38 protein-coding genes and 2 tRNA genes are annotated in these 43408 nt (G+C 70.4%); 29 read left to right on the top strand and 11 right to left on the bottom strand.

Annotated features, from left to right (window positions below; all coding sequences use genetic code 11):
* The coding region (pepN, locus tag VFZ39_RS17025; protein WP_330866981.1) for an aminopeptidase N at positions 1-1715 on the bottom strand (1715 nt) is incomplete at its 3' end.
* A 134-nt stretch (positions 1716-1849) separates the two neighbouring features.
* Between pepN and VFZ39_RS17020 the strand changes: the two genes are divergently transcribed.
* A complete protein-coding gene (locus VFZ39_RS17020; protein ID WP_330866980.1) occupies positions 1850-3469 on the top strand; it encodes a CHAP domain-containing protein in 1620 nt (539 codons plus the stop codon).
* Positions 3470-3498: 29 nt separating this feature from the next.
* Positions 3499-4113 (top strand): DsbA family protein, encoded by a 615-nt coding sequence (locus VFZ39_RS17015; RefSeq protein WP_330866979.1) that lies wholly within the window; start codon positions 3499-3501, stop codon positions 4111-4113.
* A gap of 20 nt (positions 4114-4133) precedes the next feature.
* Here VFZ39_RS17015 and VFZ39_RS17010 read toward each other — a convergent pair whose 3' ends face one another.
* The gene (locus VFZ39_RS17010; RefSeq protein ID WP_330866978.1) at positions 4134-4817 is read right to left on the bottom strand and encodes a GOLPH3/VPS74 family protein; all 684 of its coding nucleotides are present in this window, start codon (positions 4815-4817) and stop codon (positions 4134-4136) included.
* A 61-nt stretch (positions 4818-4878) separates the two neighbouring features.
* Between VFZ39_RS17010 and VFZ39_RS17005 the strand changes: the two genes are divergently transcribed.
* The 3 genes from VFZ39_RS17005 to VFZ39_RS16995 all read left to right on the top strand — a co-directional run bounded on the left by VFZ39_RS17005 (position 4879) and on the right by VFZ39_RS16995 (position 8726).
* Positions 4879-6021: a peptidoglycan recognition protein family protein gene (locus VFZ39_RS17005; protein ID WP_330866977.1), complete on the top strand. Its 1143-nt coding sequence runs from the start codon at positions 4879-4881 to the stop codon at positions 6019-6021.
* Between the two features lie 66 nt (positions 6022-6087).
* Complete coding sequence (metG, locus tag VFZ39_RS17000; protein ID WP_330866976.1) at positions 6088-7902, top strand: methionine--tRNA ligase; 1815 nt, start codon at positions 6088-6090, stop codon at positions 7900-7902.
* Positions 7899-8726: an alpha/beta hydrolase gene (locus VFZ39_RS16995; protein WP_330866975.1), complete on the top strand. Its 828-nt coding sequence runs from the start codon at positions 7899-7901 to the stop codon at positions 8724-8726. Before metG ends, VFZ39_RS16995 begins: the two co-directional genes overlap by 4 nt.
* A gap of 8 nt (positions 8727-8734) precedes the next feature.
* Here the strand turns inward: VFZ39_RS16995 and VFZ39_RS16990 are convergent, their stop codons facing one another.
* Positions 8735-9073, bottom strand: a complete 339-nt coding sequence (locus VFZ39_RS16990) for a DUF2568 domain-containing protein (protein WP_330866974.1) — start codon at positions 9071-9073, stop codon at positions 8735-8737.
* Between the two features lie 2 nt (positions 9074-9075).
* Complete coding sequence (locus VFZ39_RS16985) at positions 9076-10350, bottom strand: GNAT family N-acetyltransferase (RefSeq protein ID WP_330866973.1); 1275 nt, start codon at positions 10348-10350, stop codon at positions 9076-9078.
* 114 nt (positions 10351-10464) lie between these two features.
* Here VFZ39_RS16985 and VFZ39_RS16980 point away from each other — a divergent pair, with 114 nt between their 5' ends.
* From VFZ39_RS16980 to VFZ39_RS16930, 11 genes are all read left to right on the top strand, one after another.
* Positions 10465-10998 carry a ribose-5-phosphate isomerase gene (locus VFZ39_RS16980; RefSeq protein ID WP_330866972.1) on the top strand — a complete coding sequence of 178 codons (534 nt, stop codon included), beginning with the start codon at positions 10465-10467 and terminating at the stop codon, positions 10996-10998.
* Positions 10991-11821, top strand: a complete 831-nt coding sequence (locus tag VFZ39_RS16975) for an Fpg/Nei family DNA glycosylase (protein WP_330866971.1) — start codon at positions 10991-10993, stop codon at positions 11819-11821. The genes VFZ39_RS16980 and VFZ39_RS16975 overlap by 8 nt, the downstream gene beginning before the upstream one ends.
* A gap of 6 nt (positions 11822-11827) precedes the next feature.
* Complete coding sequence (locus VFZ39_RS16970; protein WP_330866970.1) at positions 11828-12919, top strand: PP2C family protein-serine/threonine phosphatase; 1092 nt, start codon at positions 11828-11830, stop codon at positions 12917-12919.
* Positions 12920-13007: 88 nt separating this feature from the next.
* Positions 13008-13081, top strand: a tRNA-Gly gene (locus VFZ39_RS16965).
* A 44-nt stretch (positions 13082-13125) separates the two neighbouring features.
* Positions 13126-13198 (top strand) — tRNA-Pro (locus tag VFZ39_RS16960).
* 59 nt (positions 13199-13257) lie between these two features.
* Entirely contained in the window at positions 13258-14658 is a 1401-nt protein-coding gene (tig, locus tag VFZ39_RS16955; protein ID WP_330866969.1) for a trigger factor, read from the top strand.
* A gap of 319 nt (positions 14659-14977) precedes the next feature.
* A complete protein-coding gene (locus VFZ39_RS16950) occupies positions 14978-15634 on the top strand; it encodes an ATP-dependent Clp protease proteolytic subunit (RefSeq protein WP_414690312.1) in 657 nt (218 codons plus the stop codon).
* 50 nt (positions 15635-15684) lie between these two features.
* Entirely contained in the window at positions 15685-16290 is a 606-nt protein-coding gene (locus tag VFZ39_RS16945) for an ATP-dependent Clp protease proteolytic subunit (protein WP_330866982.1), read from the top strand.
* A 140-nt stretch (positions 16291-16430) separates the two neighbouring features.
* Entirely contained in the window at positions 16431-17714 is a 1284-nt protein-coding gene (gene clpX, locus VFZ39_RS16940; protein ID WP_330866968.1) for an ATP-dependent Clp protease ATP-binding subunit ClpX, read from the top strand.
* Between the two features lie 156 nt (positions 17715-17870).
* Positions 17871-18578, top strand: a complete 708-nt coding sequence (locus tag VFZ39_RS16935) for a hypothetical protein (protein ID WP_330866967.1) — start codon at positions 17871-17873, stop codon at positions 18576-18578.
* A gap of 108 nt (positions 18579-18686) precedes the next feature.
* Positions 18687-19892 carry a hypothetical protein gene (locus tag VFZ39_RS16930; RefSeq protein WP_330866966.1) on the top strand — a complete coding sequence of 402 codons (1206 nt, stop codon included), beginning with the start codon at positions 18687-18689 and terminating at the stop codon, positions 19890-19892.
* 32 nt (positions 19893-19924) lie between these two features.
* On the opposite strand, the gene valS is transcribed toward VFZ39_RS16930, so the two are convergent.
* On the bottom strand, positions 19925-22537 hold the full coding sequence (valS, locus tag VFZ39_RS16925; protein ID WP_330866965.1) for a valine--tRNA ligase: 2613 nt from the start codon (positions 22535-22537) through the stop codon (positions 19925-19927).
* A 122-nt stretch (positions 22538-22659) separates the two neighbouring features.
* On the opposite strand from valS, the gene VFZ39_RS16920 reads away from it, so the two are divergent.
* The 3 genes from VFZ39_RS16920 to VFZ39_RS16910 are packed head-to-tail and all read left to right on the top strand — an operon-like array spanning position 22660 to position 25332.
* Positions 22660-23550, top strand: coding sequence for a GNAT family N-acetyltransferase (locus tag VFZ39_RS16920; protein ID WP_330866964.1), 891 nt, complete (start codon positions 22660-22662; stop codon positions 23548-23550).
* Between the two features lie 22 nt (positions 23551-23572).
* Positions 23573-24931 carry a folylpolyglutamate synthase/dihydrofolate synthase family protein gene (locus tag VFZ39_RS16915; protein WP_330866963.1) on the top strand — a complete coding sequence of 453 codons (1359 nt, stop codon included), beginning with the start codon at positions 23573-23575 and terminating at the stop codon, positions 24929-24931.
* Positions 24928-25332 carry a DUF4233 domain-containing protein gene (locus VFZ39_RS16910; protein ID WP_330866962.1) on the top strand — a complete coding sequence of 135 codons (405 nt, stop codon included), beginning with the start codon at positions 24928-24930 and terminating at the stop codon, positions 25330-25332. Before VFZ39_RS16915 ends, VFZ39_RS16910 begins: the two co-directional genes overlap by 4 nt.
* Here the strand turns inward: VFZ39_RS16910 and VFZ39_RS16905 are convergent.
* Complete coding sequence (locus VFZ39_RS16905; protein WP_330866961.1) at positions 25290-26582, bottom strand: MFS transporter; 1293 nt, start codon at positions 26580-26582, stop codon at positions 25290-25292. The genes VFZ39_RS16910 and VFZ39_RS16905 overlap by 43 nt on opposite strands.
* Positions 26579-27154: an ArsR/SmtB family transcription factor gene (locus tag VFZ39_RS16900; protein ID WP_330866960.1), complete on the bottom strand. Its 576-nt coding sequence runs from the start codon at positions 27152-27154 to the stop codon at positions 26579-26581. Before VFZ39_RS16900 ends, VFZ39_RS16905 begins: the two co-directional genes overlap by 4 nt.
* Positions 27155-27262: 108 nt before the next feature.
* Between VFZ39_RS16900 and ndk the strand changes: the two genes are divergently transcribed.
* The 6 genes from ndk (at position 27263) to rodA (ending at position 33879) form a co-directional block, all read left to right on the top strand.
* Entirely contained in the window at positions 27263-27685 is a 423-nt protein-coding gene (gene ndk / locus VFZ39_RS16895) for a nucleoside-diphosphate kinase (protein ID WP_330866959.1), read from the top strand.
* A 402-nt stretch (positions 27686-28087) separates the two neighbouring features.
* The gene (locus VFZ39_RS16890) at positions 28088-29116 is read left to right on the top strand and encodes a rod shape-determining protein (RefSeq protein ID WP_330866958.1); all 1029 of its coding nucleotides are present in this window, start codon (positions 28088-28090) and stop codon (positions 29114-29116) included.
* Entirely contained in the window at positions 29116-30060 is a 945-nt protein-coding gene (gene mreC / locus VFZ39_RS16885) for a rod shape-determining protein MreC (protein WP_330866957.1), read from the top strand. The genes VFZ39_RS16890 and mreC overlap by 1 nt, the downstream gene beginning before the upstream one ends.
* Entirely contained in the window at positions 30057-30572 is a 516-nt protein-coding gene (gene mreD / locus VFZ39_RS16880; RefSeq protein WP_330866956.1) for a rod shape-determining protein MreD, read from the top strand. Before mreC ends, mreD begins: the two co-directional genes overlap by 4 nt.
* Positions 30572-32692, top strand: a complete 2121-nt coding sequence (gene mrdA / locus VFZ39_RS16875) for a penicillin-binding protein 2 (protein WP_330866955.1) — start codon at positions 30572-30574, stop codon at positions 32690-32692. The genes mreD and mrdA overlap by 1 nt, the downstream gene beginning before the upstream one ends.
* Positions 32689-33879, top strand: coding sequence for a rod shape-determining protein RodA (gene rodA / locus VFZ39_RS16870; RefSeq protein WP_330866954.1), 1191 nt, complete (start codon positions 32689-32691; stop codon positions 33877-33879). Before mrdA ends, rodA begins: the two co-directional genes overlap by 4 nt.
* Before the next feature lie 33 nt (positions 33880-33912).
* Here rodA and VFZ39_RS16865 read toward each other — a convergent pair whose 3' ends face one another.
* On the bottom strand, positions 33913-34737 hold the full coding sequence (locus VFZ39_RS16865) for an alpha/beta hydrolase (protein ID WP_330866953.1): 825 nt from the start codon (positions 34735-34737) through the stop codon (positions 33913-33915).
* Between the two features lie 96 nt (positions 34738-34833).
* Here VFZ39_RS16865 and VFZ39_RS16860 point away from each other — a divergent pair, with 96 nt between their 5' ends.
* From VFZ39_RS16860 to VFZ39_RS16850, 3 genes are all read left to right on the top strand, one after another.
* Complete coding sequence (locus tag VFZ39_RS16860; RefSeq protein ID WP_330866952.1) at positions 34834-35544, top strand: TetR/AcrR family transcriptional regulator; 711 nt, start codon at positions 34834-34836, stop codon at positions 35542-35544.
* 186 nt (positions 35545-35730) lie between these two features.
* Positions 35731-36237 (top strand): hypothetical protein, encoded by a 507-nt coding sequence (locus VFZ39_RS16855; protein ID WP_330866951.1) that lies wholly within the window; start codon positions 35731-35733, stop codon positions 36235-36237.
* A 9-nt stretch (positions 36238-36246) separates the two neighbouring features.
* Positions 36247-37203 carry a calcium/sodium antiporter gene (locus VFZ39_RS16850; protein ID WP_330866950.1) on the top strand — a complete coding sequence of 319 codons (957 nt, stop codon included), beginning with the start codon at positions 36247-36249 and terminating at the stop codon, positions 37201-37203.
* A 178-nt stretch (positions 37204-37381) separates the two neighbouring features.
* On the opposite strand, the gene VFZ39_RS16845 is transcribed toward VFZ39_RS16850, so the two are convergent.
* Both VFZ39_RS16845 and VFZ39_RS16840 read right to left on the bottom strand, forming a co-directional pair.
* Positions 37382-38152 (bottom strand): SDR family NAD(P)-dependent oxidoreductase, encoded by a 771-nt coding sequence (locus tag VFZ39_RS16845; protein ID WP_330866949.1) that lies wholly within the window; start codon positions 38150-38152, stop codon positions 37382-37384.
* Between the two features lie 67 nt (positions 38153-38219).
* Positions 38220-40193 carry a HAMP domain-containing sensor histidine kinase gene (locus VFZ39_RS16840; RefSeq protein WP_330866948.1) on the bottom strand — a complete coding sequence of 658 codons (1974 nt, stop codon included), beginning with the start codon at positions 40191-40193 and terminating at the stop codon, positions 38220-38222.
* A 192-nt stretch (positions 40194-40385) separates the two neighbouring features.
* Here VFZ39_RS16840 and VFZ39_RS16835 point away from each other — a divergent pair, with 192 nt between their 5' ends.
* Positions 40386-42356 (top strand): TIGR03960 family B12-binding radical SAM protein, encoded by a 1971-nt coding sequence (locus VFZ39_RS16835; RefSeq protein WP_330866947.1) that lies wholly within the window; start codon positions 40386-40388, stop codon positions 42354-42356.
* Positions 42357-42485: 129 nt separating this feature from the next.
* Here the strand turns inward: VFZ39_RS16835 and VFZ39_RS16830 are convergent.
* A partial coding sequence (locus tag VFZ39_RS16830; RefSeq protein ID WP_330866946.1) for an endonuclease/exonuclease/phosphatase family protein occupies positions 42486-43408 on the bottom strand: 923 nt, incomplete at its 5' end.

Raw genomic sequence — 43408 nt, 5'->3', positions numbered from 1 at the left:
CAGCACAGGGCGCGGGCGAGCGAGTCGTCGAGCCTCCCGAGGCTCTCGACCGCCGTGGAGAGGGAGCGCTCGTCGAGCCGGATCTTGGCGTAGGTGAGGTCGTCGTCGTTCAGGAGCAGCAGGTCGGGCTGCGCGACGCCCACGAGCTCGGGGACCTCGGTCAGCTCGCCGTGCACGTCGATCTCGAGCCGGTCGCGACGCACCAGCGCGGCCTCGCCCTTGTCGCCGACGACGGCATCGTAGAGGCCGATCCCGATCCGGTGTCGACGCAGCGTCGGCCACTCCGGATGGGCGGTCTGCTGCACGGCGAACGACGTGTAGCTCCCGTCATCGGCGAGCTCGAACGTCGGCGCCAGCGTGTTGACGCCGGCGGTCTGCAGCCACTCCTTGGCCCAGGAGTCCAGCTCCCGACCCGACGCCTTCTCCAGCGCGGACAGCAGGTCGACGAACTCCGTGTTGGAGAAGGCGAAGTCGTGGAAGTACTGGCGCAGACCGGCCAGGAACGGCTCGAGGCCGACCCAGGCGACCAGCTGCTTGAGCACCGATGCGCCCTTGGCGTAGGTGATCATGTCGAAGTTGACCTCGACCGCGTGCAGGTCGACGTTGTCGGCGGCGATCGGGTGCGTGCTCGGCAGCTGGTCCTGCCGGTAGCCGGTCTGCTTGCGAGCGTTGGTGAACCCGGTCCACGCGTCAGTGAACTCGGTCGCCTCGACCTCCGCGTGGTAGCAGGCCCACTCCGCGAACGACTCGTTGAGCCACAGGTCGTCCCACCACTTCATGGTCACGAGGTCCCCGAACCACATGTGAGCCATCTCGTGCAGGATCACCGAGCTTCGGAACTCGTAGAACGCGCGGTCCTGCCGGCTGCGGGGCAGGTACTCGTCACGCAGGGTCACGCATCCCGCGTTCTCCATCGCGCCCATGTTGTACTCCGGCACGTACAGCTGGTCGTACTTGTGGAACGGATAGGGGTAGCCGAACTCCCGCTCGAAGAACTCGAAGCCTTGGCGGGTCGTCGTCACGAGCTCCTCGACGTCGAGGTGCTCGACGAGTGACTGACGGCAGTAGTGGCCGAGCGGGATCGGGCCGTGTGCGCCCTCGTAGGTGTGGTGCACCGCGTGGTACTCGCCGGCCACGATCGCGGTGATGTACGTCGACATCCGCTCGGTCTGCGGGAACGCCCACACGGCACGACCGTCCCCGAGCAGCTTCGGCTCCGGCGTCGGCGCGTTCGAGACCACCTTCCAGTGGTCCGGTGCGGTCACCTGGAACGTGAAGCGGCTCTTGAGGTCGGGCTGCTCGAAGGTCGCGTAGACCCGGCGCGCGTCGGGGACCTCGAACTGGGTGTACGTGTAGACGCGGTCGTCGACCGGGTCCACGAAGCGGTGCAACCCCTCCCCGCTGTGGCTGTAGGTGCAGTCGGCCACCACGACCAGCTCGTTCTCCGCGGCGAGGTCCGTGAGCTGGATCCGGCTGTCGGCGTACACCGCCGCCGGGTCCAGCGAGGAGCCGTTGAGGGTGATCGAGCGGACTTCTGCGTCGACCAGGTCCACGAACGTGCCGCTGCCCGGCTCGCGGCAGGTGAAGCGGATCGTGGTCGTCGAGGCGAACGTGGTCTCACTGGTGGTGAGGTCGAGGTCAACGGCGTAGGAGGTGACGTCGAGCAGCGCCGATCGCTGGGCGGCCTCGTCCCTCGTGAGGTTGGTTCCCGGCATGACGCGCATCCTCTCACCGGCGGCCGGTCGCGCTGGAATCCGGGCTGGATCGGGGCACGAGGGACCGGTGGGACGTTTGAGAATTTTGGTGAACGTGTGGCGCGCCTGCTTGACATCGGGTTCACTTACCTCCCGTGACCCCCGCCACCCCCCGGTCTCTGCTGCGCGCCTTCGGGGTGGCGGCTGCCCTGTCGCTGCTGGCGGGTCTGCTCGTGGTCGCGAGCCCGGCGGTGGCCACGTCGCGCTACCTGTGCACCGGCTATGTCGCCTGCAAGCAGGCGGGCTACCCGCACTTCCGCTACAAGGCGGCCGGTAGCCAGATGTGGTGGCGGATGTACAGCGGTCACAACTGCACGAACTACGTCGCGTACCGGCTCGTGAAGGGCGGCATGTCCCCCGAGCGGCCGTGGAGCAGCACCGGCATGGCCTACAACTGGGGACGCGCCAACCGGTCGATCACCGACACCACGCCGATGGTGGGCGCCGTCGCCTGGTGGGACTCCGGTGACGGGGTCGGCAGCAGCGGCCACGTGGCGTACGTGCAGCAGGTGCTGTCGAACCGGAAGATCGTCATCTCCGAGGACAGCTGGAGCGGTGACTTCCACTGGCGGGTGATCCGCAAGCGTGGTGGCGGTTGGCCGACCGGCTTCATCCACTTCAACGACCGAGCGGTCCGTGCCGTCGTGCAACCGACGGTGACCGGGAGCCCGGCCGTGGGTCAGGCGCTGACGCTCGATCCGGGCCGTTGGAAGCCGAGCCCGACGCTGGAGGTGCAGTGGCGCAGCGGGAACCGGCCCATCCCCGGGGCAACCGGACTGACCTTCACGCCGACTCCCGAGCAGCTGTGGACCCGGCTCTCCGTGCGGGTCGCGGCGGCTGCGCGCGGCTACCGGCCGGCCAAGGCGATCACCGAGCAGACCGTACGCGTGGCGCGCGGCACTATGACGGCGACGTCGATGCCCTCCCTGTCCGGCACCGCCCGCGTTGGTGAGCAGCTCACTGTCTCCGGTGGCTCCGCCTCCCCCACAGCGGATTCCAGCCTGGTCCGCTGGTATGCCGACGGCCAGCGGCTCGCGGGTGCGACGGGCGAGCGGCTGGCGCTCACACCGGCCCTCAGGGGCCGCGAGATCTCGGCCGTCGTGGTGCTCCGCCGCGATGCCTACAGGAACCTGCGGCTGGGCACGGAGAAAACGGCCGCGGTCGCCCCGGGCCGGATGGAGATCACCGAGCCGTTCACGCTGACCGGTCGGACCAGGTACGGGCGGCTGCTCACCGTCGCGCCCGGTGCGGTCACGCCGGCCGACGCGACCGTGCGCTACACCTGGCTGCGTGACGGCTCCCCGATCACGGGGGCCGACGGCACGTCGTACCGGCTGGGTGCCGCGGACGTGGGTCACGAGGTCTCGGTGCGGTTGGTGCTGCGCCGCGACGGCTACCGCGGCGCGTCCGTGGTGCTCCCGGCCACAGGCACCGTCACGACCCGGCCGAAGCTGAACGTGGAGGCGCTCGGCGGGGTCCGGCGGGCGATCGTGAAGCTCCGGGTCACAGCGCCCGGCGTCGAGCATCCGGCGGGTCGCGTGACGGTGACGGTGGCCGGCCAGGAGATCACGGGCACGGTGAACGACGGCCGACTGCGGCTGGTCGTGCGTGGGATCGAGCCAGGCCGGTACCGGGTCCGCGTCTCCTACCTCGGCACCAAGAACATCGAGCCGGCGAGCCTGGTCACGGACCGCGTGCGGGTCCGCCGCCGCTGAGGTTGGGGCAATCATGTTGAATGGTCAACATGTCTACGCCCCCCAAGACTGCTGACTTCTGGTTCGACCCTGCCTGCCCCTTCGCCTGGATCACCTCACGCTGGATCCTCGAGGTCGAGCAGGTGCGCGACATCTCGGTGACCTGGCACATCATGAGCCTGGCGTACCTCAACGAGGACAAGGACGACATCTCCGAGGAGTACCGCGAGCGGCTGAGCACCGCATGGCAGCCGGTGCGGGTCTGCATGGCCGTCGAGCAGCACCATGGCAAGGAGGCCTTGTTCCGGCTGTACACGGCGCTCGGCACCCGCCGGTTCCCGGGCGGTGAGGACTACACCCGCGAGACCATCGAGGCGGCACTGACCGACGCCGGCCTGTCGCCCGAGCTCGCGGACGCGATGGACGACGACGCGTACGACGACGCCATCAAGAAGTCACACCACCAGGGCATGGACCAGGTCGGGTACGACGTCGGCACGCCCACGATCTCCTTCGAGGGCGCTGCCTTCTTCGGTCCGGTGCTGAGCGCTATCCCGCGCGGCGAGCAGGCCGGCCAGCTGTGGGACGGCTGCATCGCGCTGGCGACGGTGCCCTACTTCTCCGAGCTGAAGCGCTCGCGGAACCGGGACCTCGACTTCAGCTAGGGAGCCGGGCCGCGATCGGGTCACGATCCGCTGCTGACCACGGCACCGGCGGTGCTCGCGGTGACGGCGGCCATGACCGCCGCCTGGGACGCCTGCACGCTGGCCCGGGCGGCCTCGCTGGCCCACTGGCCCTCGCCCAGCTCCTTGGCCCGCTTCTTGATCGTGCGAGCCGGGACGGCGCCGCGGTCGACCACCGTGTGCGCCCGGTCGACCGCGGCGAGCAGCGCCGCCAGCGTGGCGGTGCGCGGGTCGGCTTCGCGCCCCTCGACCAGCGCCGCCTGGAGCCGCTGCCGGACCTCCGCCTCGTGGCGGGCGTCGGCCGCGGGCCACGTGGTCCGCGGGAACAGGCCCAGCACCTTCGTCGTACGCCGCTCGACGAGGCCGCGGTCGACTAGCTGGTCGAGCAACGGCTGCCGGGCGCTCTTGCCGAGCCTGTCGACCAGCTGTTGGGCAGACCGGGGCTTCTCAGCCACGACCGCCAGGGCATCGGCGAGCAACGGGTCACCGGGCGTTCCGCCCTGGCCGGTGACGCGTGCCCTCGCGGTCTTCAGGATCCGGGTGTGCTCGACCTCCACCTGGCCTCCGAGGGAGAGCTCGACCAGGAGGGCGCCGCCCAGGAGGGGTCGCTCGTAGGACGACGACAACGTGCCCTTCTCGTCGTCGAGCAGGAGCAGCAGCAGATCCTCGGCGATCAGGGTCTCCATGCCTCCACGGTACGGTCGCGGGGTCGACACTGTGGTTGATGTGACGCATGATGCTGGAGTCATGCCCCCCTCCCCGGTTGGACGACGCCGCGCCACTGCCGCCGCCGCAGTGGCGCTGACGCTCCCTCTCCTGACAGCCGCGACGGGCACCACGACGGCGACCGGTGCGGCCTCGGCGGCTCCCGAACGCGTCGTGCGGCTCGCCGGTGACCCGGGCACGTCGGTCCGGGCCGCGGAGGCGCCGCTCGCTCGAGGCGTCACGCAGCTGAGCACCTCGCAGTACTCCCAGGTCGCCGCCACCTGGCGGGGATCGGCTCCCCGGATCAGCATCCGCTCCGCGCCGGACCGGCCATGGCAGCCGTTGCGACCACTCACCGACGGGCCCGACCGCGGCTCGGCCGAGGGTGCACCCGGAGTCGCCGGTACCGACCTGCTCTGGACCGGACCACGCACGGGGATCGAGGTGAGGGTCCGTGGCACCGGCTTCCGTGACGTGGAGCTGGTCCTGATCGACCCGGGAGTCCTGCCTGGGGACGCCAGTGTGGACCCGGCGCCCACACCTCGGACGACCGCTGCCGAGCCCGACTCCGCGCCGGAGCCAGTTCTTCTCACCCGCAAGGACTGGGGCGCGAACAACAAGTGGCGAAACGGCGAGCCGGTCTACCTGAAGGGCCTCAAGCAGGTGCACGTCCACCACACGGCGACCAGCAACCGCTACTCACGTGCGGACGTGCCCGGCATCATCCGCGGCATGTACCGCTACCACACCAAGACCCTGGGGTGGTTCGACATCGGCTACAACTTCCTGGTCGACCGGTTCGGTCGGGCCTGGGTCGGTCGCTCGGGAGGGCCCCGACGCCTGGTCCGCGGTGCACACACCCTCGGGTTCAACCACGTCTCGGTCGGCATCGCGATGATCGGCAACCTCGACAACCGCAAGCCCTGGGGGGAGGCGGTCAAGAAGCTGCGCCGGCTCGCCGCCTGGAAGCTCGACGCCTACGACCGCAAGGCAACCGGCAAGGTCTGGGTCCGCTCGACCGGCAGCGACAAGTACCGCGACGGCGAGCTGGTCCGGCTGCCCGCGATCGACGGCCACCGCGACACCAACGACACAGCGTGCCCCGGGCAGCGGCTGTACGACCGGCTGCCGGGGATCCGCCGCCACACGCAGGCCAGGATCGAGGCGTTCTCGCCCCCCGAGTGACCACCTCGGGTCCGCGCGGGGCAATCCGGTGTCGGCGGTGCGTGTGCCGCTCCTAGGATTCACCGCATGACCCATGTCCTGTCAGCCGTCGCCTGGCCGTACGCCAACGGCCCGCGCCACATCGGCCACGTGGCCGGTTTCGGCGTACCCTCCGACGTCTTCAGCAGGTACATGCGGATGGCAGGTCACGACGTCCTCATGGTCAGCGGCACCGACGAGCACGGGACCCCGATCCTGGTCACGGCCGACAACCAGGGCGTGACTGCCAGGGAGCTCGCCGACCGCAGCAACGCCGTCATCGTCTCTGACCTGGTCGGCCTCGGGCTGTCCTACGACATGTTCACCCGCACCACCACCGGCAACCACTACTCGGTGGTCCAGCGCATGTTCGAGGCGTGCCAGCGCAACGGCTACATGGTCGAGCAGACCACCCAGGCCGCCATCAGCCCGTCGACCGGCCGCACCCTGCCGGACCGCTACATCGAGGGCACCTGCCCGATCTGCGGCTACCCCGAGGCACGCGGCGACCAGTGCGACAACTGCGGCAACCAGCTCGACCCGACCGACCTGATCGAGCCGCGCTCCAAGATCAACGGCGAGACGCCCCAGTTCGTCGACACCCAGCACTTCTTCCTCGACCTGCCGGCCCTGGCCGAGGCGCTGGGGGAGTGGCTCGACGGCCGCGAGGCGTCGGGCACCTGGCGTCCAAACGTCATCAAGTTCTCCCAGAACATCCTCAAGGAGATCCGGCCGCGTGCGATGACCCGCGACATCGACTGGGGCATCCCGGTCCCCGGCTGGGAGGACCAGCCGACCAAGCGGCTCTACGTCTGGTTCGACGCGGTGATCGGCTACCTGTCCGCCTCGATCGAGTGGGCCCGGCGCCTGGGCGAGCCGGACAAGTGGCGCGAGTGGTGGAACCCAGCGCCCGACGGGGAGGGGACGGCCGAGTCCTTCTACTTCATGGGCAAGGACAACATCGTCTTCCACTCCCAGATCTGGCCGGCCGAGCTGCTCGCTCACAACGGTCAGGGCTCGCGCGGCGGCGAGCCGGGGGAGTACGGCGAGCTCAACCTGCCGACCGAGGTCGTCTCGAGCGAGTTCCTCACGTTCGGGGACTCGCAGTTCTCGACCAGCCGCGGGAACGTCATCTACGTCGGTGACTTCCTGGACCGGTACGGTCCTGACGCGCTGCGCTACTACATCTGCGCCGCCGGCCCCGAGACCTCGGACGCGGCGTTCACCTGGTCGGACTTCGTGACGCGCAACAACTCCGAGCTGGTCGCCGGCTGGGGCAACCTGGTCAACCGCACGGCCACGATGATCGCCAAGAGCTTCGGCGAGATCCCAGCCCGCGGTCCGCTCGACGCGGTCGACGAGGCGGTGCTGGCCGCGGTCAGCAACGGGTTCACCGCGGTGGGCGACCTGATCGAGCGGCACCGGCTCCGTGCAGGGATCGCCGAGGCGATGAAGGTCGTCGGCGAGGTGAACAAGTACCTCACGGTGACCGAGCCCTACAAGATGAAGGACGACGCGCAACGCGACCGGCTGGCCACCGTGCTCCACGTGGCCGCGCAGTGCGTCAGCGACTGCAACACGTTGCTGGCACCGTTCCTCCCGCACGCCGCCAACCGGGTGCACGTGGTGCTCGGCGGGGAGGGCGAGTTCATGCCGATGCCACGGGTCGACGTCGTCGACGAGCTCGAGCCGGACAACGGTGCGGGCCTGACGTCGTACCCCGTCATCACCGGCGACTACGCGCTCACCCCGGTCTGGGCGTCCCGCCCGGTCGTCGCCGGCACCAAGGTCGACAAGCCGACCCCGGTGTTCACCAAGCTCGACCCGAGCGTGGTGGACGACGAGCTGGCGCGGATGGCGTGACACCGGTCTTCGCCACGCCGGAGGAGCTGGCCGGGATCGAGGCCGACCGGCTCGCGGCGCACGCCGAGGCGGCCGAGGAGCACAAGGTCTCCGTCGACCGGGTGGAGGACGTCGACGCCGGCGGCGTGCCCGCCCGCTTCTACCTACCGGACGGGGCGCCGGGCGTGGTGCTGTACCTCCACGGAGGCGGGTTCGCCCTGGGCGACCTGGTGACCCACGACGGGTTCGCGCGGCGCGTGGCCGACCGGACCGGGTGGGCGGTGCTGATGCCCGACTACCGCCGCTCACCGGAGCACGCCTGGCCAGCCGCCGCCGAGGACGCCGCGGCTGCCGCCGACTGGCTGGCGGCTGAGGGTCACGACCGGCTGGTCCTCGTGGGCGACTCCGCCGGATCCACGCTCGCGATCGGTGAGGCGCTGCGTCACCCCGAGCGCTGGGCCGGGCAGGTGCAGGTCTACCCCTTCCTCGACCCCTCGGGCACGTCCTACGACCATGCGCTCAGTGGCGCGGACCTGTCGGTCGACCGGTGCGACATGTTCTGGCGGCTCTACCTGCAGGGTGCCGACGCCAGCGACGATCCCGCCCTGCACGTGCTCGACCGCGGCGACCTGACCGGTCAGCCGCCCACGCTCGTGCAGCTCGCCGAGCTCGACGTGCTCACCCCTACCGGCCGGCGGTACGCCGAGCGGTTGGCCGCGGCCGGCGTACCGGTCGGGGTCGAGGTCTACCCCGGCGTTCAGCACGGGTTCTGGCGACGGACCGACAACGACCAGGCCGGTCCGGCACTCGACGCGGTCGCGTCCTTCCTCGACGACCTGGACTGACTCCCGCCTCAGCTCGGCACGAGCGCTCGCACCGACGGCAGCTGGGCCAGGGCGTTGACCACCACCGAGAACACCAGCAGCGCGATCGCCCACCCCTCGTGGCCGGCCCACCACAGTCCGGCGCACGCGGCGCCGAAGACCGCCAGCTTCACCAGCGGCCGGGTGAGCCGGCCTCCCCACGGAGCCTTCGGGGACGCGAACGCCCACCAGACGGCGATCACCGCCGCGGGCGCGGCGACCGCGCCGGCGAGCCCGGCCGCCGCGTGGCCCGCGACCCCCGCCGCCACCGCGGCCAGCACCTCGTCGACGAACACCAGCGTGAGGACCAGCCAGCCGAACCCGGTCATCCTCAGAACCCGATGGCGGGTGCGGGCGCCAGGTCGCTACGGAACGCGCGCCACAGCTCGCGGATCGCACCCGGCCGCCGCTCGGCCAGGACCCCGGCGTGCTGCTGGGCGAGCAGGTTGATCCCACCGAGGTAGGCCGAGCCGAGGACGGCGACCGGAATCTCGAGGTCGGCCTCGGCGTCCGTGCGGGTGGCCGACCCCTCCCCGCCACGGGTGACGATCCGCCACCGACCCGCCTGCCAGGGGGCGGCTGGGTCTGTCACGTCGACGACCACGTCGCAGTCCTCGGCGTACGAGCGCAGCGGTAACGCGGCGGGCAGGTCGATGATCCGCAGCCAGAGGTTGTCGTGGGTCTGGATGTCGCTGGCGGTCCGCGGGCCGAGCCAGTGCCAGACCGGATCGTCCACACCGATCTGGGGGACGCTGATCGTGCCTATCAGGTCGAAGTCGACCAACCGGCGCAGCAGCGCCAGCCGGGTCGCCGGCGCACCGATCAGCGCGAAGACCTCGAGCTTCCCGGCCGGGCTGCCCTGCTCCCACTTGTGCTCGCGGCGGAACGCCGTGATCCCGACGTCGACGCCGTCGCGCTGCGCGAAGAGGAAGCGCATCGGCTCCTTGTCACGAAGGGAGCTCGGCTGCCGCTGGTGGCGGACGATCCCCGCGTAGTAGGTCAGGTCCCCGACCACCTGGCCGGCGACCTGGGTCGCCACCCGGGTCTCGCACGCGAGTAGCCGCTCCGCGATGCCGTCGTCGGTCACGCTCGCGAACCGGGTCGTGAGGCCCTTGGCCTCGTCGTCGAGGCCAGGTGCTTTCAGCTCGGTGCCGCGACCGAGGGAGATCGAGAACGCCTGCGTAGCAACGCCCCAGCCGTGGCGGCCGTAGATCGCACCCTCGCTCGCGTGCAGCCCGGAGAGCGCGACGCCCTCACGATGGGTCTGCTCGACGTGGTGGCGCAGCATCGCGGTGAGCATGCCCCGTCGCCGGTGGTCGGGATGGACCCCCACCCACGTCAGCCCCGCCATCGGGATCAGCGAGGCCGCGGTGCCCGGCCCGGCTGCCGGCACGGCGAGCTGCATCGGACGCACGCCGTAGATACCCGGGTACGACCCAGGGTCGGCGTCGGGCAGGTCCGCGGCGAACCGCTGGTCGGCGGGGACGCCGATGAGCTCCTCGGACGCCGGCAGGGTCGAGGGCTCGCCGAACCAGACGATGTCGTCTGTCGCGAGGAAGCGCTCGTCGTCGCTGGCGCGGTCGACGCGGATCGGGTACTCGGACATGGCACCAGCGTGCCCTTCCTGGCCCGCCTGGGGCCACCGGGTTTCCGACCATTCCTCGCAGGTCGCCGGCAGTGACGCGTACGACCTCCGGAGAGGACCACTAGGCTCGCCCGCGTGACCGACCAGACCGACCAGCGGGTCCGGGTGCACCTCGGCTCCGACCATGCCGGCCTCGACCTCAAGGACCACCTGCAGGAGTGGCTCAGCGACCACGGCTACGCGGTCGTCGACCACGGCCCCTTCGTCTTCGACCCGCTCGACGACTACCCGTGCTTCTGCCTGCGTGCGGCCGAGGGTGTGGCATCGGACCGGGCCGCCGGTCGGTCGGCCTTCGGCGTCGTCATCGGAGGATCGGGCAACGGCGAGCAGATGTCGGCGAACAAGGTCGAGGGGATCCGGTGCGCGCTCGTGTGGTCGGAGGAGACGGCCCGGCTCGCCCGCGAGCACAACGACGCCAACGTGGTCTCGGTGGGTGGTCGGCTCCACACGCTGGACGAGATGACGCGGTTCGTCGAGGTCTTCCTCGACACCCCGTTCAGCGGCGAGGACCGCCACGTCCGGCGGATCGGTCAGCTCGCGACGTACGAGACCGGTGGCGGCCTGCCGCCGCTCCCGGAGTCCGCGCTCGGCGGACCGAAGCATGCCTGAGGGGCACACCCTCCACCGGCTCGCCACCGACCTCACCGCCGCCTTCGCCGGTCGACAGGTGCGCGTGTCGAGCCCGCAGGGCAGGTTCGCCGCCGACGCGGCGACGCTGGACGGTGCGACCGTCGTCGCGGCCGAGTCCGCCGGAAAGCACCTGTTCGTCGAGCTCGAGGGCGATCGGTACATCCACGTCCACCTCGGCCTGATCGGCAGCTTCGACGTGCGCTCGGGTCCGGCGCCAGCCCCGGTCGGGCAGGTCAGGCTGCGTCTCGCCAACGGCGAGGCGTACGCCGACCTGAGGGGCGCCATCGTCTGCGACCTGGTCGGACCCGAGCGTCGGGCGGAGGTCCTGGGCGCGCTGGGACCCGACCCGTTGCGCCCTGACGCCCAGCCCGACCGCGCCTGGCAGCGGATCCGTCGCAGCACGCGGCCGATCGGTGACCTGCTGCTCGACCAGTCGGTGCTGGCAGGCGTGGGGAACGTCTACCGCGCTGAGGTGCTCTTCCGGCAGCGGATCCACCCGCAGCGGCCCGGGAACACGCTGCGCGTGAGCCAGTGGCGCGCGATCTGGGACGACCTGGTGGTCCTGATGGCCGACGGCGTCCGGCTCGGTCGGATCGACACCGTCCGCCCGGAGCACACGCCCGAGGCGATGGGCCGAGCGGCGCGCGAGGACGACCACGGCGGGGAGGTGTACGTCTACCGGCGTACCGGCCAGCCCTGCCTGGTCTGCGAGCGCCCGGTGCGTACTGAGGTGCTCGCAGGACGCAACAGCTTCTGGTGCGCGCGATGTCAGCCCAGGTTCCGCTCCCGCGCCGTACAGTGACCCGCCATGAGCCCGCAGTCAGGTGGGACGGTGCGCCGCGCCACCTCCGCCTTCCGCAGCAGCCCGGCACGCGAGCAGCGCGTCCTGTGGGCGCTGGTGGTGTTCTCTCTCGTGCTCACGGTGCTGATCTGGACGAGGCCGGACGAAGCGCCGTTCTCCTCGCTGGTCCTCCCGCTGCTGCTGGGCAGCTTGGTCCTCGGCCCCCGGCACCTGCCGTGGTTCGTGGTCTTCGTGCTGGTGCTGGTGGTCTTGGTGCAGATCCCGCACATCTCACAGGGCAGGTCAACGTCGACGGCACGAGTCGTGGCGGTGATCGTGCTGTTCGCCGCTGGACTGATCATCCTGATCATGTCGTTCCGGCGCAGCCGGCTCGGAGTCGCCGGGGCCCAGGGCGAGTCGATGCTGATCGACCTGCGCGACCGGATCCTGAGCCAGAGCTACATCCCGGACCTGCCCCACGGGTTCCACGCCGAGAGCGCGCTGCGATCGGCGGGCGGCACCCCGTTCGCCGGCGACTTCATCGTCGCCGCGCGGCCACCCGACACCACGCGACTGGAGGTGGCCGTCGTCGACGTGTCCGGCAAGGGTGAGGGCGCCGGCACGCGTGCGCTGCTGCTCGCGGGCGCGATCGGCGGTCTGATCGGTGCCCTCCCGCCGTCGGAGTTCCTGCCGGCCGCCAACGGCTACCTGCTCCGACAGGACTGGGACGAGGGGTTCGCGACCGCCGCCCACGTCTCGCTCGACCTCGAGACCGGCCGGTTCGAGATCCGTAACGCCGGCCATCCGCCGGCCGCGCACCGCGCCGCGGGCTCCGGGCGCTGGCAGCTGCTGTCGGACCCCGGCCCGGCGCTCGGCCTGCTCGACGGCATCGACTTCCCCGTCGTGACCGGCGAGCTACGACCCGGCGACGCCCTGATGGTCTACACCGACGGCATGGTCGAGACCCGCGAGAAGGACATCGCCCTCGGAACCGACCGGATGCTGGGGCAGAGTGACCAGCTGCTGCGCGACTCCTTCGAGGGAGGCGCCGAGCGGTTGATCCGGGCCCTGGGCTCACGCAACGACGACCGGGCGCTGGTGCTGGTCTACCGCACCTGACTCGTCCGCGGCGCGTCGTCGTTTGGGTCGGCCCGACCGCCCTGTGGCACGATGGTCGGCGCCCAAATCGCCACGGCGGAGTGGGCGTGCGGATGTAGCTCAATGGTAGAGCCCCAGTCTTCCAAACTGGCTACGCGGGTTCGATTCCCGTCATCCGCTCCAAGGGGTCGACGAGCCTGCCCGAGGGCGTGCTCCCGGCTCTTTGGCGGGGCGTAGCGTAGTGGCTAGCGCGCCTGCTTTGGGAGCAGGAGATCGCAGGTTCGAGTCCTGTCGCCCCGACCGTCACCCAGCAACTGCACGACCAACCGAAGTCCCAGAGACACCCAAGGAGACAACCTGTGAAGAGCGCCGTCGAGACCTTGAGCCCGACCCGGGCCAAGCTCACCGTCGAGGTGCCCTTCGAGGAGCTCAAGCCGAGCCTCGACGCGGCGTACAAGGCCATCGCCCAGCAGATCAACGTGCCCGGCTTCCGGCGCGGCAAGGTGCCCCCCACCGTCATCGACCGCCAGGTGGGTCGTGGCGCGGTGCTCGACCAGGCTGTGAACGACCTGTTGCCCAAGGCGTACGTCGAGGCGCTGCAGGAGAACTCGCTCGAGCCGCTCGCCCAGCCCGAGATCGAGGTCACCAAGCTCGACGACAACGAGGTGCTCGAGTTCACCGCCGAGGTCGACGTGAAGCCGGAGTTCGAGGTCCCGGACTTCGAGGGTCTGGAGGCGCAGGTCGAGGACGTCGAGATCACGGACGAGGACGTCGAGGAGCAGGTCCAGGCGCTCCGCGAGCGGTTCGCGAGCCTGCTCGACGTCGACCGGCCAGCCGCCGACGGTGACATCGTGGTGCTCGACCTCAAGGCGACCCAGGACGGCGAGCCCGTGGAGGGGGCCGAGGTGACCGACATGAGCTACCAGGTCGGTCGTGGCGGGATGCTCGACGGCCTCGACGAGGCTCTGGCCGGCATGTCAGCCGGCGACGAGAAGGTCTTCTCCTCGCAGCTGGTGGGCGGCGACCTGGTCGGCGCGGACGTCGACGTCGCGGTGTCGGTCTCGAAGGTCCAGCAGCAGGAGCTGCCCGAGTTCGACGACGAGTTCGCCCAGATGGCCAGCGAGTTCGACACGGCCGAGGAGCTGCACGCCGACGTGCGCGAGCGGCTGGGCCGCGGCAAGCGGCTCGAGCAGGCAGCGGCCGCCCGTGATGCGGTCCTGGAGGCGCTGCTGGAGAAGATCGAGGTGCCGCTTCCCGAGACGATGGTCGCCGACGAGCTCAACTCCCGCCGTGCGAGCGTCGAGCAGCAGCTCGTGTACTCAGGGCTGACGATGGAGAAGTACCTCGAGGACGAGGCGCAGACCCTGGAGGAGTTCGAGGCCGACCTCGAGCGCCGGGTGCGCGACGCGATCACCGCCCAGTTCCTGCTCGACGCCGTCGCGAAGCAGCAGGAGCTCGGGGTCGACCAGAACGAGCTCTCCCAGCACCTGGTCCGCCGGGCGCAGCAGTCCGGCCAGGACCCGCAGGAGTTCGCGAACCACATGTTCGAGCACAACCACATCCCGGAGATGGTGCAGGAGATCCTGCGCGGCAAGGCGCTCGCGGCGATCGTGGAGTCCGCGGTCGTGACCGACGCCTCGGGCAACGTGCTGGACCTGAAGAACCTGCAGCCCGACGGCAGCTTCGCCGACCCGGCCGACGCGACGGAGGAGTCCACCGACTCCGAGCAGCCGGCCGAGGAGCCCACCGAGCAGAGTTGAGTCGCGCGTCCGCGGCGGTTGAGTCGCGCGTCCGCGGCGGTTGAGTCGCGCGTCCGCGGCCGTTGAGTCGCGCGTCCGCGGCCGTTGAGTCGCGGCCGCGCGCTCACGAACCACGTGCCACATCTACGCCGTTCGTGTGCCCCACGCGCGCGACTGAAGATTTCGACGTGCCCGTCGCGGCCAGGGGGCGCGCTCGATCTCACCCGCGCTCACGCGCTGCGCTCGTCCCTCGCGCACCGCTGCGCGGTGAAATCCGCTGTGCGCGAACAGGGGTGCCGATCCCGTGGAACCGTCCGACCTTGCGGCTAGTGTCGCAGTCGTGAACCAGAACTCCACCGCCCCGTTCTCCTCGGCGGACTCCCCGCAGGCCAACGGCGCCGGCACCTCGACGTACGGGCTCGACGACCACATCTACCAGCGGCTGCTGCGCGAGCGGATCGTCTTCCTGGGCTCCGAGGTCCGTGAGCAGAACGCGAACGCGATCTGCGCCCAGCTGCTGCTGCTCTCGGCGGAGGACCCCGAGGCCGACATCTTCCTCCACATCAACAGCCCGGGTGGCTCGGTCGACGCCGGCATGGCGATCTACGACACGATGAACTACATCCCGAACGACGTCGCCACGGTCGGCATGGGCCTGGCGGCCTCGATGGGCCAGTTCCTGCTCTGCGCCGGCACGAAGGGGAAGCGATACGCACTGCCCCACGCGCGGATCATGATGCACCAGCCCTCCTCGGGCATGGGCGGGTCCGCCTCCGACATCAAGATCCAGGCCCAGCAGTCGCTCCACATCAAGAACGTGCTGCTCGAGCTGATCGCGCAGCACACCGGCCAGGACCTCGAGCAGGTCGTGACCGACGCCGACCGCGACCGGTGGTTCACCGCCGACCAGGCCCTGGAGTACGGCCTGGTCGACCAGGTCATCACCAGTGCCCGCGAAGCCGCCGACGACGGCCGCCCCGCGCGGCAGAAGGACTGAACGCCATGAGTGACATCCGGCTCGACAGCACGCCCGACCTGAGCCCGTCGATGAACTACTACATCCCCCAGTGGGAGGAGCGCACGTCGTACGGCTTCCGCCGGATCGACCCGTACGCCAAGCTCTTCGAGGACCGGATCATCTACCTCGGGACCCCGATCTCCGACGACGTGGCCAACGCCGTGATCGCGCAGCTGCTGTGCCTGCAGTCGATGAACCCCGACCAGGACATCAGCATCTACATCAACAGTCCGGGCGGGTCGTTCACGGCCCTGACCGCGATCTACGACACGATGCGGTTCATCAAGCCCGACGTGCAGACCGTCTGCATCGGGCAGGCGGCGTCCGCGGCTGCGGTGCTGCTCGCCGCGGGCACGGCCGGCAAGCGCCTCGCACTGCCGAACAGCAGGATCCTGATCCACCAGCCCTACACCGAGGGCACCTTCGGCCAGACCTCCGACATCGAGATCCAGGCCAACGAGATCCTCCGGATGCGCGAGCTGCTGGAGAAGATGATCGCGGAGCACACCGGACGGGGCGTCGAGCAGGTCAGCGCCGACATCGAGCGCGACAAGATCCTGACCGCCGAAGGCGCGGTCGAGTACGGCCTGATCGACGCGGTCCTCGAGTCGCTGAAGACTCCGGCCCTGGCATGACACGACACGAGTTCCTCGTGTCACCCGCACTGCGTGGGTGGCACGGGGTACCGTCGTCTGGCTGCCTCTCGGACGGCAGCACGCACGTGGCGACAGCCGGCGCACCCCGTGGCGCCGGACGAACCGGAGGATGATCGTCTGTGGCACGCATCGGTGACGGTGGCGACCTGCTGAAGTGTTCCTTCTGCGGGAAGAGTCAGAAGCAGGTCAAGAAGCTGATCGCCGGTCCCGGCGTCTACATCTGCGACGAGTGCATCGATCTCTGCAACGAGATCATCGAGGAGGAGCTCAACGAGGGCTCGGACGTCAGCCTCGAGGAGCTGCCCAAGCCCCGAGAGATCTTCGAGTTCCTCAACTCCTACGTGATCGGCCAGGAGCAGGCCAAGAAGTCCCTCGCGGTCGCGGTCTACAACCACTACAAGCGCGTCCAGGCCGGGCTTCAGCCGCTGGTCGGCAAGCACTCGAAGGACGAGTCGGTCGAGGTCGCCAAGTCCAACATCCTCGTGATCGGCCCGACCGGCTGCGGCAAGACCTACCTCGCCCAGACGCTCGCCCGCATGCTCAACGTGCCGTTCGCGATCGCCGACGCGACGGCCCTGACGGAGGCCGGCTACGTCGGCGAGGACGTCGAGAACATCCTCCTCAAGCTGATCCAGGCGGCGGACTACGACGTCAAGAAGGCCGAGACCGGCATCATCTACATCGACGAGATCGACAAGGTCGCCCGCAAGGCGGAGAACCCCTCGATCACCCGTGACGTATCCGGGGAGGGCGTCCAGCAGGCGTTGCTGAAGATCATCGAGGGCACCTCGGCCTCCGTGCCGCCGCAGGGCGGACGCAAGCACCCGCACCAGGAGTTCATCCAGATCGACACGACGAACATCCTGTTCATCGTGGGCGGTGCGTTCGCCGGCCTCGAGCAGATCGTCGAGCAACGGGTCGGCAAGAAGACCCTCGGCTTCACCGCCGAGGTGCGCGGCGCGGCCGAGCGCGACGCCGACGACCTGCTGGCGCTCGTACGCCCGGAGGACCTCACCAAGTTCGGCCTGATCCCCGAGTTCATCGGTCGGCTGCCGCTGATCGCCAGTGTCAACAAGCTCGACCAGGAAGCCCTGGTCCAGATCCTCACCGAGCCCCGCAACGCGCTGGTCAAGCAGTACCAGAAGCTCTTCGAGCTCGACGGTGTCGAGCTCGAGTTCACCGACGACGCGATCCGGGCGATCGCCGACCAGGCGCTCGAGCGGGGAACGGGAGCCCGCGGGCTGCGCGCGATCATCGAAGAGGTGCTTCTCCACGTCATGTACGACGTGCCGTCGCGTGGTGACATCGGCAAGGTCGTCGTCAACGGCGAGGTCGTGACCGACGAGGTGGCGCCGACGCTGATCCCGCGCGAGGCCGAGACGAAGAAGAAGAAGTCCGCCTAGGCGCGTCGGACGTTCTCGTCCACCTCCCTGACTAGTCCAGCCAGGCCTCAGACAGCTCTGGGCATAGTCATTTCGAGTCATTTCGACCCCAGACTCTTGGAGCGCGTCGGGGCGGCCACCAGACTGGGAGCAAGTCTCGGAAAGGGCCCCCACTTCATGCGCATCGACCACCGTCGCCCCCTGGCGGCCTACTTCTTCGTGGCGCTCGCGTGCGCCCTGGTGATGTGGCAGCCGTCGCTCGGCTCGAGCTTGGCCGGGCCGGGGCCGGTGGTGAAGATCCTGACCCAGAGCGCACTGCACCCCGGTGAGGTCGTCAACCGCCTCCTCGCCGGCAACGAAGGCGACACGGTGCCGATCGCGGCTCCGGAAGGGCGGCTGCCGACAGATGTCGGCGACGCCGCCAGCCCCGCGCTCGGCCTCACCGGCGCTTCGACCCCGTCTTCCAGCACGGCCCAGGCGCTGGCGCCAAGCTCCCAGGTCGACGCCGACCTGGTCGAGAGCGGCGGTGGCTCGACCCCCGTGGCCGATGGCGGACCCGACCCCGACGCGAACCCGGGAGCGCCCGGCGTGAGCGATCCGGGCGGCAAGGAGGTTGCGGACCCTGGCGGCTCCGGTCACCCGGGGAAGGGTGCGAAGGGCAAGGCCGCCGGTCACCCGGGGAAGGGTCCGAAGGACAAGGGCGCCGGTCATCCGGGCAAGGGTCCGAAGGACAAGCGTGCCGGTCACCCGGGCAAGGGTCCGAAGGACAAGCGTGCCGGTCACCCGGGGAAGGGGCCAAAGGACAAGCGTGCCGGTCACCCGGGCAAGGGTCCGAAGGACAAGGGCGCGGGTCACCCCGGGAGGGGCCCGATGGGCAGGGCCTGAGTCGACCCTGGGAACCCCTAGTCATTTCGAGTCATTTCGGTGGCTGGCTCTTGGTGGCCGCGGTGGCGCACGCCCACACTGAACGTACTTCTCGGAAGGGATCCCCTGATGCACCGCAGCCACCGACGTCCGCTCGTGGCCTATGGCCTCGTGTCGGCTGCGTGCGCCTTCGTCCTCGCCCAGCCCAGTCTGAGCACGATCGCAGGCGAGCTGCCAGGCGCGCCTGTGGTGAAGGTCTTGAGGGACAGCGGGGCCGACAACGTCCTCGGCTGGGTGTCCGAGGGATTCCCGATCGGCCCGTCGCCGGCCTCCGCGGGGGAGCGGCCGGACGACGAGGTCGGTCAACCTGAGCCGGAAGACGACACGACCCTGGAGGCCGGCGCGATCCCTGAGGGCTTCGTGGACGCCGAGGCTCCGGGTGTCAGTGCTCCGAGCACCGAGGACGGTGACAACGTCCGTCCGGGCGACCAGGACGGTTCGCCCGACGCGGGCCCGGTCGGAGGCGGGGATCCTCAGAACGGCTCCGGCGGCGGAACCGATGACGGCGGACACAACGGACCCGATCCCGATGCGAACGCGGGCAGTGGCAGCGGCAGTGGCCACGGCGGCAACTGGGGCGGCGGCGGCGGATTCCCCAACGACGGCCTCGGCTTCGTGCCGGGCGACGGCGGTCTGTTCGGCCCCCCACGGGACGGCCCGGGCGGCGGCGGGGGCGGTGACGACGATGACGACGGGGACGGTGACGACGACGGCGATGGCGACGACGATGGGGACGGCGATGGGGACGGCGATGGGGACGGCGATGGGGACGGCGATGGGGACGGCGACGGCGACGGCGACGGGGTGAAGGCTCCGCTGCCCCACCAGTTCGGCGACGACCCGGAGAACGGCCACCCCTACGACACCGCCGAGCCGCCCGCCGAGGAGCCGGACCCCGCCGAGGACCCGGACCCCGCCGAGGACCCGGACCCCGCAGAGGTGACGGACCCGGTGGAGGACGCCGAGCCCGCAGCGCCCGAGCCCGCCGACCCCGAGCCGAGCCCGGCCGAGCCGGCCGACTCCGGTGAGACGGAGGCCGGCGGAGACCAGAGCGATGGCGCCGACGACGCTACGAGCGAGGGTGCGAGCGGCGAGGGCGAGGCCGCGGGTGACCAGGCGGGGTCAGCCGCCGACGGGGGCTCCGCCGGCGAGGCACCCGCACCGAACTCCGACAGCGCGGAGGACGACGCCGAGGGCCGGGCCGAGGACGCCGGCGAACGGGACAACCCGGTACGGCGCGACCGGCCGACCACTCGTGAGCGCGCCCGCGACTGAGCGGACCGACGCCAGCTCTTGCACCGGCGGCGTCAGTCCGTCGGCGCCAGCTCCGCCTCGACCCTGATCTCCTCCGCGCCGTCCATGGCGGTGAACACCAGCTCGCCGGAGATCTTGCCCGAGTCGCGCAGGTCGTCGGCCGCCTGCTCGACGAGTGCCACCAGCTCGCCAGGACCGGTGATCTCGACCCGGGCTAGCGGGGCCTTCATGGAGACCTTCGCGTTCGACTTGGCGCCGCGGATCCCGATCAGCGCGGTGGCGACGGCGTCCACCATGGCGGCGGGTGCGGCCGCGGCCGCCCCCAGGTCGGCGCTCACCGGCCACGGAGCCCTGTGGATCGAGCCCTCTCGCCACCAGGACCAGACCTCCTCGGCGACGTAGGGCAGGAAGGGCGCCAGCAGCCGTAGCTGGACCTCCAGCGCGATCGCGAGCGTGGCCCTGGCGGACGTGGTGCGCGGGTCGGCGGCGTCGCCGTACGCGCGCTCCTTGACCAGCTCCAGGTAGTCGTCGCAGAACTCCCAGAAGAACTTCTCGGCGGTCTCGAGCGCGGTCGTGTAGTCGTAAGCCTCGAAGGCATCGGTGGCCTTGTTGACGACGATCTCCAGGCTGCCCAGCAGGGCGCAGTCGATCGGCTCGCTCACCGCAGCGTGGTTGAGCTCGGTCGCGGCCATGCCCAGGACGAACCGGGAGGCGTTGAGGACCTTCATCGCCAGCCGTCGGCCGACCTTCATCTGGGTCTCGTCGAACGGTGAGTCGAGTCCAGGTCGCGCCATGGCGGCCCGCCAGCGCACCGCGTCGGCGCCGTACTTCTCGAGCACGTCCGAAGGGACGACGACGTTGCCCTTCGACTTCGACATCTTCTTGCGGTCGGGGTCGACGATGAACCCGGAGATCATGGCGTGGCGCCAGGGGGCGACCTGGTGCTCGAAGTGGGCCCGGACGGCGCGCGAGAACAGCCAGGTACGGATGATGTCGTGGGCGTGGGTGCACAGGTCCATCGGGAACACCCGCTGCCACAGGTCCTCGTCGGTCTCCCAGCCGCCGGCGACCTGCGGGGTCAGTGACGAGGTCGCCCAGGTGTCCATCACATCGGGATCACCGCTGAAGCCACCGGGCTTGCCGCGCTGGTCCTCGTCGTACCCCTGGGGCGCCACCGTCGACGGGTCGAGGGGGAGGTCCTCCTCGCGGGGCAGCAGTGGGTGGTCGTAGTCGGGCTCGCCCGCCTCGTCGAGCGGGTACCACACCGGGAACGGGATGCCGAAGTAGCGCTGGCGCGAGATCAGCCAGTCGCCGTTGAGGCCGCCGACCCAGTTGTCGTAGCGGTGCCGCATGTGGGAGGGGATCCAGTCGATCTCGCTCCCGCGCTCCAGCAGCTCCTCGCGCAGAGCGGCGTCACGTCCGCCGTTGCGGATGTACCACTGGCGGGTCGCGACGATCTCGAGCGGCTTCTCACCCTTCTCGTAGAAGTTCGCCATCCGCTGGGTCGGCGTCGGCTCCCCCTCGAGGTCACCGGACTCCCTCAGCTTGGCCACCATCGCCTCGCGGGCGGAGAACGCGGTCTTGCCCTGGAGATCCGCGTACGCCGCCGCAGCGACCGCGTCGGAGAGCCACTCCGGCGTCTCGCGCGAAAGCCGGCCGTCGCGGCCGATCAGGGTGCGGACCGGGAGGTCGAGCTCTCGCCACCAGGTGACGTCGGTGAGGTCGCCGAACGTGCAGCACATCGCGACGCCGGCGCCCTTGTCCGGCTCGGCCAGGTGGTGGGCCAGCACCGGGATCTCGACCCCGAAGACGGGGCTGGTGACGGTGGTCCCGAACAGGTCGGCGTACCGCTCGTCGTCAGGGTGCGCGATCAGGGCGACCACGCTCGGGATCAGCTCGGGACGGGTGGTCTCGATCCAGACCGGATCACCGTCCGGGCGGTGGAAGGACACGCGGTAGTAGTGACCGGCGTACTCGCGCGCCTCGAGCTCGGCCTGGGCCACCGCGGTCTGGAACGTCACGTCCCAGAGGGTCGGCGCCTCGGACAGGTAGGCCTCGCCGCGGGCGAAGTTGCGCAGGAACGCCTTCTGGCTGACCAGCTGCGCCTTCGGCCCGATGGTCGTGTAGTGCTCCGTCCAGTCGACCGACAGGCCGACGGTGCGCCACAGCTGCTCGAAGACCTCCTCGTCCTGGACGACCAGCTCCTCGCAGAGCTCGATGAAGTTCGGTCGGCTGATCGGCAGCGGCCGTTTCGGGTCCGGCTTCTCCGGAGGCGTGAAGTCGGGGTCGTAGGGAAGCGAGGGGTCACAACGAACGCCGTAGTAGTTCTGGACGCGGCGCTCGGTCGGGAGGCCGTTGTCGTCCCAGCCCATCGGGTAGAAAACAGACTTCCCACGCATCCGCTGGAAGCGGGCGATCAGGTCGGTGTGCGTGTACGAGAAGACGTGGCCGACGTGCAGCGACCCGCTCACCGTCGGCGGCGGGGTGTCGATGGAGTAGACGTTCTCGCGCGGCTGGCTCCGGTCGAACCGGTAGGTGTCGTCGGCCTTCCACCGCTCGGACCACTTCTGCTCGAGACCCTCGAGGGCAGGCTTGTCGGGTACCACGACGGCACGCGGCTCCGGTGCCTGCGTCGTGGTCACTGCCTGCTCCTGGATGTCGGTCATGACAGGAAAGCCTAGTTGTGGCCCGCGCCCACTCCCGAATCGGTTTCCACGCGACGCGGGCACGACGCGGGCGTGGATGGAAATCGGGTGAGCGTGCGCGGTCGGCGGGCTAGCGTCCCGCCATGGCGGACCTGGAGTTCCACGACGACCCTGCGGCATTCCTCGCCGCCGCCGGCGGCCACCTGGCCGAGGAGCCAGTGGTCAGCACGGTGGTCGCGACCGTCGCCGAGCAAGCACGGGCCGACGACCGTGCCGGGGTGGAGCCGACGGTGCCCTACCGGTGGTGGGTCATCGCCCGTGACGACACGGGAGCGGTCATCGGCGCGGGGATGCGGACGGCGCCCTTCACGCCGTACCCCCTGTTCCTGCTGCCGATGCCGCACGACGCCGCGATCTCGCTCGCACGGCACCTCCACGCGCGCAACGAGCCGGTGACGGGTGTCAATGGGGCGCTGCCGGCCGCCCGCACCTGCGCCGAGCAGCTGGCCCGGCTGACCGGAGGCGACGTCGTGGTCGCGCAGCACACCCGCCTCCACCGGCTCGACACCCTCGTGCCACCTCGTCCGGTCCCCGGCCGCCTCCGGCCCGCACGCCCGGAGGACGTCGGCCTGGCGCTGGCGTGGTTCGAGGCGTTCGCGCGGGACGCCGACGAGCAGGCCGGCCGCCCGGCGGGATCGATGCACGACGTGGCCGAGACCGAGGCGAGCATGCTCCGGCGGATCAAGGCCGGCCGGCTCTGGTTCTGGACGGACGAGGGAGCCGACCCGGTGCACCTCACCGGCGTCAACGAGCCCGCGTTCGGCGCGGCCCGGATCGGTCCGGTGTACACGCCGAAGGAGCACCGTGGCCGTGGGTACGCCGGCGCCACGGTGGCGGCCCTGTCGCAACGCGTGCTCGACGAGGGCGCCGTGCCCTGCCTCTTCACCGACCAGGCCAACCCGGCGTCGAACGCGCTCTACGCCGCGCTCGGCTACCGGCCCGTCGTGGACATGGTGAATCTGCTGGTCAGGTGAGGGGGACCTAGACTCGGGCGTGATGACAGACCTGCCTGCAGCGCGGCTGGCCGAGACCTACGCCGAGGTCGAGGACGCGCTCCTCTCCCGCTGGCCCGAGACCCGGCTCGAGCCGTCGCTCGACCGGATCCGCGCGTTCACCGAGCTGCTCGGCGACCCGCAGCGCGCGTACCCCGTGATCCACCTGACCGGCACGAACGGCAAGACGACGACGTCCCGCATGATCGACACGCTGCTGCGCGCACTGGACCTGCGGACCGGGCGGTTCACCAGCCCGCACGTGGAGAAGATGAGCGAGCGGATCACGATCGACGGGTCCCCCGTGACCGATGAGGAGTTCGTGCGCGCGTTCAACGACGTGGCGCCGTACACCCACCTGGTCGACGCCTCGGCGCTCCACCCGCTCTCGTTCTTCGAGACCATCGTGGGGATGGCGTACGCCGCGTTCGCGGACGCGCCGGTCGACGTCGCTGTGGTCGAGGTCGGGATGGGCGGTGTCTGGGACGCGACGAACGTCGCCGACGGGCAGGTCGCGGCGGTCCTGCCGGTGGCGGTCGACCACGTGAAGTACCTCGGCGACCAACCGACCATGATCGCTCGCGAGAAGGCCGGGATCATCAAGCCGGGTGCCACGGCGGTGATTGCCGAGCAGTCGCTCGAGGTGGCCGAGGTGCTGCTCGGCCACGCGGCCGAGGTCGGGGCCACGGTGGTGCGCGAGGGCCTGGAGTTCGGGGTCGTGTCGCGCGTCCCGGCGGTCGGAGGGCAGGTGGTCACGCTGCAGGGGCTCCACGCGACGTACGACGAGGTGTTCCTGCCGCTCTACGGCGCCCACCAGGCGCAGAACGCCTCGGTGGCGCTGGCCACCGTCGACGCCTTCCTCGGCGACCAGCCCCTCGACGCGGACCTGGTGACGGCGGCGTTCGGCCAGGTCAGCTCGCCCGGCCGGCTCGAAGTGATCCGTCGCAGCCCGACCATCGTGCTCGACGCCGCCCACAACCCGCACGGTGCCGAGGCGACCTCGGCCGCACTGTCCGACTCGTTCGCGTTCGACCCCCTGATCGGGGTCCTCGGCGTGATGTCGGACAAGGACGCGGAAGGCGTGCTGGCGGCGTTCGAGCCCTACCTGGACCACGTCGTCTGCACCCAGAACGCCACGCTGCGCGCGATGCCGGCCGAGGAGCTCGCTGTCGTGGCTCGCGACATCTACGGTGACCAGCGGGTGACCGTGGTGCCGAGGCTGGCCGACGCGATCGACGAGGCGTCGGCCCTGGCCGAGGCCGGGGGAGCGGCCTCGGGGTCGATCGGCTCGGGCGCGGTGCTCGTCACGGGCTCCGTCGTGACCGTCGGCGAGGCCCGCACCATGCTCAAGGGGCGCGGATGAGCGAGAACACGGGGACCCAGGCGCGGTCCCCCCGGCGGGGCATGTGTGCGGCCGTCCTCGCACTCGAGGGGATCGTGCTCGGCCTGACGACGCCGGTCATGGTGACCCTTGCCGACGTACCCCTCGGCACCGCCCTCGCCGTCGGGCTGGGGCTGGCCGCTGCGTGCCTCGTGCTCGCCGGCGCCCTGCGCTCCGAGGCGGCCTACGGCGTCGGCTGGGTGCTGCAGGTCGCCGCGGTGGCCCTCGGGTTCGTCGTACCGGTGATGTTCTTCCTCGGGGCGCTCTTCGGCCTGCTGTGGGGGATCGCCTACTTCCTCGGCCGCAAGATCGAGCGCGAGAGGGCCGCGGCGTACGCCGGCTACGACCCGGACGCGGGCGAGACCTCCTCCGGCACCGCCTGACCCCGCTGCCGCTCGGCCTGCAGGGCCGGCAGGTAGAGGAAGGCGCCGAACACGCTGAACGCGCCGGCCGTGACCATCGCGGTCTGGGTGTTGACGGCGTCCGCGAGCACGCCCAGCAGCGGCGCCGAGATCGAGAACGCAGCGAACCCCACCATCGAGTTCATCGACAGCACGGTCGCCCGGTTGCGCGCGACCGCCTCTCGGTGCAGCAGGCTCAAGTGCATCGGACCGGCGGTGCCGTGCAGTGCGTAGGTGAAGAAGTACGCCGCGATGAGGGCCACCGGACCGGCGACCAGACCCATCACGACCGCACCCAGCCCGTTGAGGATCCGCGACAGGATTGCGGTCCTCGTCACGCCGATCCGTCGGCTCGCCAGTCCGGCCAGCGCCGAGCCGAGGGCGAACACGCCCCAACCGACCGCCGCGACGGGGCCCATCAGCGCACCGGCCTGCTCCTCGCCGCCCACGAGCTCGGCCAGCCGGATCGGCTGGAACGTCTCGAAGACGACCATCCCGGTGGACCAGAAGATCTCCACCAGCACGATCCCACGCAGCACCCGGTTGCTCGCCAGCATGCCGATTCCCTCGCGGATCACGACCGGCGCCTCGCGGACCGACTCGGCAGCACGCCGCGCGCCGGTCGCGTCGACATGCGTCCGCGGCTCGTGCATCACAAACAGCACGATGAGCAGGTGCGCCACGTTCAGGGCCGCCCAGACCAGCAGCGGCAGCAGCAGTGCCGAGCTGCTCGGCAGCGGGTCCCAGGCGATCAGGCCGCCGGAGAGCACTGAACCGACGGCGATGGAGCCGCCGAGCACGGTGCTCTGCGCGGCCAGCGTCTGGTCGACGTCGGCACCGGGCTTGGTCACGTGGACGATGTCGACGTACCACGCCTCGAGCGGGCCTGAGTCGAGCGCCCGGAAGACACCGAACAGGGCACCCGCGATCGCGAAGGTCCAGAAGGAGTCGGCGACGATGACGACCACGCTGGAGACGATGTTCACGACCGCGGACACGATGTAGACCGGCCGGCGACCGAACGCGTCGGCGAAGCCGCTGGTCGGCAGCTCGAGCGCGAACACCACGAAGCCCATGAACGAGAACGCCAGCAGCGCCTGAGAGATGGTGAGTCCTTGCTGAAGCGGCCACAGCGTCATCGCGCCCACCACGAGCCCGACCGGGAACCAGCGGGTGAAGGTCAGGGTGAGGAACGCATTGCGGGCCGCCTTGGGGGAGAGGATCTCGGTCACGACGCACCTCCCGGACGCCGCTCGTCGGCCGGGAGCAGGATGATGTGGACCAGCACGTCGCTCGCATCGGGATCGCCGGCGCCGGCGTGCCGGTACCGCGTGACCACGTCATGGATCTCCTTGCGCAGCGCCGCGGCCTGTGCCGCGGTCACATGGACGCCGTCGTCGCCGTAGCCGAGGGCGTCGCGCCACTCCTGGGGCCAGGCGCGCTCAGCTGCGAACCACCGGTCAGCGCGGGCCTGCATCTCGGAGGCGTAGTGCCGGCCCAGCCAGGACAGTGACGCCTCGGCGTCCTCGTCACCGACGAAGTCGCTCGGCGTCCACTCGTGGCCGCGGCTCGAGGCCTCCCACACCCGGCGCTTCCCGGAGCCGGTTCCGGTGTCGGTGACGAGGCCGACCGCCTCGAGCTTGCGCAGGTGGTAGCTGGTGGCGCCGGTGTTCGTGGTCAGCCGGTCGGCGAGCTCGGTGGCGGTGGCGGCGCCGTTCATGCGGAGCTCGGACAGCAGCCGCGAACGCAGCGGGTGGGCGAGCACCCGCAGCGCGGCGGCGTCGAGGTGGATCACGTCGGTCATGGCGTACACACTAGGTGTGCACACTATCTATGCACAAGTTCTCTGCACAGACTTTCTGGACGCGTCCCGGTGGGTCGGCCCTGCGTGGCCCTCGCTAGGCTCCGCGGCATGGCTCTGGAGCGCACGCTGGTCCTCGTCAAGCCCGACGGCGTACGCCGTGGCCTCGTCGGCGAGGTGGTGCGCCGGATCGAGAGCAAGGGCTACACCCTGGCCACCCTGGAGCTGCGCTCGGCGACGCCCGAGCTGCTGGCCGGACACTACGCCGAGCACGAGGGGAAGCCGTTCTACGACCCGCTGGTCGAGTTCATGCTCTCCGGCCCCGTCGTCGCGATGGTCGTGGAGGGTCAGCGCTGCATCGAGGGCTTCCGAGCGCTCGCCGGCGCCACCGATCCGACCGTGGCGCTTCCGGGGACGATCCGCGGCGATCTCGGGCGCGACTGGGGCCTCGCGGTGCAGCAGAACCTGGTGCACGGGTCGGACTCGCCTGAGTCGGCCGGGCGTGAGATCGGACTCTGGTTCCCCGACCTCTGAGGCGCGAGCCGTCAGCTCTGCAGGTCCGAAGTGGGCCGAGCCGTCAGTTCTGCAGGTCCGAAGTGGGCCGAGCCGTCAGTCGTGCAGGTTGCGATGTGGGCGAGCCGTCAGTTCTGTGGGTTCGTGCCGGCACGAGTGAACGGTACGGGGGTTCTGGACCTGCACGAGTGACGGCTCGGGGGGTTCTGGACCTGCACGGGTGACGGCTCGGGGGGTTCTGGACCTGCACGAGTGACGGCTCGGCGTTCGTCACATCCGCATCAGGAGCACCAGGGGTCTCCGCGTGTCCTGCCGGGTTGAGCCGCCGCGCGAACTTACGCTCCTCGCAGGTGCCTCGGCCCACACCGTCTGGTCGTCGTACCGACCTTCCCCGGTTCAACGAGCGAGCGCGAGGCACTCCGCATGGCGAACAGTTTCATCGGCCGTGACATGGCCGTGGACCTCGGCACCGCCAACACGCTCGTCTACGTCCGCGGCAAGGGCGTGCTGCTCGACGAGCCCAGCGTCCTCGCGCTGAACGACAGCACGGGCGAGATCCTCGCCGTCGGACACGAGGCGAAGCGGATGATCGGGCGCACCCCCGACAACATCACGGCCATCCGCCCGCTCAAGGACGGCGTGATCGCGGACTTCGAGGCGACCGAGCAGATGCTGCGGTTCTTCATCCGGCAGGTCCACCGCCGGCGCTACTTCGCCAAGCCCCGGATGGTGGTGTGCGTGCCAAGCGGCATCACGGCCGTGGAGCAGCGGGCCGTGAAGGAGGCGGGCTACCAAGCGGGCGCCCGCCGGGTCTACATCGTCGAGGAGCCCATGGCCGCCGCGATCGGCGCTGGGCTCCCGGTCCACCAGGCCACCGGGAACATGGTGGTCGACGTCGGCGGAGGCACCACCGAGGTCGCGGTGATCAGCCTCGGCGGCATCGTCACCAGCCTCTCCATCCGTACCGCGGGTGACGATCTCGACCAGGCGATCGTCGCGTGGATGAAGAAGGAGTACTCCCTCATGCTCGGCGACCGGACTGCCGAGGAGGTCAAGATGACGCTCGGCTCGGCCTTCCCGTTGCCCGACGAGCCGGAGGCGGAGATCCGCGGTCGCGACATGGTGTCGGGGCTGCCCCGAAACGTGGTGGTGTCGAGCGCGGAGATCCGGCAGGCGCTGGAGGAACCGCTGCATGCCATCGTCGACGCGGTGCGCGCCACGCTCGACCAGACGCCCCCCGAGCTGGCCGGCGACATCATGGACCGGGGGATCGTGCTGACCGGCGGCGGTGCGCTGCTGCGCGGGCTCGACGAGCGGCTGCGGCACGAGACCGGGATGCCGGTCCACCTCGCCGAGGACCCGCTGGTGAGCGTCGCGCTCGGTGCCGGCAAGTGCGTCGAGGAGTTCGAGGCGTTGCAGCAGGTCCTGGTCTCCGAGCCCCGGAGGTACTGATGCGTTTCGACGGGGGGCTCAACCGCTACCGCGAGCGTCGCTGGCGCAGCCACCAGGACCTCGACGAGCCAGGGCGCCCGTCGCGGGCGCTGCTCGTCGCACTCGTCCTCGCGAGCATCTCGCTGATCACCCTCGACCACCAGGGCGGCGCCGACTCGCCGGTCGAGCCCGTGCGGAGCGCCGCCGGCGAGGTGTTCGGGCCGCTCGAGTCCGGCACAGCCGCGGTGATCCGGCCGATCGCGGCGATCCCAGGCTGGTTCCGCTCGCACGACTCGCTGCGCGCCGAGCTGAGTGCGCTGGAGGCCGCGAACGCCGAGCTCCGATCCGAGGTCGCGACCTCCGGCTACGACCGCAACCGGTTGGCGGAGTACGACGGCCTCACCGTGGCCGCCGAGAACCTGGGCTTCGCGCTCGTGCCGGCTCGGGTGGTGGCGGTCGGACCGTCGCAGGCCTTCAGCCGCACCGTCACGATCGACGCCGGCTCCGACGCGGGCATACGACCGGACCAGACCGTGCTCAACAACGACGGGCTCGTCGGCCGCGTGCTCCGCACCACCCGCACCACAGCGACCGTGCTCCTCATCATCGACACCGGGTCGACCGTCGGGGGCCGGGTCGGCAGCTCGATGAAGATGGGCTTCCTCGAGGGGCGCGGCGATGTCGGCGACAGCGGGCTGCTGGACCTCGAGCTGGTCGATCGCGCCGAGGTGCCCGCCAAGCACGACGTGGTCGTCACCTGGGGGAGTGACGGCGGGGCGCCGTACGTCTCCGGGGTGCCGGTCGGTCGCGTCGCGACGGTGTTCTCGAGCATCCGGGAGATGTCCCAGCGCGCCGTCATCGAGCCGTTCGTCGACTTCGGCGCTCTCGACCTGGTGGGCGTGGTCGTACCGTCCGGCACCCGCAGCGACCGAGCCGTGATCGAGGCGGACGGGAGCCTGCGATGACTCTCGCCCGCACTCTCACCGCGGTCGCGGCGATCGTGGTCGCCCTGGTCCTGCAGGTCACCGTCTTCCCGCACGTGGCCTGGCAGGGCATCGTCCCGAACTTGGTGCTGCTCGTCGTGGTGGCCGCGGCCCTCACACGAGGTCCCGAGTTCGCGGCGGTCCTGGGTTTCGTGGGCGGCGTCGCGCTCGATCTCGCACCACCCGCCGACCACGTGGCCGGCCGCTGGGCGCTCGCACTCGTGCTGGTCGGCTACCTGGCCGGCCGGCTGCGGCAGACCCAGAAGCCCACCACCACGACGGTCGTACTCACCGTCGCCGGTGCGTCCTTCGTCGGCTCCTCGGTGTTCGCCCTCACCGGCATGCTGCTCGACGACCCCGGCACCGATGTCGGGGGACTGCTGACGGTGGTGCTGGTGGCGGTCGTGTGGGACGTCCTGCTCACGCCGTTCGTGCTTCCGCCGCTGCTCGGGTTGTTCCGGAAGCTCGAGCCCGAGCAACGGGTTCTTGCCTGATGGCCGGTGTCGAGGGTCGCAGCCGGCTGCGGCTGGTCGTGATCCAGGCCCTGGTCTTCTCGCTCTTCGCCACGCTTTTCGTCCGGCTGTACTACCTCCAGGTCGTCAGCGGCGACGAGTACCACGCTCAGGCGGCCGACCAGTCGGTCCGCGAGATCGTGGTCCAGCCGCAGCGCGGCCTGGTCGTCGACGCCCAGGGCCGACCCCTGGTCGCCAACCGCGCGTCGTGGGTCGTCTCGATCGACCGCACCATGCTCGACAAGCTCACCGTCCGCCAGCAGCGGGTGCTGCTCGACCGCGTGGGCGGGGCCACCGGCCAGCCGCGCGGCCGGATCCAGCGGCAGCTCGTCACCTGCGGCGACGACGGCAGTGTTCCCGGCGTGTGCTGGAACGGCTCGCCGTACCAGCCGGTGCCGATCGCCCAAGACGTCCCGCAGCGGACCGCGCTGCGGATCCTCGAGCAGCCCGAGGACTACCCCGGCGTGATCGCGGAGCAGCAGAGCGTCCGCGCATACCCGCGCCCCTACGGCATCAATCTCGCGCACGTGCTCGGCTACCTCAGCCCGATCACCGAGGACGAGTACGACCGCGCCCGCGCGGACGGCGACCGCTCGGTGAACGGTGCCTCGGCAGTGGGCCGAGCCGGTGTCGAGAAGCAGTACGACGAGTGGCTGCGCGGCATGCCCGGCTACCGCCGGGTCGCCGTCGACTCCATGGGCCGGGTGCTCGGCGAGGAGGACGAGATCGCCGGCCAGCCAGGCGACACGCTCGTCACCTCGATCGACGCGAAGGTCCAGGGCGTCGTCGAGAAGCAGCTCGCGGCGACGATCCGCACCGCACGGCAGACCCGCGACGAGGTGACCGGCCGCAACTACGAGGCCGACGCCGGTGCCGTGGTCGTGATGGAGGTCGACACCGGTCGGATCGTGGCGATGGCCAGCCAGCCGACGTACGACCCCGAGGTCTGGGTCGGCGGCATCAGCAAGAAGCAGCTCGCCCGGCTGTACTCCGAGGCGGCGGGCACGCCACTGCTCGGTCGCGCCACGCAGGGGCAGTTCGCCCCGGGGTCGACCTGGAAGCCGTTCATGACCGCGGGCGCGATGACGCACGGGTTCGGTCCCGAGACCCGCCTCGAGTGCTCGTCCGGGTTCCAGGTCGGCAACCGGGTGTTCAAGAACTACGAGTCCGGCGCGTACGGGTCGATCGGGTTCGACCGCGCGCTCGAGGTCTCCTGCAACACGTTCTTCTACCGGGTCGGCTACCACTTCTGGCAGAAGCTCGGCTCCGACGTCGACGACGTCACCGCCAAGGACCCGCTGGTCGACGAGGCCATGACCTTCGGCTTCGGCGGCGAGACCGGCGTCGACCTGCCCGGCGAGGCCTCGGGTCGGATCGCCGACCGGAGGTGGAAGCGGCAGTACTGGAAGCAGATGAAGGACTACTACTGCGGCATCGCCTCGAAGCCGCAGGACGCCGACACCAGCGACTTCGTCTACAAGTTTTCCCGCGAGTTCTGCATCGAGGGTTACGCCTACCGGGCCGGCGACGCGGTGAACTTCGCGATCGGTCAGGGCGACACGATCGTCACCCCGCTGCAGCTCGCGCGGGCCTACGCCGCGCTGGCGAACGGCGGCACGTTGTACGCGCCGAGGATCGCGAAGGCGATCGTGAGCCCGGACGGGACGGTGCTCAAGCGCATCCGGCCCCGGAAGGTCCGCGACGTGGGACTGCCCACATCGGTCGTCAACTACATCGACAACGCGCTCAAGGGCGTGAGCCTGCGCGGCACGATGAGCTGGCGGCTGCTGGACTTCCCGCTCGAGCAGGTCCAGATCCGCGCCAAGACCGGCTCCGCGGAGGTCTACGGCAAGCAGTCGACGTCGTGGGTGGCGTCGTACACCGACGACTACGCGGTCGTCATGATGGTCAGCCAGGGCGGAACGGGCTCGGGGACGTCGGGCCCGGCCGTCCGGGCGATCTACGAGGCGCTGTACGGCGTCGACGGAATGACGATCGACGCGGCTCGCGCCGCGATCCCCGGTGTCGTTGCCCCAGACGACCTCCCGTCCTTCCGCCGCGACGGCTCGATCCTCCCGCCGCGGACCAGGCGGTCGCGATGAGCGCGCGCAGCGGCCGACCCGCCCCGCTGCTGCGGGTGCCCGGCCTCGACTGGGTCCTGATGGCGGCCGTCGCCGGACTCCTGGTGCTCGGGACGCTGCTCGTCTGGTCGGCCACCTCCACCCGGATCGACCTGACCGGCGGCGACTCGGGGGCGTACCTCCGCAAGCAGCTGGTCAACATCGCGATCGGCCTGGTGCTGATGGTGATGGTCCTCGCCACCGACCACCGGTGGGTGCGGATCCTGGCGCCGCTGGCCTATCTCGCGTCGGTCGGGGGGCTCGTGATGGTGCTGACCTCGGGATCGACGATCAACGGCTCGCGCTCGTGGATCCAGGTCGCGGGGATGTCGATCCAGCCGGCGGAGCTCGCCAAGCTCGCGGTGGTGATCGGGATGGCGCTGGTCGTGGCCGAGCGGTCCGAGGGGCGACGCGATCGGCCGGTGGGCTGGGTCGACGTGGTGCTCATGCTGCTGATCGCCGGACTGCCTGCGGCGCTGATCCTGCTGCAGCCCGACCTCGGCACGATGCTGGTGCTCGCGGCCACCGTGTTCGGAGTGCTCGCCGCGGCCGGTGCCCCGCGCCGCTGGCTGGCGCTGCTCGGCGGCGCCGGGATCACCGCCGCGGTCGCCGCGGTGGCGGGCGGGATGCTCAAGGACTACCAGGTCGACCGCTTCCTCGCGTTCACCAACCCCGACCTCGATCCGCGCGGGGCCGGCTACAACACCGAGCAGGCGCGGATCGCCGTGGGCAACGGCGGGCTCTTCGGCGAAGGGCTCTTCGGTGGGTCCCAGACGCGGTCGGGGTTCGTCCCCGAGCAGCACACCGACTTCGTGTTCACGGTCGCGGGGGAGGAGCTCGGGCTCCTCGGCTCCGGGCTGCTCATAGCGCTGCTCGCGGTCGTGGTCTGGCGGGCGCTCGTGATTGCGGGTCGCGCCGAGGACGCCTTCGGCCGGATCGCCGCCGCCGGCATCGCGTGCTGGCTGGGCTTCCAAGCGTTCCAGAACATCGGGATGTGCCTCGGCATCATGCCGGTCACCGGCGTACCGCTGCCGTTGGTGTCGTACGGCGGCAGCTCGATGTTCGCCACGCTGCTCGCGGTCGGGCTGTTGCAGAACATCCACCTGCGCTCCTCGGTCAGCCCGGCTGCCCGTTACCCGGTCCCGAGCCGGGTCCTCGTCCGCCGCTGACCCGATCGAGGCGGTGCCGGCCCAGAGGGTGGCTCACGCCACGAGCACCTGGCGCAGGCGCGCGGCGAAGGCCTCCGGGCCTTCGGCGAATCCGACGTGACCACCCGGGAAGGTGGTCGGCTGGATGCCGAGGTCGGCGGCCAGCGCCCGCGACGTGCGGTCGCAGAGCTCGTCCGTCGACTCCTCGCCGATCGCGATGATCAATCTCGTCTCGGTAGCCCTCAGAGCAGCGAGGTCGGGCATCCAGAACGTGGTCGCTCGCTCCATCCTGGCGAAGGAGAAGCGTTCGTCGGCTGCTGCCTGGCCCTCGATCGGTCCGCCGAACATCGCTTCGAACGTCTCGTCCGGAAGCCGGATGTTGGCCGTCGCCATGAACTTCTCCCACGCGCGCCGACGGTCACCGGCCAGATAGGTCTCGATCATGTCGTCGGTCTGGCGCCGCAGCTCGGCGCTGTCGTCGAGCAGTCCGGCCAGGGGCGGCTCGTGGGCGATCACGGTGTCGGCGAGCTCGGGGTGCGCCTGGATGAGCGCCAGCCCACTGACCGCGCCACCGCTCGAGCCGAACACGGTCGCCCGGCCCACGTCGATGTGACGCAACAGGGCGGCGAGATCGTCGGCCCGCATCTCCGGGGTGACGTCTCGGTTGCCGTCCCTGACGGTGCTGCGACTGATTCCCCGAGGATCGCTGGTGAGCACTGTGTGATCGGCGGCGAGCAACTCGGCCAGGGGGGTGAAGGAGGCGGCGTCCATGGGGGCTGCGTGCAGCGCGATGAGCGGCCCCTGGCCGCGCAGCTCGTAGTAGAGGTCGGCGCCCTCGACGCTGAGGATGGAGGTCGCGGGTCGGGTCGTGGTGTTCAAGGGTGACTCCTGACTTTTTCTGGACTGTTCAGTCCAATATAAGCATTCTGGACGCAAACGTCTAGAATGATTCGGAAGTCGAGCCGGAGGAGATCCGTGAAGCACGCTGAGAAACGGCCGGATCGAAGCAGTCCGGTCGTGGGCGCGCCGGCGGCGGCCCCGCCCGGCCGTCGACGCGGCCGTGGTCCGTCGCTACGCAAGCGGCAGGCGATCCTCGGCGCCGCTCGGGAGCTCTTCTTCCAGCACGGGTACGAAGGCACCAGCATGGACGACGTCGCGGCCCGGGCGGGCGTGTCGAAACAGACCGTCTACTCCCATTTCGTCGACAAGTCACGCTTGTTCAGCGCGCTCGTGACGGCTGACATCGCCGGCAGTGAGACGTCGGCGCACCCGTTGATCGAGGCCATGCCGAACAGCGAGGACGTCGAGCGGGACCTCCGCACGTTCGCACGCGCTCACCTCGAAGACGTGATGCAGCCAGACCTTCTAAGGATGCGCAGGATGCTCATCGGCGAGGCGGAGCGCTTCCCGGAGCTGGCGAAGGCGTGGTACGACGCCGGGCCCGTGCGCTCGTGCGCAGTGTTCGCTTCCTGGTTCGAGGCTCTCGACGAGCGAGGTCTGTTGCGGGTTCCCGACCCCATGCTGGCCGCCCAGCACTTCAACTGGTTGGTCCTGTCCATTCCGGTCAATGCGGCCATGTCGGTCCCTGACGCTGCGCCCCTCTACACGAAACGAGAGCTTCAGTACTTCGCTGACGAGGGCGTCCGGGTCTTCCTAGCGGCATACGGACCCGACGCAGGTTCGTGACCAGGACGAAGGCATCGTGTCGAGCTTGGTGTCGAGCTTGCGCTTGTCATGCTGGCCGGGCCGCTGAGGCCAGGTCGCGCTCATGTGGCGGGGCCTCGGGCGGCTGGGAGGAGTCAGGTGGGCCGAAGTCCGGCAAGATGCTGACGGGGCCGGTCGACCCGGCGGGCGCCGTACGGGAGGAACGAGATGAACCAGGCCGTGCTCAACTCGATGACGGTGGCAGAACAGCGGTTGGTCGCTGAGACCTCGCGCGATGCCCTGGCAGAACTGGACGAGGAAGAACTCCTGGCACTGCACTCGCGGATCCGGCGCGCGCGGGCGAAGTACGTGACGAAGTACCGCCGGAGCGCGAGCGGCGCTGTCGTCAAGCGTGGGGGTAGGGGGTTCAGCTACCCGAAGAACCAGCGTGACCGCGCCAAGGCCGAGATCTTCGAGACCGCCTTGGCCGCCGTCAGCAAGGAGGTCTCGGCGCAGGCGACCCGGGCGGCTGCGGAGCTGAAAGAGTCTCGCCTTGCGGCAGCCAGGTCAGGTACGACGGCGCCGAAGAAGGCCGCTGCCGCTCGACCTGGACGGGACGTGAAGCCCGCCGCGTCGCGACGGCCGACCCCCAAGAAGACCAGTGGCGGGGTGAAGAAGGACGCGTCGAGTCGAGCGGCAGGGGCCCGTCGCCAGGCGCGACGCGACGCCCGCTGACTCCGCTCGATGCTGACCACGCTGCAGATCGCCGCAGGACTCGTCGGGCTGATCGTCGGCGCGGAGGTCCTGGTTCGCGGCGGCACCGGCCTGGCCGCTTGGCTCGGCATCCGCCCCATGATCGTCGGGCTGACCGTGGTGTCGCTGGGCACGAGCGTCCCCGAGCTGGCGGTCGGGATCGATGCGGCCGTGAGCGGCAGTCCAGGGCTCGCGGTCGGAAACATCGTCGGCACCAACCTGGTCAACATCCTGTTCATCCTCGGCCTCAGCGCGCTGCTGGTCCCGGTCGTCTTCCAACGGAGGACGCTCACGTTCGACCTGCCGGTGATGACGGCCGCTGCCCTGGCGCTCTTCCTGTTGTCGCTCGACGGCAAGCTGTCGCGGGGCGAGGGCTTGCTGCTGCTGGGCTGCGCCGTGGCGTACACGTGGGCGCTGCTGCGCGTCAGTCGTCGCGACGCTGACACCGAGCCCATGGACACCACCCCGGTCGCGGACGAACCCCGACCTCGCCCGCTGCGTCACGTCGCGGCCCTGCTTGTCGGGATGGTGGTGATCGTGCTGGGCGCCGACCTCCTCGTCGAGGGCGCGGTGTCGGGTGCGCAGGAGCTCGGGGTCAGCGAGGCGATCATCGGCCTGACGGTGGTGGCGATCGGCACCTCGGCACCCGAGCTGGTCACCACCCTCGTGTCCACCTTCAGAGGAGACCGCGAGATCGCGCTCGGCAACCTGCTCGGCTCGAGCATCTACAACATCGTCTTCGTGCTGGGACTCACGGTGGTGGTCGCACCTCGCGGCGTACCTGTCCCCGACGAGGTGCTCGCCGCAGATCTGGTCCTGATGGCCGTCGTCGCGGTCGCCACGGTGCCGGTCTTCGTCACCGGCGCCCGGATCACCCGGGCAGAGGGCGCGCTCTTCGTCGCGACCTACGTCGGTTACCTGGCCTGGTTGCTTCTGGCTCGGGCGTGAGTGGAAGCGTCACCGAGGTCCGGGCCCAGCGCGGCAGGCCCGCGTCGTCACCGCCGCGAGATCGCGACCCTGAAGCACAAGCTGAGGGCGTTCGAGCGCTGCGCGTCGACAACAGGAGACGACCCTGTGCCTCGGAGCTGTCGGCAGCTCCGACGGTGATCCGGGAGCCCGAGGTGGCTCAGGGTGAGGTGTCTCGCAGCCGGTCGGCCACGAGGTACCCGCCGTCGACCGGGAGCGCGACGCCCGTCACGAAGTCGGACGCCTGCGACGAGAGGAAGACCGCCGGGCCGACCAGGTCGTCGAGGTCACCCCAGCGACCGGCCGGCGTCTTGCGGCGGATCTGGTCCACCAGGCCCTCGGGCATGCCGCGGGTCAGATCGGTCTCGTACCACCCCAGGGCGAGCGCGTTGACCTGGATGTTCTCCGGGGCCAGCTCTACGGCGAGCGCCCGCGTGAGGCCGAGCAGTCCGGCCTTGGCTGCGGAGTAGTCGGCGAAGTCCGGGGCACCGAAGTGCGAGTACACCGACGCGATGTTCACGACCTTGCCGCCGCCCGTCGAGGCCAGGTGTGGAACGGCGTGCTTGGTGCACAGGAACGCTCCGGTCAGGTGGCTGTCGAGCACGGCACGCCACCCCGCCAGGGACAGCTCCGTGACCGGTCCCCCGCGGAAGCCACCCGCGTTGTTGACCAGGATATGCAGGTCGCCCAGGGTCGACACCACCTCGGTGATGGCCCGCTCGACCGCTCCCTCGTCGGTGACATCGGCCTGCAGCACGAGGGTCTCGTCGCCGAGGACCGCTGCGGCAGCCGCGTTCTTGGCGGCGTCCCGGCCGGTGATCGCCACCCGCGCGCCGGCACGTCGAAGACCGCTCGCCACCGCCAACCCGATCCCACCGTTGCCGCCGGTGACCAGGGCGGCTCGACCCTCCAGGCTGAACAGGTCGTCCATGCCTCGAGGATGTCAGCAATCGCGTGGCGATGCCGCCGCGCAGTGGCCGTGGGTGGCAGCCGGCGTGTCAGGCCGCGGGGAGCGTGAAGGTGAAGGTGGCGCCGCGGTCCGGGTTGTTGCGGGCCCAGATGCTGCCGCCGTGCCGGTTGACGATCCGGCGGCAGAGGGACAGACCGAGTCCGGTGCCGGCGAAGGCGAGGGCGTGCGCCTCCGCGCGATGGAACTCCTCGAACACGCGCTCCTCCTCGCCCGGCGGCAGGCCCACACCTGCGTCGCTCACCTCGACCCGGACGAAGCCGTGCTCGGGGTCCGGGACGGAGCGGATGCTGACATGCGGCCGTTGACCGTCCGGCGTGTACTTCACCGCGTTGCCGATCAGGTTGGCCAGCAGCTGCTTGGTCAGCACGCGGTCGGCCTCGACGACGTGCTCCGCCTCGACCTCGAACGACGGCGCGTAGTCGGCTCCCGCCGCACCGTACGGCGCCATGATCTCCTCCAGCAGCGCGTCGAGCCGCACCCGCGACTTGGTGAGCATTCCGTCGCGCTGCACGGTGTAGGCGAGCCAGTCGTCGATCACCTGGCCCATCCGGGCACTGCTGACCTGCGCCCGCCGATTGAACTGCCGGGCGCTGGCCGGGTCGTCGTCCTCCAGCGAGTCCGCGATGAGCTCGAGCCAGCCGCTGAGGCTGGTCAGCGGGCTGCGCAGGTCGTGGGCCACGACGCCGGCGAACCCGGTGAGCTCGCCGAGCCGCTCGCGTTCGGCGGTGACGTCAGAGAAGAGCACCATGAACTTGCCGGTGTCACCCATCGGCCACGCACCGATCTCGAGGATCCGGTCGGCACCCTCGTTCTGCACGTGCAGCTGGCGGACCGCGGGGTTCTCCGGTCCCGGCAGGTCGGCGTCGGTGGCGGGCTCGCCCGACAGCAGGCGGAGACCGAGGTATCCCACCCAGTCGAGGTCCTCACCGATCGGGATCCGCTTGCCGACCAGGCGGCGAGCGGCATCGTTGTGGAACACGACCCTCCGTCCCTGCTCCATCACGATCAGGCCGTCGGTCATGGTCTGGTAGACCCGTTCCAGCAGAGCCGCCTCCTCCTCGGCGGCCACCCGCTCGCCCTCCGCGGCCGCGCGCTGCGCCTCGAGCTGGCGGATCGCGTCCATCCGCTGGTCCTGGAGCACTGCGAGGTGGATGGTGATGAACGTCGAGGCCGTGATGAGGACGTCGATGACGATCGACCCGGGGATGACACCGTCGTACCCGAACTGGTTGATCGGGTGCAGCGTCGCGAGAGCACCGATCAGCGCGATGAAGAGCGCGTAGACCGCGGCTCCCCGAGGCGTCAGGATCGAACCGGCGACCAGCGCGGGCAGCAGCAGGAACCAGGTCAGCGGGAGCTCGGGGTCGAGGTAGGTCACCCAGATGCAGCCCACGCCGATCGGCACGAGCAGTGCCAGCGCCCAGCGCGGGGCGCGGTCGCCGACGAACGGGCCGTCGGCGTAGAACACGCACAAGAAGGTCACGCCGCCGACGTAGGCGTAGACGGTCCCTCGGATGATCCACCACAACGTCAACCGGTCGAGCTCGCCCACCTCGAGGTACGGCATGCCGCCGAGCAGCGCCACCACGGTGGTGGCGGACAACGCCGTGGCCAGCAGCGCGAGGTTGGAGGCGGCATCGGTCGGCGCCCAGCCCCGTCCCCGCTGGAACCAGGAGTAGAGCACCAGCATCAGGACGGCGCCGCCGACGTTGACGAAACCCATCCAGGCGGCGTCGAGCGGCTCCCAGCCGAAGAGCAGCGCGACGCCGACGAACAGCAGCACTTGTGCCGCGACATGCCACACGACGTCGAAGGAGGGCCTGCTCTTCCCGTCCCACACGGTCGCCAGCCACACGAAGGCGGCGGCCAGGCTGGGCCACATCTCCGTAGGTGTGTTCGGACGCGGCACGTCCGCCAGCGCGAGCGGTGTTAAGGCAAGCGTCAGCACAACCACGAGCACCAAGCGGCGCGCGGCGATGCTGGTCCCCTCAGCGTTCCCCACGATTACCCTCCGAACCACGGATGGTAGGCGCTCGCGGGTCGCTGCCGCAGGAGATGTCGGGAAGCGGTCCATACGACTTGCCGCTCCTCAGCAGCCTGGCGTGCTCCGGGATGTGCCGCTGCCCGACGACCGACGTACCCTGGGCAGGTCCTTCAGAAGCCCGCCCTTCCCCAGGTCCTCAGAGGTGTGCCCGTGTCCGTCGCGTCGGTGTTCCCCCGGCTCGAGCCCAAGCTTCCTTCGGTCCAGAAGCCGATCCAGTACGTCGGCGGCGAGCTCAACTCCACGGTGAAGGACTGGGACTCGGTCGACGTGCACTGGGCGCTGATGTACCCCGACGCCTACGAGGTCGGGCTCCCGAACCAGGGCGTCGCGATCCTCTACGAGGTGCTCAACGAACGGGACTGGATCCTCGCCGAGCGCACCTACTCGGTCTGGCCGGACCTCGAGTCCGTGATGCGCGCTGGCGACGACGCCGGTCCGATCCCGCAGTTCACCGTCGACAGCCACCGGCCGGTGCGCGCGTTCGACCTTCTCGGCGTCTCGTTCTCCACCGAGCTCGGCTACACGAACCTGCTCACGGCGCTCGACCTCGCCGGCATCCCGCTGCGCGCCGTCCATCGCACCGACGACGACCCGCTCGTGATCGCCGGCGGCCACGCCGCGTTCAACCCCGAGCCGGTCGCCGACTTCATCGATGCTGCTGTCCTCGGTGACGGCGAGGAAGTCGTGCTCGCGATCAGTGACGTGGTGCGCGAGTGGAAGAACGAAGGCCGGCCGGGCGGGCGCGACGAATTGCTGCGGCGCCTCGCGGTGGGCGGGTCCGTCTACGTCCCGGCGTTCTACGACGTGACCTACGCGGCCGACGGAAAGATCAAGGAGGTCGTCCCGAACCGGCCCGGCATCCCGCACCGAGTCCGCAAGCACACCTTGATGGACCTCGACGCCTGGCCCTACCCCGCGAAGCCGCTCGTGCCGCTGGCCGAGACGGTGCACGAGCGCTACAGCGTGGAGATCTTCCGCGGCTGCACCCGTGGCTGCCGCTTCTGCCAAGCCGGCATGATCACCCGCCCGGTTCGCGAGCGCTCGATCAACACGATCGGCGACATGGTCGAGAACGGCATCAGGCAGTCGGGGTTCGAGGAGGTCGGGCTGCTGTCGCTGTCGAGCGCCGACCACACCGAGATCGGCGACATCGCCACCGGCCTGGCCGACCGCTACGACGGCTCGAACATCTCGTTGTCCCTGCCGTCGACGCGGGTCGACGCCTTCAACATCACGCTCGCGAACGAGTTCTCCCGCAACGGCCGCCGCTCGGGCCTGACGTTCGCCCCGGAGGGCGGCTCGGAGCGGATGCGCAAGGTCATCAACAAGGCCGTGACCGAGGAGGACCTGATCCGGACCGTCGCCACGGCGTACTCCCACGGCTGGCGGCAGGTGAAGCTCTACTTCATGTGCGGTCTCCCGACCGAGACCGACGACGACGTGCTCGAGATCGCCGAGCTCGCCAAGAAGGTGATCGCGAAGGGTCGGGAGGTGTCGGGCCGCAACGACATCCGCTGCACCGTGTCGATCGGCGGCTTCGTGCCCAAGCCCCACACGCCGTTCCAGTGGGCCGCCCAGCTCGACCACGAGACCACCGACGAGCGGCTCCGGCTGCTCCGGGAGACCGTCCGCGCCGACAAGCGGTTCGGCCGCGCCATCGGCTTCCGCTACCACGACGGCAAGCCGGGGATCATCGAAGGGCTGCTGTCTCGCGGCGACCGGCGCGTCGGTCGTGTGATCGAGGAGGTGTGGCGCGACGGTGGCCGGTTCGACGGGTGGAGCGAGCACTTCTCCTTCGAGCGCTGGACCGAGTGCGCGGAACGTGCCCTGTCCGCCCTTCCGGACGGTGAGGGCGGCGTAGACCTCGACTGGTACACGGTGCGCGAGCGTGACTACGACGAGGTGCTGCCCTGGGACCACCTCGACTCCGGGCTCGACAAGGACTGGCTGTGGGCGGACTGGGAGGACTCCCTCGCCGCAGCCGCCGACCCCGACGGTGTCGAGGACGTCGAGGACTGCCGCTGGACCCCGTGCTACGACTGCGGCGTCTGTCCCGAGATGGACACTGAGATCCAGATCGGTCCCACCGGCCAGAAGCTGCTGCCGCTGAGCGTCGTCTGAACGCAGGGTCACGGGAGCCGACGTGTGGGTCGGCGGTGGCTGGGGCACCGGTGGCGCGGCTGGCTCACCGCTGGCCCGGTGGACTCGAACGCAAATTAGGCGCCGGCCGGACCTCGAAGTCCTCAGACCTCATTGACAGCGCTGCGGCAGCAGGTCGTACGTCGTCATGACGCCACGGTGGTCGCTCACGAAGCTCACCAGCACCCTCGACCGCACCGGTACGAACGACTCGTCAGCCAGCACGTAGTCGATCCGCCGGTGCGGCGAGGCCGCCGGAACGGTCAGGCCCTCGTCCCGACCCACGAGCGACCAGCCGTCGACGAGTCCGGCTAGCTCCAGCACCCGCACCGCAGGCATGCCGGGCTCCGCGTTCAGGTCACCGCCCAGCACCACGGGCCACGAGGAGCGGCGCACGCTCGCCGCGACTACTCGCGCCTGTGCCCGGCGCGCGTGGCGAGAGGCGTGGTCGAAGTGGGTCGAGAAGACGTCGACCTGCTGCCCGTGCACGTCGACGGTCGCACGGACCAGGCCACGCCGGTACGCGCCGGACCCGCGGGGGAGGTGGCGCAGCCCCACGTCCACCACGGGCCATCGCGACAGGATCGCGTTGCCGGTGGAGCCGGGCCGGAACCGACGAGTCGGCCCGTACACGTGCGAGTAGCCGAGTCGCCGCGCGAGCCTGCGGGGCTGGTCGACTCCGTGAGTACGCCGGCGACCCTGGTCGACCTCCTGCAGCAGGACCAGGTCGGCGTCCCACGCCCGCAGCTCGGCCGCGATCCGGCCGAGGTCGAGGGTGCCTGCCTTGGTGCGGCCGGAGTGGACGTTGAGGCTGAGGACCGTCAGCCGCTCCGCATCGCCGCGTGGGCAGGGACTCAGCGTCGCTCCGGTCCGGGTGGTCTGCTGCTGCGGCGTCACGTCAGACGCGTCGCTCGTGGTGGTGGAGGTCGTCGCCGGCCCGCCGAGGCCGGGACCGGTGGCGCGGTCGGGGAGGAGCACCAGCGCGGCCCCTGCGATCGCGACCGCCGTCACGACCAGCACGGCCAGCAGGGCCG

The sequence above is a fragment of the Nocardioides sp. genome (assembly GCF_036374615.1).
Classification (GTDB): Bacteria; Actinomycetota; Actinomycetes; order Propionibacteriales; family Nocardioidaceae; genus Nocardioides.
The sequence above is the reverse complement of the archived record's forward strand: the minus strand, read 5'-3'. Positions and strand labels throughout refer to the sequence as shown.

Excerpts from the sequence above, each read along its gene's own strand:
- ndk (WP_330866959.1), top strand. The coding sequence starts at position 27,263 with ATGGCTCTGGAGCGCACGCTGGTCCTCGTCAAGCCCGACGGCGTACGC.
- valS (WP_330866965.1), bottom strand. The coding sequence starts at position 22,537 with ATGACCGACATCCAGGAGCAGGCAGTGACCACGACGCAGGCACCGGAG.
- VFZ39_RS16985 (WP_330866973.1), bottom strand. The coding sequence starts at position 10,350 with ATGTCCGAGTACCCGATCCGCGTCGACCGCGCCAGCGACGACGAGCGC.
- VFZ39_RS16970 (WP_330866970.1), top strand. The coding sequence starts at position 11,828 with ATGAGCCCGCAGTCAGGTGGGACGGTGCGCCGCGCCACCTCCGCCTTC.
- VFZ39_RS16845 (WP_330866949.1), bottom strand. The coding sequence starts at position 38,152 with ATGGACGACCTGTTCAGCCTGGAGGGTCGAGCCGCCCTGGTCACCGGC.
- mreD (WP_330866956.1), top strand. The coding sequence starts at position 30,057 with ATGACTCTCGCCCGCACTCTCACCGCGGTCGCGGCGATCGTGGTCGCC.
- VFZ39_RS16850 (WP_330866950.1), top strand. The coding sequence starts at position 36,247 with ATGCTGACCACGCTGCAGATCGCCGCAGGACTCGTCGGGCTGATCGTC.
- VFZ39_RS16975 (WP_330866971.1), top strand. The coding sequence starts at position 10,991 with ATGCCTGAGGGGCACACCCTCCACCGGCTCGCCACCGACCTCACCGCC.
- VFZ39_RS17005 (WP_330866977.1), top strand. The coding sequence starts at position 4,879 with ATGCCCCCCTCCCCGGTTGGACGACGCCGCGCCACTGCCGCCGCCGCA.
- mrdA (WP_330866955.1), top strand. The coding sequence starts at position 30,572 with ATGGCCGGTGTCGAGGGTCGCAGCCGGCTGCGGCTGGTCGTGATCCAG.
- metG (WP_330866976.1), top strand. The coding sequence starts at position 6,088 with ATGACCCATGTCCTGTCAGCCGTCGCCTGGCCGTACGCCAACGGCCCG.
- VFZ39_RS17015 (WP_330866979.1), top strand. The coding sequence starts at position 3,499 with ATGTCTACGCCCCCCAAGACTGCTGACTTCTGGTTCGACCCTGCCTGC.
- VFZ39_RS16945 (WP_330866982.1), top strand. The coding sequence starts at position 15,685 with ATGAACTACTACATCCCCCAGTGGGAGGAGCGCACGTCGTACGGCTTC.
- VFZ39_RS16930 (WP_330866966.1), top strand. The coding sequence starts at position 18,687 with ATGCACCGCAGCCACCGACGTCCGCTCGTGGCCTATGGCCTCGTGTCG.
- VFZ39_RS16890 (WP_330866958.1), top strand. The coding sequence starts at position 28,088 with ATGGCGAACAGTTTCATCGGCCGTGACATGGCCGTGGACCTCGGCACC.
- VFZ39_RS16910 (WP_330866962.1), top strand. The coding sequence starts at position 24,928 with ATGAGCGAGAACACGGGGACCCAGGCGCGGTCCCCCCGGCGGGGCATG.
- rodA (WP_330866954.1), top strand. The coding sequence starts at position 32,689 with ATGAGCGCGCGCAGCGGCCGACCCGCCCCGCTGCTGCGGGTGCCCGGC.
- VFZ39_RS16900 (WP_330866960.1), bottom strand. The coding sequence starts at position 27,154 with ATGACCGACGTGATCCACCTCGACGCCGCCGCGCTGCGGGTGCTCGCC.
- VFZ39_RS17010 (WP_330866978.1), bottom strand. The coding sequence starts at position 4,817 with ATGGAGACCCTGATCGCCGAGGATCTGCTGCTGCTCCTGCTCGACGAC.
- VFZ39_RS16935 (WP_330866967.1), top strand. The coding sequence starts at position 17,871 with ATGCGCATCGACCACCGTCGCCCCCTGGCGGCCTACTTCTTCGTGGCG.
- VFZ39_RS16990 (WP_330866974.1), bottom strand. The coding sequence starts at position 9,073 with ATGACCGGGTTCGGCTGGCTGGTCCTCACGCTGGTGTTCGTCGACGAG.
- VFZ39_RS16855 (WP_330866951.1), top strand. The coding sequence starts at position 35,731 with ATGAACCAGGCCGTGCTCAACTCGATGACGGTGGCAGAACAGCGGTTG.
- mreC (WP_330866957.1), top strand. The coding sequence starts at position 29,116 with ATGCGTTTCGACGGGGGGCTCAACCGCTACCGCGAGCGTCGCTGGCGC.
- VFZ39_RS16920 (WP_330866964.1), top strand. The coding sequence starts at position 22,660 with ATGGCGGACCTGGAGTTCCACGACGACCCTGCGGCATTCCTCGCCGCC.
- VFZ39_RS16915 (WP_330866963.1), top strand. The coding sequence starts at position 23,573 with ATGACAGACCTGCCTGCAGCGCGGCTGGCCGAGACCTACGCCGAGGTC.